This window comes from Paraburkholderia sp. SIMBA_054 (assembly GCF_046534875.1).
Classification (GTDB): domain Bacteria; phylum Pseudomonadota; class Gammaproteobacteria; order Burkholderiales; family Burkholderiaceae; genus Paraburkholderia; species Paraburkholderia hospita.
Window position 1 is genome coordinate 1 of sequence record NZ_JAWRXV010000066.1, and the last position, 56158, is coordinate 56158.

The 56158-nt window shown below is 59.1% G+C and carries 51 protein-coding genes and 9 pseudogenes; 30 read left to right on the top strand and 30 right to left on the bottom strand.

The genetic code is table 11. The annotated features are described in order from the left end of the window. Positions 1 to 72 precede the first annotated feature (72 nt). Genes SB822_RS45165 through SB822_RS45175 form a run of 3 tightly spaced genes read right to left on the bottom strand, consistent with a single transcriptional unit; the run spans position 73 to position 955 of the window. Complete coding sequence (locus SB822_RS45165; RefSeq protein ID WP_410857714.1) at positions 73 to 261, bottom strand: hypothetical protein; 189 nt, start codon at positions 259 to 261, stop codon at positions 73 to 75. Positions 262 to 270: 9 nt separating this feature from the next. Next, positions 271 to 603: a DUF6788 family protein gene (locus SB822_RS45170; protein ID WP_410857715.1), complete on the bottom strand. Its 333-nt coding sequence runs from the start codon at positions 601 to 603 to the stop codon at positions 271 to 273. Between the two features lie 52 nt (positions 604 to 655). Then, entirely contained in the window at positions 656 to 955 is a 300-nt protein-coding gene (locus SB822_RS45175) for a DUF5372 family protein (protein ID WP_410857716.1), read from the bottom strand. A 14-nt stretch (positions 956 to 969) separates the two neighbouring features. Between SB822_RS45175 and SB822_RS45180 the strand changes: the two are divergent. The 4 genes and pseudogenes from SB822_RS45180 to SB822_RS45195 form a co-directional block, all read left to right on the top strand. After that, a pseudogene (locus tag SB822_RS45180) lies at positions 970 to 2202 on the top strand (reverse transcriptase domain-containing protein); the annotation flags it as partial. Positions 2203 to 2270: 68 nt separating this feature from the next. Further along, positions 2271 to 2723, top strand: a pseudogene (locus tag SB822_RS45185) (IS3 family transposase); the annotation flags it as partial. A 697-nt stretch (positions 2724 to 3420) separates the two neighbouring features. Next, positions 3421 to 4740, top strand: a complete 1320-nt coding sequence (locus tag SB822_RS45190) for an MFS transporter (RefSeq protein WP_410857717.1) — start codon at positions 3421 to 3423, stop codon at positions 4738 to 4740. A gap of 567 nt (positions 4741 to 5307) precedes the next feature. Further along, positions 5308 to 7038, top strand: coding sequence for an FAD-dependent oxidoreductase (locus SB822_RS45195; RefSeq protein ID WP_410857718.1), 1731 nt, complete (start codon positions 5308 to 5310; stop codon positions 7036 to 7038). A 744-nt stretch (positions 7039 to 7782) separates the two neighbouring features. Here the strand turns inward: SB822_RS45195 and gor are convergent. Continuing rightward, positions 7783 to 9168, bottom strand: coding sequence for a glutathione-disulfide reductase (gene gor, locus SB822_RS45200; protein WP_410857719.1), 1386 nt, complete (start codon positions 9166 to 9168; stop codon positions 7783 to 7785). Positions 9169 to 9528: 360 nt separating this feature from the next. Between gor and SB822_RS45205 the strand changes: the two genes are divergently transcribed. Beyond that, positions 9529 to 10125 carry a TetR/AcrR family transcriptional regulator gene (locus tag SB822_RS45205; RefSeq protein ID WP_410857720.1) on the top strand — a complete coding sequence of 199 codons (597 nt, stop codon included), beginning with the start codon at positions 9529 to 9531 and terminating at the stop codon, positions 10123 to 10125. A 458-nt stretch (positions 10126 to 10583) separates the two neighbouring features. Here the strand turns inward: SB822_RS45205 and SB822_RS45210 are convergent, their stop codons facing one another. The 3 genes from SB822_RS45210 to SB822_RS45220 all read right to left on the bottom strand — a co-directional run bounded on the left by SB822_RS45210 (position 10584) and on the right by SB822_RS45220 (position 13195). Then, a complete protein-coding gene (locus tag SB822_RS45210) occupies positions 10584 to 11225 on the bottom strand; it encodes a glutathione S-transferase family protein (protein ID WP_410857721.1) in 642 nt (213 codons plus the stop codon). A gap of 120 nt (positions 11226 to 11345) precedes the next feature. Further along, positions 11346 to 12827 (bottom strand): sodium:solute symporter family protein, encoded by a 1482-nt coding sequence (locus tag SB822_RS45215; RefSeq protein ID WP_410857722.1) that lies wholly within the window; start codon positions 12825 to 12827, stop codon positions 11346 to 11348. Next, on the bottom strand, positions 12824 to 13195 hold the full coding sequence (locus SB822_RS45220; protein ID WP_410857723.1) for a DUF3311 domain-containing protein: 372 nt from the start codon (positions 13193 to 13195) through the stop codon (positions 12824 to 12826). The genes SB822_RS45215 and SB822_RS45220 overlap by 4 nt, the downstream gene beginning before the upstream one ends. 89 nt (positions 13196 to 13284) lie before the next feature. On the opposite strand from SB822_RS45220, the gene SB822_RS45225 reads away from it, so the two are divergent. The 6 genes from SB822_RS45225 to SB822_RS45250 all read left to right on the top strand — a co-directional run bounded on the left by SB822_RS45225 (position 13285) and on the right by SB822_RS45250 (position 18292). Beyond that, a complete protein-coding gene (locus tag SB822_RS45225) occupies positions 13285 to 13917 on the top strand; it encodes an N-carbamoylsarcosine amidohydrolase (RefSeq protein WP_410857724.1) in 633 nt (210 codons plus the stop codon). Positions 13918 to 13972: 55 nt separating this feature from the next. Further along, positions 13973 to 14842, top strand: a complete 870-nt coding sequence (locus SB822_RS45230; protein WP_410857725.1) for a polysaccharide deacetylase family protein — start codon at positions 13973 to 13975, stop codon at positions 14840 to 14842. A 172-nt stretch (positions 14843 to 15014) separates the two neighbouring features. Then, complete coding sequence (locus tag SB822_RS45235; protein ID WP_410857726.1) at positions 15015 to 15635, top strand: glutathione S-transferase family protein; 621 nt, start codon at positions 15015 to 15017, stop codon at positions 15633 to 15635. Positions 15636 to 15678: 43 nt separating this feature from the next. After that, positions 15679 to 17088, top strand: a complete 1410-nt coding sequence (leuC, locus tag SB822_RS45240) for a 3-isopropylmalate dehydratase large subunit (protein WP_410857727.1) — start codon at positions 15679 to 15681, stop codon at positions 17086 to 17088. A 230-nt stretch (positions 17089 to 17318) separates the two neighbouring features. After that, on the top strand, positions 17319 to 17972 hold the full coding sequence (gene leuD, locus SB822_RS45245) for a 3-isopropylmalate dehydratase small subunit (RefSeq protein WP_410857758.1): 654 nt from the start codon (positions 17319 to 17321) through the stop codon (positions 17970 to 17972). 62 nt (positions 17973 to 18034) lie between these two features. After that, positions 18035 to 18292: a TonB-dependent receptor domain-containing protein gene (locus tag SB822_RS45250; protein ID WP_410857728.1), complete on the top strand. Its 258-nt coding sequence runs from the start codon at positions 18035 to 18037 to the stop codon at positions 18290 to 18292. A 398-nt stretch (positions 18293 to 18690) separates the two neighbouring features. On the opposite strand, the gene SB822_RS45255 is transcribed toward SB822_RS45250, so the two are convergent. Continuing rightward, the gene (locus tag SB822_RS45255; protein WP_410857729.1) at positions 18691 to 19140 is read right to left on the bottom strand and encodes a LysR substrate-binding domain-containing protein; all 450 of its coding nucleotides are present in this window, start codon (positions 19138 to 19140) and stop codon (positions 18691 to 18693) included. Between the two features lie 231 nt (positions 19141 to 19371). Here SB822_RS45255 and SB822_RS45260 point away from each other — a divergent pair, with 231 nt between their 5' ends. Beyond that, the gene (locus SB822_RS45260; protein ID WP_410857730.1) at positions 19372 to 20397 is read left to right on the top strand and encodes an IS110 family transposase; all 1026 of its coding nucleotides are present in this window, start codon (positions 19372 to 19374) and stop codon (positions 20395 to 20397) included. 281 nt (positions 20398 to 20678) lie between these two features. Next, positions 20679 to 22025 carry an IS4 family transposase gene (locus tag SB822_RS45265; protein WP_410857731.1) on the top strand — a complete coding sequence of 449 codons (1347 nt, stop codon included), beginning with the start codon at positions 20679 to 20681 and terminating at the stop codon, positions 22023 to 22025. Between the two features lie 18 nt (positions 22026 to 22043). Here the strand turns inward: SB822_RS45265 and SB822_RS45270 are convergent, their stop codons facing one another. The 4 genes and pseudogenes from SB822_RS45270 to SB822_RS45285 form a co-directional block, all read right to left on the bottom strand. After that, positions 22044 to 22391: a ParB/Srx family N-terminal domain-containing protein gene (locus SB822_RS45270; protein WP_410857759.1), complete on the bottom strand. Its 348-nt coding sequence runs from the start codon at positions 22389 to 22391 to the stop codon at positions 22044 to 22046. A gap of 286 nt (positions 22392 to 22677) precedes the next feature. Then, complete coding sequence (locus SB822_RS45275) at positions 22678 to 23043, bottom strand: Hsp20/alpha crystallin family protein (protein WP_410857732.1); 366 nt, start codon at positions 23041 to 23043, stop codon at positions 22678 to 22680. A 54-nt stretch (positions 23044 to 23097) separates the two neighbouring features. After that, positions 23098 to 23537 (bottom strand): annotated as a pseudogene (locus SB822_RS45280) (Hsp20/alpha crystallin family protein). A 294-nt stretch (positions 23538 to 23831) separates the two neighbouring features. Next, positions 23832 to 24977: pseudogene (locus SB822_RS45285) on the bottom strand (IS3 family transposase); the annotation flags it as partial. 960 nt (positions 24978 to 25937) lie between these two features. Between SB822_RS45285 and SB822_RS45290 the strand changes: the two are divergent. Beyond that, positions 25938 to 26801, top strand: a pseudogene (locus tag SB822_RS45290) (IS5 family transposase); the annotation flags it as partial. Between the two features lie 128 nt (positions 26802 to 26929). On the opposite strand, the gene SB822_RS45295 reads toward SB822_RS45290, so the two are convergent. Continuing rightward, a complete protein-coding gene (locus SB822_RS45295; RefSeq protein WP_410857760.1) occupies positions 26930 to 27304 on the bottom strand; it encodes a MoaF-related domain-containing protein in 375 nt (124 codons plus the stop codon). Positions 27305 to 27470: 166 nt separating this feature from the next. Then, the gene (locus SB822_RS45300) at positions 27471 to 28115 is read right to left on the bottom strand and encodes a hydrolase (RefSeq protein ID WP_410857733.1); all 645 of its coding nucleotides are present in this window, start codon (positions 28113 to 28115) and stop codon (positions 27471 to 27473) included. A gap of 146 nt (positions 28116 to 28261) precedes the next feature. Here SB822_RS45300 and SB822_RS45305 point away from each other — a divergent pair, with 146 nt between their 5' ends. The 4 genes from SB822_RS45305 (at position 28262) to SB822_RS45320 (ending at position 31394) form a co-directional block, all read left to right on the top strand. Continuing rightward, entirely contained in the window at positions 28262 to 29134 is an 873-nt protein-coding gene (locus SB822_RS45305; protein WP_410857734.1) for a LysR family transcriptional regulator, read from the top strand. 370 nt (positions 29135 to 29504) lie between these two features. Continuing rightward, a complete protein-coding gene (locus SB822_RS45310; RefSeq protein ID WP_410857735.1) occupies positions 29505 to 29648 on the top strand; it encodes a hypothetical protein in 144 nt (47 codons plus the stop codon). Positions 29649 to 29667: 19 nt separating this feature from the next. Next, on the top strand, positions 29668 to 31161 hold the full coding sequence (locus SB822_RS45315) for an acyl-CoA synthetase (RefSeq protein WP_410857736.1): 1494 nt from the start codon (positions 29668 to 29670) through the stop codon (positions 31159 to 31161). Between the two features lie 17 nt (positions 31162 to 31178). Further along, on the top strand, positions 31179 to 31394 hold the full coding sequence (locus SB822_RS45320) for a hypothetical protein (RefSeq protein WP_410857737.1): 216 nt from the start codon (positions 31179 to 31181) through the stop codon (positions 31392 to 31394). 464 nt (positions 31395 to 31858) lie between these two features. Here SB822_RS45320 and SB822_RS45325 read toward each other — a convergent pair whose 3' ends face one another. From SB822_RS45325 to SB822_RS45340, 4 genes are all read right to left on the bottom strand, one after another. Then, positions 31859 to 32458: a hypothetical protein gene (locus tag SB822_RS45325; RefSeq protein WP_410857738.1), complete on the bottom strand. Its 600-nt coding sequence runs from the start codon at positions 32456 to 32458 to the stop codon at positions 31859 to 31861. Positions 32459 to 32965: 507 nt separating this feature from the next. Then, complete coding sequence (locus SB822_RS45330) at positions 32966 to 33517, bottom strand: hypothetical protein (protein WP_410857739.1); 552 nt, start codon at positions 33515 to 33517, stop codon at positions 32966 to 32968. Between the two features lie 11 nt (positions 33518 to 33528). Then, on the bottom strand, positions 33529 to 34554 hold the full coding sequence (locus tag SB822_RS45335) for a PIN domain-containing protein (RefSeq protein ID WP_410857740.1): 1026 nt from the start codon (positions 34552 to 34554) through the stop codon (positions 33529 to 33531). 238 nt (positions 34555 to 34792) lie between these two features. Next, on the bottom strand, positions 34793 to 35236 hold the full coding sequence (locus SB822_RS45340) for an SET domain-containing protein (RefSeq protein ID WP_410857741.1): 444 nt from the start codon (positions 35234 to 35236) through the stop codon (positions 34793 to 34795). 291 nt (positions 35237 to 35527) lie between these two features. Between SB822_RS45340 and SB822_RS45345 the strand changes: the two genes are divergently transcribed. After that, a complete protein-coding gene (locus SB822_RS45345) occupies positions 35528 to 35806 on the top strand; it encodes an HU family DNA-binding protein (protein WP_410857742.1) in 279 nt (92 codons plus the stop codon). Positions 35807 to 36413: 607 nt separating this feature from the next. Here the strand turns inward: SB822_RS45345 and SB822_RS45350 are convergent. The 4 genes from SB822_RS45350 to SB822_RS45365 form a co-directional block, all read right to left on the bottom strand. After that, the gene (locus tag SB822_RS45350) at positions 36414 to 36680 is read right to left on the bottom strand and encodes a DUF1488 family protein (RefSeq protein WP_410857743.1); all 267 of its coding nucleotides are present in this window, start codon (positions 36678 to 36680) and stop codon (positions 36414 to 36416) included. Positions 36681 to 36893: 213 nt separating this feature from the next. Then, positions 36894 to 37223, bottom strand: a complete 330-nt coding sequence (locus tag SB822_RS45355) for a type II toxin-antitoxin system RelE/ParE family toxin (protein ID WP_410857744.1) — start codon at positions 37221 to 37223, stop codon at positions 36894 to 36896. Further along, the gene (locus tag SB822_RS45360; RefSeq protein WP_410857761.1) at positions 37220 to 37456 is read right to left on the bottom strand and encodes a type II toxin-antitoxin system ParD family antitoxin; all 237 of its coding nucleotides are present in this window, start codon (positions 37454 to 37456) and stop codon (positions 37220 to 37222) included. The genes SB822_RS45355 and SB822_RS45360 overlap by 4 nt, the downstream gene beginning before the upstream one ends. 202 nt (positions 37457 to 37658) lie before the next feature. Continuing rightward, complete coding sequence (locus SB822_RS45365; protein WP_410857745.1) at positions 37659 to 38951, bottom strand: tyrosine-type recombinase/integrase; 1293 nt, start codon at positions 38949 to 38951, stop codon at positions 37659 to 37661. A 208-nt stretch (positions 38952 to 39159) separates the two neighbouring features. Between SB822_RS45365 and SB822_RS45370 the strand changes: the two genes are divergently transcribed. From SB822_RS45370 to SB822_RS45395, 6 genes and pseudogenes are all read left to right on the top strand, one after another. Then, positions 39160 to 40260 carry a DNA-binding protein gene (locus SB822_RS45370; RefSeq protein ID WP_410857762.1) on the top strand — a complete coding sequence of 367 codons (1101 nt, stop codon included), beginning with the start codon at positions 39160 to 39162 and terminating at the stop codon, positions 40258 to 40260. Further along, entirely contained in the window at positions 40260 to 40499 is a 240-nt protein-coding gene (locus SB822_RS45375) for a hypothetical protein (protein ID WP_410857746.1), read from the top strand. The genes SB822_RS45370 and SB822_RS45375 overlap by 1 nt, the downstream gene beginning before the upstream one ends. A gap of 14 nt (positions 40500 to 40513) precedes the next feature. Continuing rightward, positions 40514 to 40678: a hypothetical protein gene (locus SB822_RS45380; RefSeq protein ID WP_410857747.1), complete on the top strand. Its 165-nt coding sequence runs from the start codon at positions 40514 to 40516 to the stop codon at positions 40676 to 40678. A gap of 93 nt (positions 40679 to 40771) precedes the next feature. Beyond that, a pseudogene (locus tag SB822_RS45385) lies at positions 40772 to 41838 on the top strand (DNA-binding protein). Between the two features lie 5 nt (positions 41839 to 41843). Then, entirely contained in the window at positions 41844 to 42260 is a 417-nt protein-coding gene (locus SB822_RS45390) for a ferritin-like domain-containing protein (protein WP_410857748.1), read from the top strand. A gap of 221 nt (positions 42261 to 42481) precedes the next feature. After that, positions 42482 to 42841, top strand: coding sequence for a YqjD family protein (locus SB822_RS45395; RefSeq protein ID WP_410857749.1), 360 nt, complete (start codon positions 42482 to 42484; stop codon positions 42839 to 42841). Between the two features lie 411 nt (positions 42842 to 43252). On the opposite strand, the gene SB822_RS45400 is transcribed toward SB822_RS45395, so the two are convergent. The 3 genes and pseudogenes from SB822_RS45400 to SB822_RS45410 all read right to left on the bottom strand — a co-directional run bounded on the left by SB822_RS45400 (position 43253) and on the right by SB822_RS45410 (position 46333). Then, complete coding sequence (locus SB822_RS45400; RefSeq protein WP_410857763.1) at positions 43253 to 43537, bottom strand: ParB-like protein; 285 nt, start codon at positions 43535 to 43537, stop codon at positions 43253 to 43255. A 7-nt stretch (positions 43538 to 43544) separates the two neighbouring features. Beyond that, positions 43545 to 43853 (bottom strand): annotated as a pseudogene (locus SB822_RS45405) (ParB/Srx family N-terminal domain-containing protein); the annotation flags it as partial. Between the two features lie 302 nt (positions 43854 to 44155). Beyond that, complete coding sequence (locus SB822_RS45410; RefSeq protein WP_410857750.1) at positions 44156 to 46333, bottom strand: ATP-binding protein; 2178 nt, start codon at positions 46331 to 46333, stop codon at positions 44156 to 44158. 714 nt (positions 46334 to 47047) lie between these two features. Between SB822_RS45410 and SB822_RS45415 the strand changes: the two genes are divergently transcribed. Both SB822_RS45415 and SB822_RS45420 read left to right on the top strand, forming a co-directional pair. Beyond that, positions 47048 to 47422 (top strand): cupin domain-containing protein, encoded by a 375-nt coding sequence (locus SB822_RS45415; protein ID WP_410857751.1) that lies wholly within the window; start codon positions 47048 to 47050, stop codon positions 47420 to 47422. Between the two features lie 350 nt (positions 47423 to 47772). Then, complete coding sequence (locus tag SB822_RS45420; protein ID WP_410857752.1) at positions 47773 to 47931, top strand: hypothetical protein; 159 nt, start codon at positions 47773 to 47775, stop codon at positions 47929 to 47931. A gap of 413 nt (positions 47932 to 48344) precedes the next feature. Here SB822_RS45420 and SB822_RS45425 read toward each other — a convergent pair whose 3' ends face one another. The 3 genes from SB822_RS45425 to SB822_RS45435 form a co-directional block, all read right to left on the bottom strand. Further along, positions 48345 to 49757 (bottom strand): ATP-binding protein, encoded by a 1413-nt coding sequence (locus tag SB822_RS45425; RefSeq protein WP_410857753.1) that lies wholly within the window; start codon positions 49755 to 49757, stop codon positions 48345 to 48347. 173 nt (positions 49758 to 49930) lie between these two features. Beyond that, complete coding sequence (locus tag SB822_RS45430) at positions 49931 to 50338, bottom strand: Hsp20/alpha crystallin family protein (protein ID WP_410857754.1); 408 nt, start codon at positions 50336 to 50338, stop codon at positions 49931 to 49933. A gap of 12 nt (positions 50339 to 50350) precedes the next feature. Next, entirely contained in the window at positions 50351 to 50791 is a 441-nt protein-coding gene (locus SB822_RS45435; protein WP_410857764.1) for an Hsp20/alpha crystallin family protein, read from the bottom strand. 250 nt (positions 50792 to 51041) lie between these two features. Here SB822_RS45435 and SB822_RS45440 point away from each other — a divergent pair, with 250 nt between their 5' ends. After that, complete coding sequence (locus SB822_RS45440; protein WP_410857755.1) at positions 51042 to 51425, top strand: hypothetical protein; 384 nt, start codon at positions 51042 to 51044, stop codon at positions 51423 to 51425. 155 nt (positions 51426 to 51580) lie between these two features. Continuing rightward, positions 51581 to 52902, top strand: a pseudogene (locus SB822_RS45445) (IS4 family transposase). A gap of 337 nt (positions 52903 to 53239) precedes the next feature. On the opposite strand, the gene SB822_RS45450 reads toward SB822_RS45445, so the two are convergent. Next, positions 53240 to 53755 carry a DUF421 domain-containing protein gene (locus SB822_RS45450; protein ID WP_410857756.1) on the bottom strand — a complete coding sequence of 172 codons (516 nt, stop codon included), beginning with the start codon at positions 53753 to 53755 and terminating at the stop codon, positions 53240 to 53242. A gap of 209 nt (positions 53756 to 53964) precedes the next feature. Further along, positions 53965 to 54557: pseudogene (locus SB822_RS45455) on the bottom strand (ParB-like protein). Positions 54558 to 55640: 1083 nt separating this feature from the next. On the opposite strand from SB822_RS45455, the gene SB822_RS45460 reads away from it, so the two are divergent. After that, complete coding sequence (locus SB822_RS45460; RefSeq protein WP_410857757.1) at positions 55641 to 55931, top strand: c-type cytochrome; 291 nt, start codon at positions 55641 to 55643, stop codon at positions 55929 to 55931. Positions 55932 to 56158 lie beyond the last annotated feature (227 nt).

Here is a 56158-nt window from a genome sequence, read left to right on the forward strand (position 1 = left end):
CTACATTGGAACGAAAACGTTACTAATTGCGGACAAAAATGAAATTACTCGGCCATATTTTATTACACGGAATTATGGCGGATATAGATGTACGCCGGTTTGCTGAGATGTTGAGTGGTGATCTTGGTGTTCATCGACGGCCTCCTCGGTCGGTTCCAGCGCGGGCCCGGCGGTGAGCCAGGTCTCGAGCATGTTGGCGATGAGTACGCCGGCCAGGTGAGGATCGATGCAGTGGGTGAGCGACAGCGACGAGTGGCTCACCGCCGCCTCTCAGATCGCCTCGCGGCGGCGTAAGAGTTCGCGGTTGATCTCGCAGATCTCTTCGATGATCTCGCGGACCCTGTGGTAGGTGCCCAAACGTTCGGTGACGTCGGCGTAATCGGCCTGAGGCACGTAGTCCATTTGCGGGCGGCGCCCAGGAAGGCTCACGGACAGGTAGTACTTGGGGCCATGACCGGGGCCGTCGGCGCACTTGCAGCCGGGTTTGCCGCAGCGCTTGTAGCGCTCGATGAGCGAGCCACGCAGGAGCGTCTCCAAAGCCGGCATTTGCCGCAGCAACTGGGCGCGACGCCTGCGCAAGACCGACGACGGAATTTCTTCCATGAGCGGACCACGTTAAAAACTGGTCTGATAGTAGGACAAGGCGATCCATTGATCAAGCTCCTTTGGTGGGTGACACCATCGAGGCGGGAACGTCAAGCTGGTCGATCAAGTCGATCAGCTCTAACAGCATGTCCAGATCGAAGCGGCACACTGTGACGTCGCCGCTATGGACCGAGGGCGTGCCCCTGTCGGTCCATTCGCGGGCAATGCTGAAGCTGCCGCGCTCGATATGACCCAGGAGCAGCGTGTCAACTCCGCCGACGCGACGGGTCTTCAGTACAGGAAATCGCTGGCCTTTAAGCGGATGGAACGGATGGCAGATCTCGGCCCATCCCAAATCCGGGTTGGGCACCTGTGCAGTTCGCGCTGACCGTCCCGAGCCTGCGGGATCGGATCGTGCAACGGGCCATGCTGATGGCGATGGAGCCGATATGGGAGAGCGATTTCCATCCGGCTTCGTATGGCTTCAGACCGGCTCGTAGTGTTCATCACGCGATTCGCACGGTGAAGCTTCAGCTACAAGACGGTGGCGAACACAGTGTCTCAGGTCGCTGGGTTATCGAGGGCGACCTCGCCAGTTACTTCGACACCGTTCATCATCGTCTTCTTCTGAAGGGAATCCGCAAGCGGATTGTCGATCAGCGCTTCCTTGCCCTGCTGTGGAAGTTCATCAAGGCCGGGTGCGTCGATCGCGATCTATTCCGTGCCGCGAGTGAAGGCGTTCCTCAGGGCGGTGTCATCTCACCCCTGTTATCCAACATCATGTTGCATGAATTCGATGCGTGGATGGAAAGGAACTACCTGAGCAAGAAGGTGCGCAAGGATCGGTGGGCGTGGAACTTCGCAATTCTCAAGCAGCGTCCGATTACTGTTCGAGAAAACCGGCAGTGGAAACCAGCTATTGCCTACTGTCGGTATGCAGATGACTTTGTGATTGTGGTTAAAGGCACGCGTGAACATGCCGAGACAGTACGTGAAGCATGTCGTGGGTTCCTCGAAGGCGAACTGAAGCTCACGCTGAATATGGAGAAGACCCATATCACGCATGTGAACGATGGCTTCGTCTTCCTTGGTCACCGAATCATCCGCAAGCGTGGATCACGCGGTCGCATGCGACCTGTAACGACCATTCCGTGGGAAAAGTATCGGGGCTTTGCCGCGAGGCTCGTCAAGCAACTGTCGGGCAACTATGGCATGAACCGGATGGATCTGATGGAGAGCCTGAATCGGCAGATTGCCGGCTGGGCTGCCTTCTATCAATTCACCGACTTTACGGCCGCCATGTTCAAAAAGCTGGACCGCACGGTCTTCTGGAAATTCGGCTACTGGCTTGCGCGCAGGTTTCGGAGCGGGTTCAGGTCGCTGATGCGCGACTACATTCGCGCACCAGAACCGGGACAGGCGACGACATGGGTGTTACAAGGCCAGAACAGTCGAGGTTGGTATGGGACGGTGGCGCTGCGGCGTCTGGTTACCAGCCGCAAGGGTCAGTTCAGGTGGCGTACGCCGTCGGAAAATCCGTACATCATGCGCGATGAGACACGCAGCACCATCGAGTCGCGCTATGCAGATGTCGCCTTTGCTATGAGCAACACTTGAATGGAGAGCCGGATGCGCTGAGAGGTGCAAGTCCGGTTCGGGGAGGAGAGACAGGGAAATAGTTCGACTACGCCCTGTCTCTTACTCCACTTCCAACCGGCGAGAGGTTTCTTTATCTGGCCGTGGTACTCGACGTGTTCAGTCGGCGCATCGTTGGCTGGGCGATGTCCAACCATCTGTACACCGAACTCATGTTGCGTGCACTGGACATGGCGTTGCAACAGCGACGCCATGAAGGCGTCATTCACCACTCCGACCAGGGCTGTCAATATACGTCCATTGCATTTGGACGGCGCTGCCGCGAAGCCGGCGTGCAACCGTCGATGGGCACGGCTGGCGACGCCTATGACAACGCGATGTGCGAATCGTTCTTCGGCACACTGGAAGCGGAGTTGCTCTCGCGGGAACACTTCGCGACCCACGAACAGGCCAGGCGGCGCACCTTCTTATTTCTGGAGGGCTGGTACAACGTACGCCGCCTGCACAGCAGCATCGGCTATTGTTCGCCGCTCGAATTCGAAAACCTGAACGCGCAAGATCGCCGCTCATCGCAATGCGGGTTGCCCACCGCCGGGCAGCGTCATGGTCGAGACAGGCGACCCGCTACCCGGCCGTGGACAACCCGCGACTCAACGCTTAACGGAGGATCAATACCGTACTAAACCCAACTGCAAATCCGTCCGTTGAAGCGGGTCAACCTCAGATATTGATTGCCGATAGTTTGACTGTGCCCTTGCTGGAGGCAATGGCAATACAAAAGCGCTGGCGGGCCGTCGCGAGAAACATTGTGGCGTCCAAACTCCAACGAGGTGCAAGGTGATATCGGCACAATTGTTCATACTATTACAATTTGCATTCGAAGATGAAAATTGCGCCTTTTCACCAATTCCTCGTTGTCTTTGTCTTTCTTGGAAATCGGAGTTTGCAGCAGACCTGCATAGTCTGCTGCGACCACTCAACTGCTTTGTCACAGCAATCTGGCAAAATCCGGAATGTGGGGCTGCATAAGGCAGTGGACTGAACGCATGGGGCCGAGACGCGGCGTCATTTGCCGGTCTCGTAAGACTCCCTGTCCGCCGGCCACGGCAGATGAATTGATTCCATGCTGTGACATTTGTGAGACGCAATTCGATAGGGCGTTAATACGAAATGCTGTACCCAGCGGACGCAAGCTTCGCGGCAAGTTCGTCGTTCAACCATTTCGATGCGGAGTCACTCATGACACGTCGGGAGCCTGACGCCACCATCTACACCGGTGAGTTCCGCGAGGAAACCTATCGGAAAGTGATGTGGAGGTTACTGCCGCTTCTCTTTCCTTGCTATGTCCTCAACTACCTGGATCGGGTTAACATCGGCTACTCCCAACTGCGCATGGGTCCTGATTTGGCTTTCAGCGATGGGGTATACGGACTGGGCGCAAGCATGTTTTTTGTGGGTTTTGTGCTCTTCGAGATACCAAGTAATTTACTCCTGGAAAAGAGTGGAATCCGTACTACCATATTGAGAATTATGGTGTTATGGGGACTACTTTCTGCTGCAACAATTTTCGTCCGCAGGCCGGCTGAGTTTTATCTGGTTTGGTTTCTTTTGGGAGTAGCGGAGGCTGGGTTTTTCCCTGGCATTATGTGGTATCTAACGCTGTGGTTTCCTCCACAAAGGAGGGCGCGCGTTGCTGGAATCATCATGACTGCCGCAGTCGTGGCGGGCATGATTGCCGGTCCAATCTCCGGATGGATTTTGCACAACACAGACGGGCTCGGCGGACTTGCGAGTTGGCAATGGTTATATCTGATCGAGGGTTTGCCGAGCTGCATCCTCGGGGTGGTGACATTCTTTGCGCTCCCCCTCTCGCCATCGAAAGCCAGCTGGCTTAGCGAAAACCAGCGCAAACTCATTGTGAGCGAAGTCAGCGTTTCCAGCCCTAAAATTGGCGCTACGTCGAAAGGGGTGCTAATCGCGCTCAAGAGTTCGACCGTATGGATGTACTCCTTCCTTTACTTTACGATCGGTTGCGGGGCGTACGCATTGAGCTTCTGGATGCCCTCGATGATTCAGGGCCTTCGAATCGCTGACACGCGAATCATCGGTCTTGTCTCTACAATTCCGTACACGTTCGGCGCCATCGTGATGGTTTGGTACGGATATCGCTCGGACCGAAAACACGAGCGGCGCTGGCATCTGGCCGTTGCCATACTCGTTGCCGCGGCGACGCTGACCGCGACGACTTTAACGACGACGCATGTATGGCTTTCGGTCGCGCTTATCTCTGTTGCTGTCGGCGGCGTAGTCGCTGCTTACCCCGTGTTTTGGGCTGCAGCGACAGCTGCAGTTCCGCGTGCAGCCCCAGGTGCGAGCATCGCGGCGATCACAAGTATCGGCAACCTTTCGGGTGTAGCGACCCCTTTAACGATCGGTGTGCTCAAAGCGTGGAGCGGCAACCTTTCGATCGGCCTGTACTGTACGACGATAATGATGGTCGTTGGGCTTCCAATACTCTTCCAACATCACACACAGTTGGGCAAAAGTGCGAGCGCCTAGCGTGTAGCCGTTTGTCATGGAATGCGCGGAGGTTGCGGTTGAACGCGTCCGATCGGTAGTCTGCGCTATTTCGGCCTTGTGCAGCGCCTTTGCGCCGGGGCGTCAGTCTTGCTCGGCATCGGGCTCCGCACGGGCCGCGGCATCTCCGCAGGGACACTGGGCCGCAAGCTACATCCGGACATCGAGCAGATATGTGCGTTCGTGAGTAGACTCTCGTTTGGGATCGGACTTCTCGAACTTGCGTAGTGAGGCGACGTTTGACCTGATGGTTTCGGATCATGTCAGAGTCATGATGAGAGTTGGCTCAGCCAATTGAGGCGCAAGGCTATCCCAGGATTTCGGGGTGCTAAGAGCAACGAACACGCAAGGCTGGTATTTGAAAGTCTGCGATTCAACGTGGCGGGGAGAGACGGGATCTAGTGCGCGTCTATGAGACCGTTGAAATGCTTTCCGCTCCGGCCCGACAGCATTGCCAGTGATCAACGAGAATTGGCTGGCTGGTTATACTTGAATCGCTGCTGGCGATTTCAGCGGCAGCTTGCTATGTCCACCAGGAGACTTCGCAACATGGATACCGGATCTGCGAGTGACCAACGCGGGGCCCAGACCGATAACGATGGGGGAGATGCCGAAACCGAATCCGCACTCGAAGACCCGGCTGTTCGCAATCACCCGCGTTACGAACAGATGTTCCCGTCGCTCTCGAATGCCGAGATAGATAAACTTCGCCGCTTCGGCAACGTATCGTCTCATTCGAAGGGCGAATTACTGTACAAAGCGGGCAGCATGCACCCCGGAGTATTCGTGCTGCTGTCGGGAAGGGTTCGCATCGTCAGTCGCGACGGCCTGAATCGCACCCGTGCGTTCCATACATACACGCAAGGAGAATTCACGTCGGACATAACCCAGTTATCAAACACTCCTGCGATTTTTGATGCTCATGTCATTGAACATGTGCAGGCGGTGTTGCTGAGGCCTGATGGCTTGCGGGCGCTGGTGATAGGCGACGCGGAACTGGGCGAAAAAATCATGCGCGCGTTGATCCTGCGGCGTGCGCTGGTGGCCGAGCGAGGAGATAGTGTTGTCTTCGTCGGTCCTGCCGGCAACGCGCGCTTGGTGGCATTGAGCAACCTTCTGAGGCGCATCAGCTTCCCTTACACCGTGCTCGATGCACATCACAACCCTGAAGTTTTGGCGCTGCTCGACAGATTGACCCTTCAAGCTGGAGATTTCCCGCTGGTCCTTTGTCCGAACGGCGCGATGCTGCGAAATCCGAATGAGAGGGAGCTGGCATCGTGTCTCGGCCTTGCGCAGGATTTCGACGTTTCCAAGGTCTACGATGTTCTGATAGTCGGTGCTGGCCCAGCGGGGCTCGCTGCGGCAGTGTATGCGGCATCGGAAGGACTGTCGGTCGCAGCACTCGATTGCCGTTCTCCGGGCGGACAAGCTGGGACAAGTGCGCGCATCGAAAATTATCTGGGATTTCCGAACGCCATCAGTGGGCAGGACCTCGCCGGCCGAGCCCACATTCAGGCACAAAAATTCGGTGCTCGTATTGCTATTCCATACGAAGTGAAACGGCTCTACTGCGAAAGACGACCGTTTTCGCTTGAGCTGTCTGACGGGCAACGCATTTTGTCGCTCACAGTAGTCATCGCCAGCGGAGCCGAATATCGCCGCCCGGACGTTGGCGGGCTGGAGCGTTTTGAGGGCAAGGGCGTCTACTATTGGGCTACACCAATCGAAGCCCGGCTTTGCAGTGAGGGACCTGTACTTCTCGTCGGAGGCGGCAATTCGGCCGGCCAAGCCGCGGTGTTCCTTGCTCCTCAGGTCGACCACATCCATATGTTCGTGCGCGGAGCGAATCTCGAACAACGAATGTCTCGCTACCTTGCGGAGCGTGTGGCATCGTTGCCCAATATTACGTTGCACTATCGGACAGAGTTGACTGCATTGGAAGGAGGCGACCGTCTCGAACGGGTGCGTTATCGCGGTGCTGGCGGAATTGACGGCAGTATGACTGCGCGCCACTTATTTGCATTCGTGGGCGCAACGCCGAACACGCGTTGGCTCGAGACATGCGGCGTCGAAGTCGATACTCACGGATTCGTGCTTACGGGCGTCGATCTTTCGACAGAGGTTGATCGCAGCTTGCCTTTGCAAACCAGCATAACGGGTGTTTTTGCGGTTGGCGACGTGCGGTCTGGGTCGAGCAAGCGTGTCGCGTCTGCGGTAGGTGAGGGCTCGGCCGTGATTGCCCAGATCCATACATATCTCTCAACGACGGTCCATGCGTAGCCTCTGAAAATTCGACCGAGAAATGTCAATCGTAAACGTCATGGCAGCACGGTTCTGTTTCAGCGCTACTCTAACCGGGCGAACCGCTGCTGCGTGCGCCGGGGAGGGATAGCCCGGGCTCGCTTCATGGCGGTTGCCATGCAGAGCAACTTGTTGGTTGCATCGCCGGACGACCGATGCGACGCGCCGTGCGTCGCAGCCGTAGTACTGATTTGAGACGAAAGTTTTATGTCGTGACGCAATCAGCAATACCGCCTAACTTCCACAGACCGGATTGATGCCCGTTGGCAATTGATGCATGAGGCGATGGAAATGAAGCTGAAGCCGATCGCGCCGAAGGTGGGCATCGAAAGATACCGGCCACCTTGATCGCGGAAGGTATTCCGCAAGGATCGACCCCGCCGCGCGGAGAGTCTCCCAGAGGGACGATGTAAGCGATTCGTCAAGATCGCTTTTGCGACTCATGGTGAGTAGCATGAGATTGCCGCTAGCGCCGACGAGAGCTCGGTTTCGAAGCTTGCGCAACTGATCGCAGTTGCGCACCACGCTTATGACACCGTCCGTCCAGCTAGCAGGAGTGACTCAAAATTTCTTGTAGTCACATCTGGCCTTTGTCGGTAGTGTTGCTGGCAAGGGCCAGTGAATCTACTTGCTTAGTGGACGACGTCTCTTTGCATACGTCTATTGCATTTTTTAAGTCCAACCGTCGAAATGATGGGCTCTGCTCCAGCCCATCTACGAACACTAAACCCGTTCGCCGTTAACAACAAGATAGCTTGGCGAATACATCGTCACGAGTTCTTCTGTCGCCGTCGGATGAACTGCCATCGTGCGGTCGAAATCGTCCTTTGTGCAGCCGGCTTTCAGCGTAATGCCAAGCAACTGGGCCATTTCTCCGGCGTCGTGGCCAAGAATATGCGCGCCCACGACCTTACGATCTTCAGCGTTGACAACCAACTTCATAATCGTTTTCTCGGATCGCCCCGACAACGTCGCTTTCATAGGACGGAATTGCGCGCGATAGATTTCCAGTTTTTCGAACCGCCTGGCGGCGTCTTCTTCGCTCAGCCCCACGGTGCCAATCTCGGGTTGTGAGAAGACCGCGGTAGCAACCAGATGATGATCGGGGCTGGTCGGATTGTTCTTGTACGCCGTCTCGATGAAGCACATTGCCTCATGGATGGCCACCGGCGTCAGTTGCACCCGATCAGTAACGTCACCAAGCGCATAGATACTCGAAATAGAAGTGCGAGAGTATTCATCGACGACAATCGCACCCCGTGCATCGGTCTTAACACCGGCTACCTCAAGGCCAAGACCCTTGGTATTTGGGTTGCGGCCGAGCGCCAGCATCACGGTGTCAACATCAAGCAATGCGCCTTTTTTAGTGCGGGCTCGGAGTCCCGTCTCTGTCTTGGTCACCTCTTCGATCACGTCATGACAAAGAATCCGGATTCCTTTTTCTACCATTGCCTCATGCATGCCGCGGCGCAGGTCTTTGTCAAAACGTGACAGAATTTCCGCGCCACGATAAATCAATGTGACCTGTACCCCGAGTCCGTGAAAGATATTAGCGAATTCCACGGCAATATAGCCCCCGCCAGCAATCAGGATGGATCTCGGCAATTCATCCAGATCAAATGCTTCGTTTGATGAAATGCAGAGATCGTGTCCGGGCAGGGCAGAATGCGCGTTCACAGTGCCGCCAACAGCAATAATGATCTTGTCCGCTGTAACAGTCCGATCCGTTTTGACCAGGCGGATCGTATTGGCGTCAAGGAGTTCTGCGCGTGTATCGAAAATATCGGCCTTGGCATTTTCAAGGCCCTTGCGATAGAGACCCTCAAGGCGCCCAATTTCCTTGTCCTTGGCTGCAACCAGTTTCTCCCAATCAAATTGAGTTTCACCTACCGTCCAGCCGAAGCGGATTGCGTCCTGAAAATGCTCCTGATACTGAGACGCATATACGAAGAGCTTCTTCGGCACACACCCGCGGATGACACAGGTTCCGCCATATCGCGACTCCTCGGCGATACCTACCTTTTTTCCAAGCGAGGCTGCAACGCGTGCAGCCCGGACGCCGCCCGAACCACCGCCGATGACGAAAAGATCATAATCATACGAATGCATGCGAAAAGCTCCTGCGGGGTTAAGCCAAGAGGGCCACAAAGAAAATGCGTAAATGGAAGATGAGTCTATAAATACAGACGTCTGACTGTATGCTCGCGATGTCGATTTCGGCTACGAAATTTCGATCTATCTTCAGCTAGCCTTTGGCCGGACCTCTGTCTCAGTGCACGGACCGAGGCAGTCCGGCAATTCCAGCCGACCAGCAGTAAACATATGCCCAAATATTGGGATGTATTAGCCTGTCGATAGCCAAGTGAGTCAACGTCGACGATCGCAGCGCAGTAAACGAAACAGCATCCCAAGAAAAAAGATAGATGTCTTACTTTAAGTTAGTATAGCACTGTAGACAAGGGGGATTTCATGGCAACTTCTATGTACAAGAAAGGGCACGAGGCGACGGGCGACATCGTCGCTGCCGCCGACATGCTCTTCCAGCAGCGCGGATTCCAGAACACGTCATTTCAGCATTTGGCCGAAGGAAGTGGAATACCTAAGGGAAACTTCTATCATTACTTTCGTACGAAAGATGAACTGCTAGATGCCGTTCTGCAGGGTCGAATCGCCCAGCTTGACGAGCAGCTCCAAAAAAGGGAGCAGGAAGTCGAAGACCCGTTGCTTCGCTTGGAAGGTTTTGTGCGATCGTTGCTTGATGATCCCACGGATCCCTTCATATATGGCTGCCCGCACGGTTCCCTCTGCATGGAACTCGCCAAGGGACGCGCCGACCTCTTGCGGAAGGGCAGCAGCATTTTGATTCGACTGAGAAACTGGTTTTCGGAACAATTTCGAATGGCCGGTGTGGCTGACAGTGACAGTTTGGGATTGCGCCTGCTTTCCAGAATTCAGGGGATCATCCTGCTGACCGCCGCGTTTCAAGATGAAGAGTTCGCCAAACGCGAAATCGTGGATGTGATCGAGTGGGTCAGGTCGGTTGCAGTCCATCCCGCTGTAAAATAATCGAGGCTATTCATTTACGAAGCCCGCCGCAGAAGTGTTGGGTTGTATAAAGGGTAGACTCTCTAATGAAGGGCGCTTTGAAATAGCGCCCCGTTTAGAAGCTACCCTAGCCAAATGCGACAATCGGTTATTTAGAAGATGACGGGACGAACTGTGTCGGCTGATCGGATGATCGATCTGAAAGAACCCGATGTTGCTTCGGACTTTTTGCTGAAAACCAAGCCATGCGGAACCTTCACGAAACCGTTCAGCCTCTCGGTTCGAACATGTCGACGAACGGCTAGCTGAGACCTGCAGACCGCGGTGTTGACTATCCTCATGAAAGTTCTCGATAGTTGCACGGTGTGCCCGTTCTCTATCGCCAACTGACAACGCGCGTGGCGTATGTGTGAGGTGCCACGTTGTCCACGTGCTCCGTGACGTCGGTTCGGCAAGCTCGCGATCGTCTTGTTCCACAATCAGTCGGAGGACTTTGAGGTAAGAGAAACCTCGAAGCCTCGTTTGATCGAAGGTCGATCCATCATGAGCCGATACCAGCGCTGGACATTGGGATAGTCGGCAAGGCTTACGCGATGTCTTTCATGACGCCACGCCCATGCCAGGATGGCAAAATCCGCAATTGAGATAGCACCTGCAACGAACTCCACCTGATCTAGGCGCCGCTCCAGTACACCGTAAAGTCGATTTGTTTCCTTGGTGAAGCGCTGAAGGCCGTATCGTTGATCCTCTTCGGGCTCGACCTGCAGAAAGTGGTGGACCTGCCCGGGCATTGGTCCAAATCCACCGACTTGCCACATGAGCCATTCCAGAACCGGGAGGCGCTCGCGAAGGGTTTTCGGCCAGAATCGACCAGTTTTTTCGCCTAGATAGATCAGAATCGCACCAGATTCGAAGATGCTGACCGGGCGCCCATCAGGGCCGTCGGCATCGATAATCGCGGGAATGCGGTTGTTTGGACTCAGCTTTAGAAAGTCTGGATTGAACTGCTCTGCCTTGTTAATGTTGACGGGCCGTACTACATATGGCAGGCCCATTTCCTCCAGCGCGCAGCTGATCTTTCTTCCGTTTGGCGTGTCCCATGCCCAGAGTTCAATAGTCATTAGCGTAGTCGTCTTTCTCAAAGTACGTGATGTAAAAGAATCGTCGAAGTCCCCGAAGGTGGGCCCGTCAGAGGGCGGTGTGACACACGCCCCATCCGAACGATCACCGACGTTGCTCACCTATTCCGGGGAACATTCAGCCGCAAGCCCTTGCCTTTCGCTGACGCGCTTTGCGACAACGGCAATCGCAAGCACGGCGGCGTTGAGGACGAGACCAACAAACCCGACATTCACGTCATACGCCGCCTGCGGCAAACCAGGGATAACCTGTTGAAGATGCAGGAAACCAAGGCCGAAGATTGCCACCGTGGCTACACCGACGGCGGTACCGGCGAAGGCAACGACTTTTGTGATTGGGTTGTTGCGCAGCAGACTCAGCAAAAGCGAGGGAAACAATTGTGTGATCAGGCTATACCCTGTCAGTTGGAGCGCGACAATGGTATTGCTGGCGTTCAAGGCGAAGTACACAGCTATAAGTGTGACGAGGGGAACCAGGAACTTCGCCAAGGACGCAGTTCGCAAATCGTCCGCGTCCTTGTGCACTACGCGATAGATGTTATTCGCAACTGTCGTCGCCACAGCCATGGTGATCATGGCGCCGGGAACAAGCGCTGTGAGCATGCCGGCCGCACCAATCAGACCGATCACCCAAGGATCAAACGTGGCAATGGAGAGGCGAAACAGCGAAAGATCAACGCTGCTTCCTTGCAAGCCCGGAACCTTCAAGATCGCTGCGAAGCCCACGAACGCAACCATCACCAGTACGAGCTGATACAAGGGCAGGATAATGGCGTTCTTACGAAAGACGCGTTGGTCGCGCGCTGTATAGAGAGATGCGAACGTATGGGGCCACATATAGAAGCCGAGCCCCGCCAGAATGATGGTCGAATCGAACCAAACCAGACTGATCCCTTTCTGCTGAAACGCAAGGAAGCCGGGCTTCACGCTTTCGATCGCGGCAAACATGGCAGAAAAGCTGCCGTAGTAATGCAGTGGCAGGTAGACCCCAAGAAATACGATGACGATGAGGATAGTGATGTCCTTCAGCACAGCCGTCCAGGCAGCACCATGTACACCCGAAATCGAAACATAGGCCGCTACCAGTATTCCGCCAATCCAGATGGCAAGTTCAGGCGAGACGGAACCGTTCGAAGCTGTGGAGACGATGATGCCTAGTCCCTTGAACTGCAGGACAAGATAAGGAACGAGCGCGGCAAGGCCGACGAGCGAAACCAGCATCCCGAGCGCAGGACTGTCGTATTTTTCCGCAAAGAAGCTGGCTTGCGTGATGAGATTGCGCTGCTTTGCATAACGCCAGATTGGTGGCACCAGCCAGTACGAAACGACGTATGCAAGACATGGGTAAGCCAGGATGTAGTACACGGCCGAACCGCGGCCATATGCAAACCCGCTTCCCCCCAAGAACGCGACTGTCGTATAGATCTCTCCCGCCATCAGCAGAAAGACGAGAAAGGAACCAAAGCCGCGTTGTCCAACTGCCCACTGCTGTAGACCCATCTTTCGCCCTTTGCGGGCGCGCACACCAAGATACAGCGCCAATGCGGCTGTCGCTCCGATGGTGATAAGCGAGATATTGATCATTGGGTTACCTCTTCCTCGACAAAGTTTTCGGGATCGAGACGATATATCGCCCACATAACGAGGCTGGTGAGCACGATCCACGCAAGCAACCATGCAAGAACGAACGGAAAGCCGAAGATAAAAGGCGTAACGCGATTGACAAAAACTACGCCAACGAGAAATCCCAAAAATGGGAGCGACGCCAACGATATCAGGAGTCCAGAACGACTGCTTCGCTTAGGCGATGCAGGTGTGTGAAGGCACGGAACCGCGCCCGTCGAAACTGTTTCCTGTCCTTGCATTGCGCCTCCTAGATCACTTTCCAAAGAAGCTCCGGTTGATAGCTTACGAGCCACCAGACCAAAGTCAGTCGTATGACTGTCATTCATTGCGTTGATGCTGTCATCCAGGACATTCCATGCTTGACGCATCGCAAGGAACAATATAAGTTGGACGTCTGACTTTATGGAGGAGACCCATGATGACCGAACATGATCCGTTGTCTCAAAACTACAAGGGTGTATTCGATACCAGCATTGGTTTCGGCAATAAACCGGTCCTTTTAAACGTTGACTTCACCGTCAGCTATATCAGCGAGGATTCGCCGTTCTACGCGCCCGGCGTCGCGGCTGCCCTCGCGCAAAGCGTCGAATTGCTCGACCTTGCCCGAAGTCTTGACATCCCAGTGGTCCATACGCGGGTCGTCTATCATCCGGGCGGATCAGACGGGGGAATATTTGTCGAGAAAGTGCCATTGTTGCGTCGATTGACCGAGCATGATCCCATGAGCCAGATCGTCCCGGAGTTCGAACCGAGACATGGCGAGGTGGTTATCCGTAAGCAATTTCCTAGCGCATTCTTCGCTACCCCCCTCGCCTCGATGCTCACCAGCCGAGCAATCGATACCGTCATCATCATCGGGTGTACGACCAGCGGCTGCATCCGTGCGACGGCGGTCGACGCGATGCAATACGGCTTCCGCGTGATTGTTCCGCGCGAATGTGTTGGAGATCGGCATGAAGGACCGCATGAAGCAAATCTTTTCGATATAAACAGCAAGTATGGGGACGTCATGTCCCGCTCGGATGTCATGGCCCAACTATCTCGATAGTTGAGCAATCTGCATTTCCAACTAGATCGCAGTTCGTGCTTGAAGGATCAACATCATGCTGACCCAAACGAAGCGTTATGACTTTTCGCCGATCATCGATCGGCCCGTGCGCCGTTTTCCGAACAATGAACGTGTCGCTGTGGTCGTGTACGTAAATCTGGAGCATTTTCCGGAGGATAGGCCTGGCCCGTCCATCCTGCCAGTGACTGCTCAGTTCAAACCCGATCCGCTGAACTACGGATGGCGCGACTATGGACAGCGCGTTGGCATCTGGCGCCTGATGCAGGCTCTCGATCGTTACGGCTTTCCCGCCAGTGTTTGTCTCAATTCGGAAGTGTGTCGTGAATACCCCCGGATCATTGAGGAAGGTCTCAAACGCAAATGGGAGTGGATGGGGCACGGTCGAAACAACACGGAAATCGTCAATGGTCTCTCGATCGCGGATGAAACCGCCATGGTCGACGAAACTATCGAAGTCATCACTCAAGCGACAGGGTCGAAACCGAAAGGGTGGCTCAGCCCGTTCCTGACCGAAACGCATGCAACGCCGGATTTGCTTGCGGAACGGGGTATCGAATATCTTTGCGACTACTCCAGCGATGATCTTCCCTTTCCGATGAACGTCAAGACAGGTTCCCTGCTGTCTATGCCGTACTCGGTCGAACTCAACGACCTTCCGTCGCTGCTCACGTTTGGTACCTCGGCCGAGAATTTCGCCCAGATGATTCGCGATCAGTTTGATGTCGTCTATCAGGAGGGCGCAAGCATTCCGCGAGTTCTCCCGATCGCGCTCCATACGTGGATCATCGGTCAGGCGTTTCGGATGAAGCATTTTGCGGAGGTCCTAGCCTATATCAGCAGCCACAAGGATGTTTGGCTTACGACCGGGGGCGAACTAAATCATTGGTATCGGGCAGGCAACTGAAATGATGGGAAACGCGTGCTGCTCCGATTTGAATTAATCGTCGCTTACCGGTGACAGCGGAAGGGGCCGTCTGGTTCCAACCAACCTTAATTTGTGTCCGATGCGTCAAATCCTGATGCTCGGACCGCATTAGTCAGATAACTGACTACTTCTTCACTAACGGATGGCGTAAATGTTAAAAGTTTTGGGTCGGGCTAATTCAATTAATGTCCAAAAGGTACTATGGACGTGCGACGAGTTGTCGGTACCCTTGGAGCGCGAGGATCTGGGGGGAGGATTTGGCGGGCTCGATACACCCGAATATCGACAAAAGAATCCGAACGGACTGGTCCCGACGATTGATGACAACGGTGTGATTGTTTGGGAATCCAACACGATCGTACGCTATCTTGCAGCTCGTTATGGCGCTGGCCAGTTGTGGCCGGAAGATCCCGCCGTCCGCGCAGATTCAGACAAGTGGATGGATTGGCAGTTGACGACCTTCTGGCCTGACGTGCGTAAAATCTTCCTTCAACTGATCCGCACACCTGAAGATCGTAGAAACGCACAGGTGATCGAGGAAGCGCGGATTAAGGCGATTGATGCTGCAAAGGCACTCAACTCCGCGCTAGAAGGAAGGAAATATCTCGCCGGCGATGTGTTGACGATCGGTGACATCGCTGTAGGTGTGGTCGCATACAGATTTTTTACCCTCGATTTCGAACGCCCCTCGTTGCCCCATCTCGAGTCATGGCATGCGCGTCTCGCTGATCGACCCTCATTCCAGCGTCAAGTGTTGCTACCGCTCTCGTGAGCGTCGAGGGCGTTTAGATCGCAGCCGAAACATTCCGCATACTATGGCACAGACTCTCTACGAGAAATTGTGGAACACACATGTGGTCCACACGGAGGATGACGGTACGACAGTCCTATATATCGACCGTCACCTCGTCCACGAAGTCACCAGTCCTCAGGCGTTCGAAGGACTCAGGCTCACCAAGCGTCCGGTGTGGCGTATCACCGCAAACTTGGCGGTATCGGATCACAACGTGCCGACCACCGATCGCAGTTGTGAGATTGCTGACCCAGTCTCCAAGCTGCAAGTCGACACGCTCGACGCAAACTGCGACGCCTTTTGCATTACGCAATTCAAGATGAACGATCCCCGTCAAGGGATTGTGCATATCATCGGGCCGGAACAAGGCGCCACGCTTCCTGGCATGACGGTGGTCTGCGGTGACTCTCATACTTCGACACATGGTGCGTTCGGCGCATTAGCTCAGGGAATCGGTACGTCGGAAGTTGAACATGTCCTGGCAACGCAAACGCTATTGCAGAAGAAGAGCAAGACCATGCTGATCAAGGTGGAGGGCGAGTTGCCACGTGGATGTACCGCGAAGGATATCGTGCTCGCCATCATCGGCCGAATCGGAAGTGGCGGCGGCGCGGGCTACGCGATCGAATTCGGTGGTTCGACAATTCGGTCGCTCTCCATGGAGGGGCGCATGACGGTTTGCAACATGGCGATCGAAGCCGGGGCTCGCGTTGGTATGGTCGCCGTCGACGACACGACGATCAATTACCTGAACGGGCGTCCCTTCTCTCCGGATGGTGCCGAATGGGATCGGGCCGTCACTTACTGGAAGCAGTTCAAGTCCGACGATGATGCACATTTCGATCGCCTAGTTGAATTAGATGCCGCCGACATCGTTCCACAGGTCACTTGGGGCACGTCATCGGAGATGGTCGCGTCGGTTGACGGCCGAGTGCCAGACCCGGAGAAAGAAAATGACCCGATCAAGCGCGACGCGATGGAACGCGCGCTGCAATACATGGCTCTTCAACCAAACCTTCCGATCGAATCGATAGAGCTGGACAAGATTTTTATTGGCTCATGTACAAATGCCCGCATCGAAGATTTGCGGGCCGCCGCGTGGGTGGTGAGTAAGTTAGGCCGCCGCGTGGCATCGAACGTTCGGCTCGCGATGGTCGTGCCGGGCTCGGGCCTCGTGAAGGCGCAAGCTGAGCGCGAAGGGCTTGACAAGGTCTTCATCGATGCGGGCTTCGAATGGCGCGAACCTGGCTGTTCAATGTGTATCGGAATGAATCCTGACCGCCTCGAGCCGGGTGAACGATGCGCATCTACATCGAACCGAAATTTCGAAGGACGTCAGGGTGCAGGTGGGCGCACGCATCTCGTGAGTCCAGCTATGGCGGCGGCCGCCGCCATAGCTGGGCATTTCTTCGATATTCGCAAGCTAGGTTGACGATCAAAGTTCTCGACCTGCAAAGTGTTCAAATTGAGCATCGTGAAACGCCTGCAGATCGGATTCGTCAGGCATCCCGAGATGCACCGAGTTGTTCAAAGCGCGGTGCAGCTCCACGCCCCTCAGCAATGGCGGTGACAAACATACGATCTTTGATTATCACTCGCGCCGCGTCGGAGGACTTCTGTTCCGCCCTCCAATTGTTTACTCTGACAAAAGGTTTAAGCGTCATGGATAAGTTTGTTACACATACCGGCGTCGTGATGCCTCTCGATCGCGAGAACGTCGATACAGACGCGATCCTCCCAAAGCAGTTTCTCAAGTCGATCGCGCGCACCGGTTTCGGCTTGAACGCCTTCGACGAATGGCGCTACCTTGATCGCGGTGAGCCCGGTAACGACCACTCAAGACGTCCACGGAATCCAGAATTTGTGCTGAATCGGCCCCGTTATCAGGCTGCCTCGATACTACTCGCGCGCAAGAATTTCGGATGTGGCAGCTCGCGCGAGCATGCGCCGTGGGCGCTCCAACAGTGCGGCTTCCGTGCGCTGATTGCTCCAAGTTTTGCAGATATCTTCTACAACAACTGCCTCAAGAACGGCTTGCTACCGGTCGTGTTACCGGAAGATCAGATCGATTATCTGTTCAAAGAAACGTACGCGTCCGACGGCTTCAAACTGACGGTCGATCTCCAGGCGCAAGTCATAAGTAAATTCGACGACCATTCAGAATATCGATTCGAGCTCGCCGCATTCCCTAAGTATTGCATGCTGAATGGCTATGATGATATCGGTCTCACACTAGGTTATGCGGACAAGATTCGACAGTTCGAAGCCCTTCGCCTCGCGGAACAGCCGTGGCTAAATAACCGGATATCGGGATAATCGGATCGCGTCTATGATTGCATCGGACGACGGACCCTTTTGGCCGGAGCCTTCGCGCGGGCGTGACGCACTCTCCTGATGACGCACCCGTGAGCTGGAATGCCGGTTTGCAGTATAAGGTTTTGCCGTGGACACTTTCATACTTTGGCGTTTCGAAGAGTCATCGTTCGAACTCCGATTCGGAGAACACGCAGAACGGAATCGGCACGCCGGAATCTGCGTTGCAGTACGAAGTCGGCATCGAGTTTTTGTTCCTCGACGACCGCTACGTCCTGAACATAGCACTATTCGACGTCAAGCGGGTAACGTCGCCGCGCTGACCACGATCAACGATGTCGAGTCGGTGGTGTTCGACAGTTAGAAGACGAAGGCGACGACGCATCGCACGACGCCAGCATCACGTCGCAGTGGCATGTGGTGGCGAATTTCACAGCACAGGACGCGACCATTACCAGCAATCCGCCAGGCATTCTTCGGTTGGAAGTCATCCGCAAGGCGCGCTGGCTTATATGGCGAATCTGTGGACGACGTATGACTTTTCGATCACCGGAATTCCGGGCTTTCACGTAGGTGCAGGCGTCAATTATGTCAGCAAGACGTATAGCGACATCGCACATGTCAATTCAATTCCGTCATAGGTGATTGCGAATGTGGCTTTCGGCTACGACCCGCCCCGTTGGGAAATCGATCTCAATTTCCACAACCTCACGGATAGGCGCTATTTTATTGTCGCGAATGCGATTGGAATCAGATCGATCGTATCGACGAAGCGCGTTCCCGTCTGCAACAGACAGGTCGGCGTGGTAATAGCCCAGCCGAGCCCTTGCGAAACGAGCAACGTCAGCGTGTCCGCGTGATCGACTTCGAGCTTGCGCGGCGAATCGATCGCATTATATCGGAGTACGCGTTCGACCCGCACGCCGAGCGTGGACGAATGGCTGTAGCGGATGAACGGGAGCGAATTGGCGAGCGCCTGTAGCGTCACTGTGCCTTCGTCGTGATTCTGTGCATGCTTTGGATTGCGACAAAGTGAGGTTGGACTGCACCACCTGGTCGCGCGGTACGCGAACGCGGCGGCGCCACGTCGATGCGATGCCCCGAAGGGCGCGTCTTGTGAGGCAGGCAAACTTTTCCAAGACCTGACCCACGCAGGCAGACAGCCTGCCATCTGTCAGCTAGGGCAAAGCAATCAATCTGGACTGCAAAGAATCGTGGCGCAAGAGTCCCGTCAGTTGGCGGGCCCCTATAGCCCATGTGGTTATACACAAGTTGACGTTAGGAGAGGAATAGCAAAGCAGTCAGAGGGGGGTTGTTAACAATGCGGATTTCGCGTAATGAGATGGTCACCCCCTCCTCGCAGCGGAGTACGCTGCAGGAAATTTCTTCGCGGAGGTGTGCCATGGAAGATGTCACGCTGGTCGGAATTGATCTAGGTAAGCACGTGTTTCACCTTCACGGCCAAAACAAAGCCGGAAAGGCAGTGTTTCGCAAGAAGGTAAGCCGCAAGCAACTGGTCGAGTTTTTCGCCACGTTGCGCGCCTGCACGGTGGTCATGGAAGCCTGCGCCGGCGCCCACCACATGGCCCGCAAACTCGCAACCTTCGGGCACGAGGTCAAGCTCATCTCGCCGCAATTCGTACGGCCTTTCGTCAAGGGTAACAAGAACGACTTCGTTGACGCTGAGGCGATCTGCGAGGCGGCATCGCGCCCGTCCATGCGGTTCGTCACGCCGAAGACCGAATCCCAGCAAACCTTGTCGGCTTTGCACCGCGTGCGCGAATCCCTCATGCCCGATCGGGTGCGCGCGACCAACCAGATTCACGGGTTTCTGCTCGAGTTCGGTGTCAGCCTGCCAAAGGGCGAGGCCGCCATCAAGCGCCTGGCTACCGTGCTGGCCGAGCATCTACTCCCGCCACGCCTGATCGCGGTCCTGGAGCGGCTGCACGCGCACATCAAATACCTCAACGAGGAACTTGACGAGATTAACGAGGAGTTGGCGCGACAACTCGCCGACGACGATCTCGGCCAGCGCCTACTTACGATTCCCGGCGTCGGTCCGGTCACGGCGAGCGTGCTCACAGCGGAGATGGGCGACGGCAATCAGTACGGATGCAGCCGGGACTTCGCCGCCTCGCTCGGGTTGGTGCCACGTCAATACAGCACCGGCGGCAAGTCCAACCTGCTCGGTATCAGCAAGCGGGGCGACAAGCATCTTCGTTGGCTGCTCGTGCAATGTGCGCGGGCCGTCATGCGTCGGCTGGATAGACAGTGCGGCCCAATGGCCGACTGGGTGCGCTCAATGCTGACGCGACGGCACCCGAATGTCGTGGCGTGTGCACTTGCCAACAAACTGGCGGGAGTCGCCTGGGCGCTCGCCACCCACAATACGACCTTTGAAGCCAGACCGACTGTTATGTCGGCCTGATCGCCTCCACCACTCACCGGAGTTTCACCCAACTCAACTCATCTGGTTTTGCGACTGCTGATATGTGATGACGTGAACGGCACACCGGCCTGACAGACATCCTGGAGAGTAAACCAGCTCTTGAAGCTGCTCGCGTTATCAGGGCTGTCAGGCGCGATTCTCATCGTGGCGCGAGGAGCGATCCTCAACATGACGCCGGATAGATTTAGGCAAACCAATCACCGATCAACGTCAGGGTTGCAAAAACGGGGGTGACCATAGATTACTCTCGGATTTTCGGCATGAAGATCCAGGACGACGCGGGGGCATGGGTGGACGAGGAATTCGAAACGCTGGATCTGGGTGATCCGCGGCGAGACCGGCGCGCGAAGGAGCTGGTCAAGCGGTTTGCCAGCCGGCCGACGGCCAGTATCCCGGGCGCGTGCGAAGGCTGGGCCGAGACGATGGCGGCCTATCGCTTTCTGGGCAATGAGCGCATCGACTGGCGCGACATGATGCAGCCGCATTGGGATCGCACCACAGCGCGCATGAAGCAGTTGCCGGTGGTGCTGTGTATTGCCGATACGACAGAGCTGAACTTTAACGGTCAGGATATCGAGGGGGCCGGCCCGCTCAGTTATGAAGCGCAGGTGGGCATGTATCTTCACGCGACCTATGCGGTGACACCGGATCGGGAGCCACTGGGTGTCATCAATTCGTGGATGTGGGCGCGCGAGCCGCGCGATGCAAACGGCAGGCGTGGTGGTGTCAGGGAAAGTACACGGTGGATTGAAAGTTATGAGATCGTGGCCGAACAGGCACAGGCCCTGCCTGACACGCGGCTGGTGTACGTGGCCGACCGCGAAGGCGATATCGCCGCGCTCATGCAGCGTGCGCAGGAACTGGGTAATCCGGCTGACTGGCTGATCCGCTCCCAGCACAATCGTGCCCTGAAGGACGAAGAAAAGCTGTGGGACAAGGTGCACGCGAGTACCGCGCTCGACCATATCAGCATCGTGTTGCCCGGGCGAAGTGGCCAGAAGGCGCGTGAAGTGAAGCAGGAACTGCGTAGCCAGCGCATCACGCTGCCCGGGCAGGCCGGTGTCACGCTCACCTGCGTCGAGGCGTGCGAGGTAGATGCGCCAGCGGGCGTAAAGCCCGTTATCTGGCGTCTTGTGACCAACCGCGAAGCGGCTGATGCGGATGCGCTCATCGAACTCGTTGACTGGTACCGCGCGAGGTGGGAGATCGAAATGTACTTCAATGTCCTGAAGAACGCCTGCCGGGTTGAGGCGCTGCAACTCTCGCAGATGGAGCGGGTCGAGAAGGCACTCGCGCTGTACATGGTCGTAGCGTGGCGTATTGCACGGCTCATGCGTCTGGGCAGGACGTGTCCAGAGTTGGACGCGTCACTCTTTTTTGCGGCTGACGAAATACATGGCGCTCATGTACTCTCAAAAAAGCCACGCCCGAAAAAGACACCAACGCTCAACCAGATGATACGGATGATCGCATCACTAGGCGGATTCCTCGGGCGTAAGAGCGACGGTGAACCGGGCGCGAAGACGCTGTGGATAGGTATGCAGCGGGTCATGGATGCCGTGATCACCATCCAGATCTTGCGCGATGGCTACGACACTTCCGTATAAGGGGATGCCTATAGCCACCTATAGCCGGCGAGTCCAAGGGGCTGTCTTCCTCTTCCGCCTGCGTCGCGGACTGACCGCCGACAGGCTCCTGAATTCGTCGTCGGCCAGTTGCTGCACGTGTTCGCGCATGTCGGAGAATGCCATCCGTTGACCTTGGGAATCGTACGGGTGCGTCCATCGATTGTTTTCCATGGTCAGCCAGAACTCAGCCTTGGACAGCGACGACACGTCTCTGACCAGAACGGGAATCCGGCTGGCAGCAAGGCGTAGTCCGGGAATGTGTGCGAGTTCTCGTCCTGTAGGCGTTTGCGCTGAGAGTGCAGAGATGAACCTGGAAGTAAATACTTCTCCGACCGACACGGGCATTCGTGCGGCGCACCGGGAAGCGCTGATTACCGCCGAGCTTGTGACGCGGGCAAGCCGGCGCCTCAACCCGTCCAAGGCTTTCACGAGCGACCTGCAACGTCGGCGGTGTTAAGCACTTTCTGTCGCACGGGTCGTTGGTCACGGACTGCATCGCCCTGCACATCGCCGTGCCGTTGGTCGCCTTGTTCCGCTTGTGCATGCCTTCGAAACTTCGTCCGCGACGCAGTCGACCGCGGAACGGCGGATACCTTTCCGCCGTTCAACCGTATGCATCGGGTAGTTGGCGTCAGCCTGTACGCACCTCAATGCGTCTCGGCTTCGCCTCGTCGCGACGCGGTATCGTCAGCTTCAGGACGCCATCCTTCAGGGACGCCTCAATCCGCGAGGTATCGAAGTCTTCGCTGACGTTGAAGCGGCGCGAGAAGTAGGGCGCCCGCACTTCGGCATGCGAGAGCGCCAGGTTCGGCGGCACGGGCACCATGGATTCCGCCTCGATGGTCAGACTGCCGTCGTGGACGTTGATGTCCAGCTTCTCTTTCGATACGCCAGGCAGGTCGGCCCAAAGCGTGACCGCGTGAGCGTCTTCGAAGATATCGACCGCGGGCGTCAGCGCGACGCGACGACGTGCTTCATCCGGTTCCGCGCGCGTCACCTCGTCCTGGTCGCGTTGGGCGATATGCGTGTTGTCGCTCGTGATGTCACCTCGTCACTGAACGGTAATGGCGCGGGGTCTGGACGCTTCGCGCTTGCCCACAGAAATCAGCAGGCAGCCGTCGACGTAGCGCGCCTGCACCTTGTCAGGGTCGGCCTGCTGGGGCAGTTCGATGACCCGTCGGAACGAGCCGTTGAAGCGCTCCTGCGCGTACTGCCGCGTGCCCTCAGGCAACTGTGCTTCGCAGGTCGTCCGCTCGCCGGCAATCGAGAGCAGACCTTTATCGATGGAGATATCGAGTTTCCCGGGTTCGACGCCGGGCGCAAACGCGACGATTTCTATCGTGTCGTCGGTCATGCCGACGTTGATATGAGGAAATGTGCCGAACTGGCTTGAACGAAGGCTGGAGGGAAGCCGCCGAACAGGCTGGACATCTGGCGTTGCAGCCGGTCCAGTTCACTGAAGAGGTCGGCCCCAAAGTGAAGGTCACCCATGGTCGCTTTCTCCTCTGCGGCGAGGAGACAAACCGGCATACGCGCTTCAGTCCGGTTGTCCCGTGCCGCGGACCTACCCGATGGAGATTATGCGCGGCGCCGACACGTTTACCGAGAGTCTGTTTGGGGATGACCCGCTTCGGTGGACGGTTACGTAGTTGAATTTTGAGTGGATAGGTTACCTCCGTTTGAAGAGCTGCTGCGAGTTGTCCACGGCCGGTCGGCGGGTCGCCGGTCACGACCACGACGCCGGCCGGCGGTGGGCAACTCGCATGCCGATGAGGCGGGGCTTTGTGCTGCATGCAGCTGTTCGTAAATGATCGGCGAGCGATAGCCAAGCCCGCTATGAAGGCGAAACGGGTTGTACCACGCCTCCAGGAAGTGAAAGATCTCGCGCCGCGCCTGTTCATGCGTGGCGAAGTGCGTGCGCGCAAGCAATTCACATTCAAGTGTGGCGAAGAAGGCTTCGCACATGGCGTTGTCAAAGCAGTCGCCAACGCTGCCCATGGACGGACGCACGCCAGCCTCGCGGCAGCGACGGCCGAAGGCAATGGACGTGTATTGGCACCCCTGATCGGAATGGTGGATGACACCGTCGGGACGGCGTTGCGCCAATGCCATGTCCAGTGCCCGCAGCATCAATTCGGTGTACAGATGACATGACATCGACCAGCCCACAATACGACGACTGAACACATCCAGCACCACGGCCAGATACAGAAACCCTTCGCCAGTCGGTACATAGGTCGCGTCGGCGACCCACAGCCGGTCTGGCGCGTCGGCGCTAAAGTGGCGTTGTACCAGGTCGGGGGCCGGCCGCGCATCGGGCTGGCGCCGCGTGGTGGTGATCCAGCGCCGCCGGCTCACGCCGCACAGACCCGCAATCCGCATCAGGCGGGCGACCCGCTTGCGCCCCACATGAACGCCCTGGTGGACCAGTTCGGCGTAAATGCGAGGCATCCCATAGGTGCCGCGCGAGCGCGTGTGAATCGCATGAATGCGCGCCAGCAGATCTGCATCACTGCGTGCCCGTTTCGAGGGTCCGCGTCCAAGCCACGCATAAAAGCCGCTGGTGGAGACCTTGAGCAGCCGCGCCATGGTGGTAACGGGCCAGGTGGCCTGATTCGCTTTCATGAACTCGAACCCTTGTCGGGCACGGTCCCGGTCTCCCGGGCGAACCAGGCCGCCGCTTTTGACAAGATATCCCGCTCAACCTCGAGCTGGCGAACCTTGCGGCGCAAGCGCGTCAGTTCCTCGCGCTCGGCCGTGGTCAGTCCGTCGTGCCGTCTGCCTGCGTCACGATCGGCCTGGGCCACCCAGTTGTAGATGGTCTGCGCAGTCGAACTCCTTCTCCAGGTCCTCGGGTGTTCGCCCGGCCTTCACCAGTTCGACCATCTGGGCCCGGAATTCCGCCGGGTACGGGGTGCGATGCTTCGCCATGGTGGGCACCTAGCGGGTAAGGAGACAGCATTGCTGCCGCCCCCTCCCCAAAGAACCGCCCAAGCGACTTTCACCGCAAGCGGCTCAGGCACGGCTAAAGTATCGCGTAACCGATACCGGCCTCGCCAACCTGCGCAAGCCCTTCGCCAACATCATATCGTTGATCCATCCCATCGCTGAGACGAGGGCGCTGAACTGCAGCAAGGCAGTCTCTCCAAGCTTCCCTGCATCGAACCTCAAATACGGGCCGGCGACAGCCACACCTCGCGGAAGTCTGCACCCTTTCGGGTCAGGGCAAAGTTCGAACCCCTATCCGTTCCATTACAGAGCGGCATTCGCTTTCTCCGCGTTCTCTTACCCGCTCCACCGACAGCTCTCCTCGCGGATTGCCTGCCATCTCGCCATGACGCGCGAGCTTGGCGGCGGGACGGGCTTACCACGTTCCCGTTTTTGCCGACCCAGCAACACCCTGAGCCTATCCGGTTAGCACCTGCCTATCCCCCGGTGGCGCTCTGGCGACGTGCGTTCAAAAAGGAGGAACACAACCGGCCACCCACCTTTTTGGTTAGAGCCTATCAGCAGCTTTGGCTCTTCCCTTTTTACGAGGTTTAACAGCAGTTCACTTGTGTTGTGCATACGGAATTTGCCTCGCCTCCACACCGCACGGCTGCTGGCAGTGTCGGACCTCCCTCGTCACCGAGCGGGGCCTGCTTCTGCGGAGTACTTTGTCCCCGAGGCTTCACACCCGATCGTTGCCAATCGCGCATGCCCGGGTAGGCAACTGTTGGTCGCACAACAGGTCGCAGCTTCAACCGTAATGAGTCAACGCTCAAATGCGACAAGACAAAAACGAGCTTTACCGCCAACTACATGCCGCTTGACGCGCGGCTGACGGCGACACGTGTCGCACCCTATTCCAAAGGATAGGTATCCACGAAACCGGGTCAACTCCACTTTTCCATGCGCAAGCTGGACGACTTCATTCCGCCGTCACATCCACTGCGTGCGATTCGCATCATGGCGAACGAAGCACTCGCGAAGAATGGACCGGCTGTTCGCTCACATGTACGAAGCCGACGTAAAGGGCGGGCGGCCGAGTATCGCGCCGGAGAAGCTGCTGCGGGCGATGCTGATCCAGGTGCTCTACAGTATCCGCTCGGAGCGGCAATTGATGGAGCAGGTGCAATACAACCTCCTGTTTCGTTGGTTCATCGGCCTGGCAATGGATGACGTGGTGTGGGTACCCACGGTCTTCACGAAGAACCGCGAGCGGTTGATCAAGCACGACGCCGTGATCGAATTCTTCAACGAAGTGGTGGCCATCGCTGAGAAGAAGGATCTGCTCTCGGGCGAGCACTTCAGCGTGGACGGCACACTGATCCAGGCGTGGGCGGGACACAAGAGCTTTGTGCGCAAGGACGGTGATGATCAGAACGACGGAGGCAGCAGCGCGGACGACTTTAAAGGTAGCAAGCGCAGCAACGACACGCATCAGTCCACGACCGATCCCCTGATGCGTGGCTCTACCGTAAAGGCAAGACGGCCAGCGAATTGCGATACATGGGCCATACGCTGACCGATAACCGGCACGGTCTGGTGGTCAACGCACGCGTGACACGCGCCGACGGGCGTGCTGAGCGTGAAGCGGCCAAGATCATGATCAACGACGCGCGGCAAGCGGTACAGGATGCGAGCGTAGAGATTACGCTGGGTGCGGACAAGGGTTACGACGCACAGGAATTCATCGAGGCCTGCCACGAGATGAAGGTTCATCGCATGAACTCGTCGCGACATGTCCGCGCCTGCGCAGGCCCGGCGATCGCCCCACGATGCGTGACCACCACCCGCGTGACGCGCAAGCGTGGCTCGAGTACGGTCCACAGTGGTGCCTGGCGCGGGCAACGGATACACCTGTCCACATTCGTTGAACATGGACAGGTAGCCTCCGTGAATCAGCCGCGCGATGGAAGGGTGTCGTTCATAGACCGCTTACGATCATCTGAGACCTTGTTAGCGGGTCGAGTGACCACCATCGAGCCAGTCATGCGCCAGAACTCGCCGCTGGCCAGCGTCACGAACGATTGGAACACACCGCGATCATAGTCCTGGACGTTCACTACCGTCGCACCGTTCGACTCTTTCCAACTTACAACGAAAACACTGTTGCCGATCGGCACGACCTGAATTTCAACCGTTTCGGTCCGAGCAAACTTGCCCTCCCTGATCGCGAAGGTCAGCTCGGTCGCCGACTGGATCGTCAAGTACACCTTGAAGGGCGGGTAGGAAACTTCCATCTCCTGTCCGACGGGAAAACCTTTCATCGTCATGTTCATTATTCCTTCAGCGAGGTATGGCACTGACAGCCAGAAATGGCTGCGGTTTTGCTCTGTTCGCTGGGCCGCGAACGTGATGAGAAGGGGATGACGCGCCACAGCCCCCTGACTGTATAAGTAGTCGTGCGCCCGCGCTGTGTCATTCCGTCGGAAACTAGACTCAGGCGGGAACCGGCGTGTTGAGAAGCTGCTGCTCCCAGAAATAGGCAATGCCGCTCCCGGCAGCGTGCTGGCCTAATACTTCAGTCATCGCGCCCGCAGTTTCGGTACGAGCCCAGTCGCGTTGCCACTCGGCTGCCAGCGCCAGCCAGGTCATCATGTTCGCCCCAGCCGCGATCATGCGCTGTATAGCGACCTGGTGCGCTTCCACGGACGTACCGCCTGATGCGTCTGTGATGACCGTAGTATCCCAGCCTTCACCGAGCGCCTGGATGACCGGCATCGCCACACAAATTTCGGTCCACAGACCAGCGATGATCAGTTGCTTCCGGCCCGTCGCTTTAACGGCGTCCACGACTTTCTTGTCTTCCCATGTGTTAATGAGGGTTCGGTCGATCACCTCTTGGCCCGGGAAAACGTCGGTGATCTGCGGGAAGAGCAAACCGCCTCGCGCGGCTATCACGCTCGTGAGGATGGTCGGAACGCCAAAGAGCTTGGCCGACTTTGCCAAAGCAGTCGAGGCGTTGACCACGGCCTGAGGATCGTGGCTGTTCAGGTTGGCGAGTTGGTACGGCTGGTGGTCGATCAAGACGAGTACTGAATCTTCCGGGCGGAGGAGTGAATTGAGGCCATTGCGAAATGTCATAAAAAACCTTTGTGTTTATGGAAAATGATGGGGTTTTCGTTGGAGACGCGCCGACAAGCAGCCGTCAATCGGATGTTGGCATTCCCTGTTTCGCGACGCTAGGCTAGAATTCGGCGACGCCCTGTCGCGCTAAATGGAACGCCGAATTGGACATCGAAGAACTTCAGACGTTTGTTGAGGTCGCGGACTCAGGCGGCGTCTCGCCCGCTGCTCGCCGTTTGGGGGTCTCAAAATCCATCGTTAGCCGGAGACTTTTGCGGCTTGAATCAGAGCTTGGCGTCCAGCTCCTGGCAAGGACAACCCGTGGCGCTGCTCTGACTGAAGCGGGAACGGCCTTTCGCGACCACGCCGCCCGCGTCGTTGCCGAGATCGACGCTGCCAGGGAGACGATTTCACCAGCCGGCCACCTGCGCGGCCGCTTGCGAATCGCAGCGCCGCTCACGTTCGGCCCGACTCATTTATCACCTGTTCTGGCAGAAATGGCCCGCCGTCACCCGCTGCTGCACATCCACACCTGCTACAGTGACCGCATGGTCGACCTGGTTGGCGAGGGATATGACTGTGCGATTCGGGTCGGCTACCTTCAGGATTCAAACCTCATCGCGAAGCGCGTTGGACCTATCTACGGAAAGCTCGTCGCAAGCCCTGACTATGTCAAAGCGCACGGCGCACCTGAAACACCGGACGAGCTTCTTGGTCACCAGGCTTTAATGCATGGAACGGAAAGCTGGCAGTTTATGGATGGCGACAATGTCATAACCGTTCATCCGCGGGGACGTTTCAAGGCTGACAACGCCATCGCTATCGCTTCCGCCGCAGTGGCTGGGCTCGGCCTCGCATGGCTCCCCGACGGCGTAACGGATCAATACGTTGCTTCTGGAGCGCTGGTGCCGGTCATGTGTCGTTTTCCACCCCCGACGGCGGGTATATATGTCGTGCGCCCGCCCGGTCTGAACCCATCAGCGAAAGTCCGGGTCCTAACTGATATGCTCGTCGAATGTTTTGACCAGCACGCCTAGACGCTTCGCGTCTCTGGGCACCTCGAGTTCAAAATGACCGATTGAGTAGATGCCGTAGCGTGCATGGCTTGTTTTCGATGAAGTCATGAACGTGCGCAGTCCTGTCAGGGCAGGACGCCAGCCGCACCTATGTACCAGCCAGCGGGACGCGCTCGATCGGGATTTTCAGGAGCGCTTCCGCCGCCGGGACTACAGCGGGTAGCTAACGCGGGTGCGCCGCTTGCCGGAACACGAGATGTCGGTGCAATCGTCGACCGGCGTGTACCGATCACGTGGCGCGATCGGGGAGTGGGAAATCTTCGACGCATGGCGAAAGCCGCCAACGGGCCCGCAAATCGGGCCCTGGTGACGCTAGCGATCCTCATTCTGTATGATAGCCGCGCTATCGACCGACAAGACCTTCCACGTTGTCAAGGGAGCGACCCACTACTACGCCGGGCGACCCGCGTTGCTGGCCGAGGCGACCTCCCTGATTTTCGACTGGCTGTCGGCGCGCCGTATGGGCGTGCATTGATTTTCCCCGGAGATTGCAAGTGAACCTCTTCCACCTGCTCGACGGTTCCGCGCGGCGCTTTGCTGACCGCGAGGCGGTGTTCCACGGCACGGAACTGTTTGCCACCTATGCGGAACTGCACCGGCGCGCACTGGCGCTGGCGAATGCACTGGGCAGCATGTACGAACCCGGAAGCCGCATCGCCATCGTCAGCGAGAACCGGCCGGAATATGTCGAGCTGATGTTCGGCGTTTGGGGGGCCGGCATGGTCGCCGTGCCATTGAACGCCAATCTGCATGCGAAGGAAGTGGCGCAGATCGCCGAGGATGCACAAGCCGCCGTGGTGTTCGCCTCGCCGAAACATGCGCTGCCGCTGGCACGGCAGTTGCGCGCACAGCTGCCGGTAGTGGCCATCGGCGAGACGGCTTACCAGCAATGCCTGGATGCCGCCCCTGCCATGCCGGTCGAGGTGCGGCCGGAGCAGCTCGCATGGCTGTTCTACACCAGCGGCACGACCGGTCGACCGAAGGGGGCCATGCTGTCGCACCGTAACCTGCTGGCGATGGCGGTGGCGCACCTGGCCGACATCGAGCAGATCGACGAGCACGCATCGCAAATTCATGCCGCGCCGATGTCGCACGGCTCGGGCATGTACATACCGGCCTACATCGCGCGTGGCGCGCGGCAGGTGATTCCCACTTCGGGTGCGTTCGAGCCGGACGAATTCCTCGCGCTGTGCAACGTGCATGCATCTTGCGGCGCTTTTCTCGCGCCGACGATGGTGCAACGCCTGCGGCAGGAGGTCGAGCGCAGCGGGCTGCGTCCCCGCCACCTGCGCTGCATCGTCTATGGCGGCGGACCGATGTACGTCAATGAGCTGACAAAATCCATCAAAACCTTCGGCCACGTATTTGCACAAATCTACGGCCAGGGCGAAGCGCCGATGACGATCACCGGCATGCGCTGTAGCGACCACGTGGACGCCGGCGCGAACGTGCTCGGTTCGGTTGGTTGGCCGCGCACCGGTGTCGAGGTCAGGGTCGTCGACGGCAAGGACCGGGATCTGCCCGCTGGCGAAATCGGCGAGATCGTCTGCCGCGGCGACGTAGTGATGGCGGGCTACTGGAACAATCCGGTGGCGACGGCGGACGCCCTGCGCGGAGGATGGCTGCATACCGGCGACATGGGCTCCTTCGACGAGCGCGGCTGCCTGACGCTGCGTGACCGCTCGAAGGATGTGGTGATCAGTGGTGGCAGCAACATCTATCCGCGCGAAGTCGAGGAAGTGCTGCTGCGTCATCCCGGCGTGGCCGAAGTATGTGTGGTCGGCGCGCCGGACCCGGAGTGGGGCGAGATTGTCGTCGCCTTCATCGTGCCCAGCGGCGGCGCGTCGGTGACGCAGGAGGAACTGGACGCGCATTGCCTGGCCAACATCGCGCGCTTCAAGCGACCCAAGCGCTACCTCTTCATCGACGAGTTGCCCAAGAACAGTACGGGCAAGGTGCTGAAACGCGAATTGCGCAAGCAGATCTGAATACCGGAGGAGTCTACATGGCAACCGCAATCGCCGGCTGGGCGCATACGCCCTTCGGCACGTACGACAACGAGAGCGTGGAGAGCCTGATCGTCAGGGTGACGAACGCGGTCAACGACTGTCTTTACCCGTTGCAGCAAGCCTTTTACGCGCCGCCTTTTCTCGACATGCACAACCGCATGAAAGAGGCGCTCGTCATACTGGGACAATTCAGGAGCGCGTCTACAAGGTAGGGGCCGCCGCCACGTTCTATGCGGGTGTCGTCTTCAGTCTGGTGACAATTGTGCTGCTTCTTTCTGGCAAGGCACCGGATACCCGGGCAGCGATGCAATGACGGTCTTTTTGCTTTGACACGTAGTGCGTTTGATGCCCCCGGGATTCGACGTCCGCTTTGGATTAGTACACAGACGCTCGCCGAGAAGGTCTGAAATTCCGAGATGGGTCGTGTGCCGCCGAATCGCCGACAGTCAAGGTCGGGGCGAAATATGCGTATTGTGTGAGACTGCACCCGGCCATGAGGCGACGCTCGCTCGACAGTGACATATGGCGGAAACTCGATGCGTTTCCGTCATTCGCCCCATCGGATGTCGGCTATCCGCGAAAGCGTGAACGAATTCGCTCGCCTAGTGGCGCGAGCCAAGTAGCGCCGCTTCGATCTTGACGGCGTGTTCGGCGGATCGATGGGTCTTGACAAGGCCTATGCTGCAACTTCCCGCTTTTGTGCTGCGACGCGATAGGCGTGGGACAAGCGAAGCGTTGCTTGGTCCTGAAGAATGAAATAGGCGTCTTCAATACCGACCAACCTGACAACGTTGATAGCTCGCCAGTTTTGCGATGGCGAGATGCTGTGCGGAAAAAATTCATAGAAACGGCGACGAACGTCCGCTTCCACGTTGCGTAGTTCGGCGTGCAACGCCCAATACCATCCATAGACCTCAATCGGCACGCCGGTCGCCGTAACTCCAACCGGGGGTAAAACGGTGCGCCCGCTAACCTGAATGGCGAAATTTGCATGGTTTGATCGAAGGTTTTTGACTTGCTGCGGCGTGAATACCTCGCCAGTGATTGACTTCGCCGCGAAGTGAAGTTCGGGCCAGTTCCGGTCCACGACCTCTAGCAATCGTGGGTTGTCAAACAGGTTTGGTTCGTCGTGCGAAACAATGTCTATTAGATAGGCTGTCTGTTCCTTGATGCGCAGCAACAATAGTTCGGACGCGCCCCGCTTGCGGGCTACAAACCCGCGCTTGTCAAGCGTATCAATGGTGTTGAGGTGCAAATGGTGGATGCCCCAAGTCAACAGAAGCGTGTCCTGAAACGCAGCACGAACCGCTAACGTTGAAAGATAAGGGCGGACGCTTTGACCGTTCCGCAGTCGCGACACTATTTCGCCAAATGCCTTTCTGCGCGTCCTGTACTTAGGATTCTTGAATCTCGTCTGAAAGGCGCACTTCGTAAGGCACTGGTGGAATAGTGCGTTCGGCGCGCGTGTACAGCGCGGCGAAACGGTCCAGGGGGGTATCGCGTGGCTTTGGCTTGTAACCAAGGCTGGCTAGAAGCTGAACGGCTTGTGAGTCTGCGTCAGCGACGAAATCCATCGCTACAGGTAATGGCATACCGGATCACTGGAGGGAGGGTCTCAGGATTGTAACCGCCTACCGCTTTCATTCCGGCCCGCCACGCCGCGCGGGCGGGGCAGTGCATTTTGTTGTTGGCATCGGAGCGCAGCAGCAGTTCGAGCCGTTCTCCTGGCAGCAGCCAGGCGCGCCGCTTTTGCCGCATTCAGGCGCGCCACCCGTCCATGCGGTCACGGTTCGAATTGCTTCGTCGCCTGCACAGCCGCGCTGGCCACGTTGAGCAACTGCGCTCGATAGCCCGCTGCATATGCCTTCATGTCCCCAGGGTATTGGGTGCCCGAATGATCGGCTGACCACGTTGGGTGCAGGAAGTTGCCGTAGTAGTAATACGCGGCTTCGAGCGCGGGATCGAAGGTCGGATAGTGCGTCGGCTTGGCATCGAGGTCGTGATGTGCAGCCAGTTGATCGCGATAGTCCTTCATCGCTGAGTGATACTCCTCCCACTCCTCGGCGCTCTTGCCGACCGCTGCGAGCAGGCCCCCACGAAAAGCGTCATGCCGATCGTTGGGCACGAGCTTGGTCCAATGCGTGTCATCTGATCGGTTACCGAAGATCTTGCACCACTCGATCAGGCCATAGTCGAGCGACGCGCCTTGCATTACTCGCCAGAGGTCCACACGCGTATTGGGTAGCAACTCGTAGAGCACCCTTTGAAGCAGAACAAGCCGGACGGATGACCAGACGATCTGAATGTGCATTTCAACTGGATGCGGTTGCGGCATGATTACCTCCATCACGTATCAAGCATGTCCCAGTCGTCCCCGAGAATCCAACGGAGCGCGGATAGCTTGCCGTTGAGCATGCCCCACTCGAAGTCGCTCCACGGGCCAAGGTTCTCTATGCCAACCTCATCTTCGGTTCGCTTGGCGGCGGCGAGCGCACCGGCCCACACGCTATCCAGTATCTGGTCATAGGGGCTTCTGCTGTACTGTTCCTCGGGCACCACCTTGACCTTTCCGTCTTCAATTTCGGCGCGGCTGTTCCAGTGCCGGTTGTACCAGACCTGACGGAACAGCAGATGCTCGGCCTCGAGGATTTCAGATAGCCGTCGGGCGTCCTGCGAGTAGTTAAACTCGAAGTCGTGGTCGCCAAGCAGATCCGGGCTGTAATCCTTCAGGAACTCGACCATCGACGTCCAGTAGGCAGATCGCGGTGCTTCGAATAGGTGCGCAAGGTCCGCGTGCGGTCGCCGGAAGTCGCCTTCCGCGTCGCTGAAATCCTTGGTGTTGTGAGTGACGAACGCAGACGGCGTTTCGGCGGTCGCCGTCGAAGCTACTTCGATATAGATCTCCACAAGGATGGCGTCGCCAACGCTATTTTTCGACCGATGGTAGGGAGCCTGCTTCGCGAGTGCCCGTTCGGTGACACGCTGTTTCACGGCATCACTGGTAGCACGAGCCGGCACTCCGTTGAGCAGCGCGTTAATGCGCTCGATCGACTCGCCAACCGCATCATCATCGACCCAAATCCGGTGGTCGACCTCGTTTAGTCCAGCGAGCAGATCAGCTTTGCGAGCATCCTCACCGAAGCGATTGACGGCTTGCCTGACCAGCCGGAAGTGGGATTGGAGCCCGCGCCTCGCATCCTCGATGATGCGGGTCTTGTTACGATCGAACTCGTCCAGTACCTGCTGTGGGACGACCAGTTCGACCTCCCCGCTTTTGACTAGATCTTCAAGCGCGCCGATGACGGGCTGCTCACGAAAGTCTGTCGCGAGGTCCAGCCAAACGCAAGTATCAACGAAAAGCCGGATTGCCATGCCGTTCCTCTGTCGTGAGAATCCGAGAATTCTAAGGGAGTTCGCCCACGCTGACTAAGTGACTCAAACGGGTCGGCTACGGCCGGCCGCGTCGGGCGGCAGTCGTTTAGGTTTATTCGACGCCTGCCGACATGCGCGGAGGTAGTCAAATTCATGCGGCCGATGGCAGGCATCGAATAAACCTAAACGCAAAGGGGCATTCAGCATCGCCGGTAACAGTCATTCGCATCGACCGACGTCAACCATCTGACGCGCCGAGCATGGTTCGCCGGCACCCCGGCGAATTACACCGGCATGCATACTGTTCCCTGATCTCATCGGTGGGTTCGCCGTCGATGACCAGCGCATAGTCGATAAACAGTTCGCAGCCGGGCGCGATGTCGGCGAGCGCGTGGATGAAGACACGATCGCCCGACTCAATCGCTTCGCAGTTTGGTGTGCATGCGTGATTCAGGAAGCGGGCACTGTTGCCCCCGCGACTGCCATCAATCACCCGCCCGTCCGAGAGCCCGAAGACGAAAGTGTGGCCAGCGTCGGCGCGCTGGCGCGCGGCGGCTTGCCGCCAGGTGGTCAGTTCACCCGCGTACTCAATAAGCCGCTCGCCGGCCGCGATGGGCCGCAGCGCGAAGAGTCCCTTGCCATGCACCGACGAGCGTCGTGCAGTGATGCGTCGCTGTTGCATGCGTGAAGTCCGGCTGGGTGTCTGTCTGATCATCGCGGTTCAAAAATCAGTCGCGAAGCATATCGCTCCTTCCCCTGCAAACTCAACCCATACGAACATGCGCAACTAACTGTCTGGCGTGCCAGCATACGATCCGGCTTCGCCAGACAACCGGTCGACAGGAAAGGGGGCATCGGAACACAGTGGCGCTGTCCAGGACAACTCGCGGGTTGCCAGGCCGCCTCACGTGCGGTAGGGTGGCGTCCGGTCCGCCAGCATCGGGGATGTCATGGCTCAAAGGGAGACTCACAGATGAACAGACACGAACTGATTGATGCCGTTGCGGCTACCACAGGCGGGAGCAAGACCAGCACGGCCGAAGCCATTGATGCCATTCTCGAGGCCATGACGGCGGCCGTCATCCGCCGCGAGACAGTCCAGCTGGTCGGATTCGGCTCGTTTTCGACGGGGGCGCGCGCCGAGCGCGCGGGGCGTAATCCTTCTACCGGCGAGACAATCACCATTCCGGCGGCGAAGACCGTCAGGTTCACCGCCGGCAAGGCGTTCAAGGACGCCGTCAATGCCTTATGACATCGGCGGGATGCGACGGACTGGACGGCTGACACGCGAAATAGCAGATCGCCTGATCGTTTTCAGTCGTACCGCCTGCTTCGTTGCCGGACTCCATGCAATGTCGCCGCAGCCGGAAGATGCAGGTTATTCCTGACATTGGGTGCATGTTGAAGCACACCCGCCCTATCCGGCGGTGGGTATTTTTTTGTGACGAGAATTTTTCAGGCGACGCCTGTAACGGATAGCGGGTTGCGAAGCATGTCTATACGCGCAGCAGCCTCGCAGCACAGCGGTCGTGGATCTGGCTGACGAGTGGCACACGATAATTGAGGCGGCCGCCATCCGTAAAGAGTGACGCCACGGCGTTCTCGGTCGTGAGTCCGAATGTCACGAGGACGTCGGGTGCCAGGTCGACCGCCATGCGGACGATGCTGATACGGTCCCGCCATTCTGGACGCGCGCCGTTGGCGCGCATCCAGACGAGCAGACGAGAGACAGTTCGACCAGATGATCCGTCCGGAGCCAGTCGCCGGTGCGTGCCATGGCGACAAGTTCACCGACCACGAGGTAACACAGCATTTCTGCCCGTGCTTCATCGTCGAAGCCAATAGGCATGGCGACACGCTTACGGGCGCGCAAAATCGGCGGTGGTCAGTTCAAGGTGCGTGGCTGGATGAGCGAGTACCTTGCGCTCGGCGATCGCCCGGATACGGCCATAGCCATTGCGGAAGGCACGCAGGATCCGGATGTGATCGGCGTTGGCTTCAAGCCAGAAGCAGTCCTGCAGTGCCTTGATCGTGACCATGCATTCGACCGGGCCCTGGGGACAGGGAAGGCTGAACGATACGCCGCGGCCGGCAAGCACCTGAGGTTCGAATTCAAGGGTATCCATGGCAGTCTGCGAGCGATACGAGAAAGTGCGTGATCGATTGTTGCACAGGCGATGCGGCCTGATTATTGAGGTTCTACAGTTTCAGGTGAAGCGTGTGAATGCACTCACCTGTGCGCGGCACGCCGGTACGAACTGGCGCGCTGCCTTGACATCTGAACGGTTCAGATGCGTTCAAGTTAAGGTGCGGGCGCGGAGTGTCAGCATGGTGCGCATTTACCCATTTTCGTTGTGCAGCCACGCCGGAATATCCCGCACGCCGTCAATCACACGCCAGACCTCGACGTAATCACCGCGATCCACATAAAAGACAAGGTGTGGATAACGGTTAAGTGGCCATGATCTGAGCCCGGGCAGGTCGAGTTCGTAGGCATAGCGTGGAGATCCCATCGCAGGATTTTTCCCCAGACGCTGGAACGCCTCTTCGACAGCAGTGATGAACCCCAGTGCAGCGGCCTCCGAACCTTCCTCGAACAGGTAATGGTCAATCGCGGTTTCCAGATCCTGCTGCGCCTGTCGGGTAGGGACGACAGGTTTCGACTTCATTGACGCGCGCGACGCACGCGAGCGCGCAGTGATTCGAAATACGGCGCATCAACAGGCGCTGTCGGGCCCGATGCTGCGCCTTCCACGAGAAGAGCACGCAAATGCTGCCGCTGCTGGTCGCGGCGGATCAGTTCGCGGACATATTCGCTGCTGGTGCCGTAGCCCCGCTCGCTGACCTGTTCGTCGACGAAGCTTTTCAGCGCGTCCGGTAAGGAAATGTTCATCGTCGTCATACGACCAGCATAGCAGTTTTGCCAAACTTTGCCAAAATCGCGCCGTCGCGATGTGCGAGGGCTGACGCTGCGGTTTTCGCCAGCGTCGCATCGGTGATCTGAGCGCAACTCCAAACCAATATGACTCACATTGGGAGATCCCGCCTGAGCAGTGGCTCCTACACTGTCCCGCCGTCCATCTCCCTGGCAGCCGGTACTGGCGTCACCAGTCAATCCGGTGTTTCTCGTCGGTTTCCTGATGCCGGCGATCCTCGTCCACGTGCAGGTAGATACTGGTCGTGGTCAGGGACGCATGCCCGAAGTTGTCCCGCACGTGTCGCAGGTCCACCTGATGGTCGGCCATATGGGAACCGGCGCTGTGCCGTAGCCAGTGGGCCGACGCCTTTTGCAGCAGGTCGGCGCGCACTGCATGTTCATCTCCCCGTTCGCGTAGCCGTTCAGCCGCGCGGGCGAACACATCCTTGACGATCGTGTGCACGGCGGCGCGCGTGAGCGGCCGGGTTGAGGGGGGCTGCGTTGTGTCCCGCGTCGAACCGTTTGTGCGTCCTGCCGTCTTTGCGGCAGTCCCATCCGCTGTGCTGCCCGCAGTGCTACCGATTGGCAGGACGAGTGGCGTGGCCTCGTTGGGTGAGGGAAGGGCTGTCATGCCCAGGGACTGCCGGTAGCGCGAGAGCTCGGTCATCAGTTCACGCGTCGCCGGCACCAGCCTTTCCTTGTCGCCCTTGCCGAGCACTGTCAGCCACCAGCGCATCGTACCGTCGCGATCGCGCCGCACGAAGAACTGCCCCATGGTGTTGCTGCCGGCTTCGGCGATGCGCAGGCCGCCCAGATACAGCAGCGTGAAGAGCCACCGCACGCGGTGGTAGTGCGCGCGTTCCCGGGCGGTCTCCTGGGGCATTGACGCAATGAAGTTCTTGACCTCCTGCCACAGGCCGGGCTCCAGATAGCGGGTGATGCGCGGCGCGATCTTGCGGGTGCGCTGGCGCGACAGCGCGAGCGGGTTGCCGGCCAGATACCCGGCCTGGACCAGCCACGAAAACAGCACATTCAGGATCACCATCGCCTGACGGACGCTGGCCGGCGACAGCGGGCCGTGAAAGGGCCGCCAGCGGGCGTCGCCCCGCGGATGCTTGCGGCCGCCGCCCGCGCCGGCGTTCGCAACCCAGGTGGTGGCCGGCTGCGGATCGGCGACGAAGCGCTGGTAGCGCAGGCAGTCCTCGTGGGTGAGGGACGAGAGCGGCTTGCCCAGCTGCACGAGCGACCAGAGCAGCAGCCGTTCGGCTTCCTTGCGGTAGCTGTCGAAGGTCGTCCGTTTGTCGGCGAAGCGCGCGAGCCACGCGCGGATCGCCTCGAGATCGTTCGCGGCGGCGATCTGCGCGATGCCGCCGGTGGCGCGGTTGGTCCCGGCGTGGCCGTCGAGTGCAGCCGGGATCACGAGCCTTTCCAGCGGGGCGGGGTGCACCAGCACCAGGTTGGCTGACGATGGCGTGGACATGACGGTGAGCCTTTCCGGGAAAGGTGAGCGTTTGCAGGAGCGGGTCTGAAGCCAATCTGTCCCTGTATAAATGGTGCAGCAGGCCGCGGCACGATTATCCCCGTATTTTCGACATTATGGGGTTAATGTCAAATTACCGCTGTTGGGTAATTGGATATGATGCGTTTTACGTTGTATTATCAACGCATTGAAACGTCTTTTCATCTCCATGTCCGGTGATCTGTCCGGTGATCTGTCCGCCATTCCACCCGATCTGCCGTCCGATGACGCCCGCCTCGCGGCCGACATCGAGCGCCTGAAAGCCGAATTCCCGAAGACGCGCGAGCTGTACCGCGAGGTCTGCGCGCTGCTGTTCTTCCGCTTCGGGCAGACGCCGACCGCAAACCGGCTTTACCAGCTCGTGAAGCGCGGCAGCATGGGCACGCCCGCGGCGGTGCTCGGCGAATTCTGGGCGGAACTGCGCGAAAAGAGCCGCGTGCGCATCGAGCACCCGGACCTGCCCGCCGATCTCGGCGCGGCGGCCGGCGAACTGGTCGCGACGCTGTGGACCCGCGCGACCGTCTCGGCGCAGGCGGAACTCGACGCGCTGCGGGCGGAAGTGGAGGGCCAGCGCGCGGAAGCCGAACTGCGGGTCGCGGCCGCGCGGGACGAGCTGGGCCGCACGGAGACGGCGCTCGAGCAGCGCACCGCGGCGCTGCTCGCCGCCCAGGTCGAAGTCCGGGAACTGGAGAAGGCGCAGGCCGAGGGGCAGGCGGCACGGCAGGCGCTCGAGGCCGAGGTCAGCCGGCTGAAGACCGGGGCGGCGGCGCGCGACCGCGATCTGGAGAAGGCGCGCGACGGATTTTCGCGGGATCTGGACAAGCTGCGCGAGACGGCGGAGCGCGCAGAGGAGCGCCTGCGTGCGTCCGAAAAGCGCGCGCTGCTCGAGATCGACCGCGAGCGCGGCACCGTCGCGAAGCTGCAGAAGGAAATCGACGAGGCCACGAAACGGGCCGACCGGCGTGAGGCCGAACTTCGTCGTGCGGTCGAGGCGCTGCAGGCGCAGCTCGGTGACGCGCGCCATCAGGCTGGCGTGCTGCAGGGGCGCCTGGATACCGTGCAGGCCACCAACGCAACGTTGCAGCAACAGCTGGCGGCACGGCGAGACGTGGATGACAGCGGAGGCCGGCCGACGCGCGCGAAGGCTGTTCCGGCACGCCCGACTGCGACGCGTCCAGCGCGGACACCGGGCACGGCGCGCAAGATCCCGGTGTCCTCCGCCCCACCCAGCAAGACGGCGGCACGCCGGAAGAAGCGGGGCCAGGTGTGATGGAATCAAAACCTCGCGTGCGGCAAGTGCGGTCCGGGCGAGCCGGGCGCAAGGCGCCGGCCTGTCCGCCGATCGGCGCGCTGATGCGCTATGGCGAGCGGATCGTGCGCGTGATCGCCGAAGCGAGCGGCCAGCGCGTGATCATCGAGTCGGTCAATGAGGACGGCCGTGCCTTTCGCAGCACGGTGAAGTGGGCTAATCTGGTCCGTCTTGAAGGGCAACTTTTCTGGGCGCGATGACCATGCAGCCAACCATGCAGCAGCTCGATATCTTTGCCGACAGCCGTGACGTGATGTTGCGCAACGCCGTGCTTGAAGAGTTGCAGCGGCGCGACGGGGATGGCGCACGAACGGCCCTGGATCAGCTGGCCACCGAATTTGGGGTAGTCGTCCTTTCCGTGCAAAATCTGGCGCTTTGAATCGAAAACGCCATACTAATCAATGACTTGAGCAATCATGGTTCGCTCGGCAGTCGCCGACACGCGGCGCCTTGCTGCAAGCGGCTCTGCGCGATGCTACCGCCAGAATTTGCACGGAAAGGACGACTACCCCATGACGCGCGCCTTGCGGCCGACATTGAGCGCCTGAAGACCGCCTTCCCGAAAACCCCCGAGCTGTACCGCGAGGTCTGCGCGCTGCTGTTCTTCCGCTTCGGCCAGACGCCGACGGCGAACCGCCTCTACCAGCTGGTGAGGCGGGGCAGCATGGGCACGCCCGCCGCGGTGCTCGCGGAGTTCTGGGCGGAACTCCGGGAAAAGAGCCGCGTGCGCATCGAGCACCCGGACCTGCCGGCCGATCTGCGCGACGCGGCCGGGGAACTGGTCGCGAAGCTGTGGACGCGGGCCACCGTCTCCGCCCAGGCGGAACTCGACGCGCTGCGCACGGAAGTGGAGGCACAACGGACTGAAGCGGAGCAGCGCGTGGCCGCGGCCCCGCGGCCACGCGGCGAACTGGAGCGTACCGAAACGGCACTCGAGCAGCGCAGGTCGAGGTTCGTGAACTCGAGAAGGCGCAGGCCGAGGGCCACGCGGCGCGGCAGGCGCTCGAAGCCGAGGTCAGCCGGCTGAAGGCCGAAGTGGTCGCGCGTGACCGCGAACTGGAGAAGATGCGCGAAGGCTTCTCGCGGGATCTGGAAAAGTTGCGCGCGACCGCCGAACGCGCGGAAGAGCGCCTGCGCGCCACGGAAAAGCGGGCGCTGCTTGAGATCGACCGCGAACGGGGCGCCGTCGCGAAGCTGCAGAAGGAATCCGATGAGTCCACGAAGCGGGCCGACCGGCGCGAGGCCGACCATCGCCGCGGAGTCGAGGCACTGCAGGCACAACTTGGCGACGCGCGTCATCAGGCGGGCGTAATGCAGGGGCGGCTCGATGCCGTGCAGGCCACGAACGGGATCTTGCAGCAACAGATCGCGACACTTCGCGAGGCAGACGTGTCCGAGGTCCGAACAGCTCGCGCGAAGGCGGTTTCAACACGCTCGAGTGCGACGCGTCCAGCGCGAGCACCGGGTTCGGCGTGCAAGATCCCGGTGTCCTCCGCCTCACCCAGCAAGACGGCGGCACGCCGCAAGAAGCGGGGGTAGGCGCGATGGAACAGAAAACACGCCCGCGCAACGGGCGAACCGGGCGAATCAGGCGTAAGGCCCTGGCCTGTCCACCGATCGGCGCGCTGATGCGCTACGGCGAGCGGATTGTGCGCGTCGTCGCCGAAGCGAGCGGCCAGCGCGTCATCATACAGTCGGTGAACGAAGACGGCTGCGCCTTCCGCAGCACAGTGAAATGGGCTAGCCTAACTCCACTCGACACGGCTCTGATTGCCTCGGCACAAAGGGTCGAGCATTACGAAATAGCGGCGTACGGTTCACTCATTGCGCTGGGCAAGCAGCTTGGCGAAACGACCGCAGTCCAGCTACTGGGCGAAACGTTGAAAGAAGAGAAGAGCACGGACGAAAAGCTCTCGTTACTGGCCGAAGAGAAAGTCGCGGCGGAAGCGCTTGGCAAATAGCTCTAGGGTTCCGCGCTGCGTCTCTGGCATTAAGGACGCCAATCCCGAGGTGCTTGTATGCCGGCGCGGCGCCATCGATACGCGCACCATGCGGGAATTACGTCGAAATTGAACTGTTGCTACCAAAGCGGCGTGGCCGCGCCGTTTGGAGTGGTGAGGCCAGGTGACCGGGCACAGACGCTTTGCATGGCTGCAGTCCGTCATCGTTACAGGAGGAAATTGTGAACACCGCAAACACGGAAACAACAGGCCCGTCCGAACATGAACTGTCGTCGGGCGCGCGTTGCGACAGTTCTGCGGGCGGGAAAAGCCCGGCCGCTTTCGCGCAACCTGCTGCGAACGAGTATCCATTTCCAAAAAGCGATGATGAAGCTGGAAATGCCGTACTCCGTGACGGTCAGGGAGCAACGGTTACCGTGCAGGTAATCAAAGGCCGTTTCGCCGAGGCACGCGATTCTGTCGCCAGCAGATATCGCGATGCATCGCAATCGACCGACGAGTTCGTTCGCCATAATCCGTGGAAGTCAATCGCCTTCGCGACGCTCGGCGGGATTATCGTGGGCATGCTCGCCGCACGATAGGGGGCGGACGCGCCAAGGACAACGCGGCGCCTCGGCGCGTCTGATAGCCGTCGGTTCTTTTCCCGTCACGCGAGCCGGCGTGGCCTTCGTGCGTGGTATCTGGTCAAGATATGTGGTCCGAGTCCCTGCCGCCTCGCCAGCACCCCTACTCCCGCTTCCAACCCGGCTCCCGTACCCACCGCTCGGTTACAACGGCGGTTCCATCGAGCACGCGCGCCGCATAGGGCTTGTCGTGACTATCGAGGATGGCTATCCAACGCGAGGCGAGATTTTCCTCCAGCGTTTCGAGTACGTCGATGTGGATGCCGGCTCCGGCGACCCTCGATGTGAGGGTGAAGCTGACTTCGGCGGCCCGGTCGATTAGCGCTGCGTCCGCGCTCAGGACTTCAATCGTGTATCGCCTCGTCATGGTCATTCCCTCTCTCGCATGAAACCGGGCAGGGCCCTCGCTTCGACCAGCCGCGAGCAGGTAAAAGCTTCTGCCAGCATCTGCGCTAAGCCGTCGACGGCAGACGGACGCAAGGAAATGCGCTGTCGGAAGTAGTCCGCCCAGGCGAACTTCGCGTTGAATTCGCCGGGATTCTCGAAGACGCCTGCCGTTCGTATAAAAGCTGCAGGGCTCTGGAAGACGTCGTCCGCTTGCCCAACGGATTCGGGGAGCCCGGATTTTGGAATTCTGCCAGTCAACAAGCGCATCGAACGGATGCAGCCAGCCGTGCTCTGACATGCTCTGCAGAAACGGGTCTCCGGCGAGACTGCTGAAATCTTCGGCAATGTTAACTGGCGCCTCGGGCAAACCCATGTCGAACCATGCGCGCGCCCAGTGATGATGGTCAATGACATGCAGACGGCCGGTAGGTCCGCGCACGACCTTTATCGCCTGGTCCTGGGCGAACGAACGCCTGCTCTCGGGAGGCAACGCGAGAAAGCTCGCTCTTTTTGCCAGCACCTGAACGTATCCGATTGCGCCCTGCGTCGGCCGCAGGCGATTCCACTGTGCCAGGTGAACCACCTGTCATCGCTCGAAGCCGGACGGTACCCGGACTTTGAATCGTCCTGCATGTCAGCCCTCCTTAACATGGGTGAGACGACTAGAACAAGGAGTTGACGGCCATGAGAGGTCAGCAAGCGGCGCGCCGCGCAGAGTAAATCTCGGCTGAAGGCCTCGCTTTACGGTCTCGTCAGGGCGGAGAATGCGCGCGTCAAGATTCCGGGTGAGGTTCGAGATAGCGTCCGCGGGGCTTCAGGCGTCGGCGGGCTTGAGAAGAATTTCTGGCGCTTTTGGAGTCAGCAAGGCGTGAGTCCCAGGCTTTTCTAGGCGAAGAGCGGTTCAAGGTCTCCGACGTCGAAAGGCTTGGCGAAGATGGGAACACCAGTATTTCGGGCCCTCTCCAGTTCATCGGCATAGCCCGTCATCAATGCGAGGGGTTGCTCCGGGCGATTGGCCTTCAACCATTCGGCCAGGTCAATGCCGTTCAATTTGCCCGGCATCTGGACGTCGGACAGCACGAGCCTGAACTGCTGGCCTGTCTGCAGGGTCAGCAGGGCATCGTCCGCATTCGCCAGACGGGTCACGTGATGTCCCATTAGTTCGAGGACGGCCGACAGCCCGGCCGCAACCTCATCGTTGTCTTCGACCAGCAAAATCTCATTGGCCGCAAATTCCGTTCTGCGTCCCGGGTCGCCAGCGGCATGTTCGGTCACCGCAATGTCGCGAGCGACCGATTTCGGCAGATACAGCCGGACCGTCGTGCCAAGCCCGGGCGCGCTGGTGATTCGCGCAGTACCCCCGCTGCGCTCACAGAACGCAAGCACCTGGGTCAGCCCGAGGCCCGCGCCCGTGCCGTTAAGTTTGGTCGTGAAAAGCGGTTCGAAGGCGCGGTGGGCAACTGCCTGCGTCATGCCAATGCCATCGTCGGAAACCGAGACCAGTACAAACTCACCCACTGGCACCCCTGCAGCGTCCGACGCGGCTTCGACGTTCTGCGCGCGTATCCGGAGTTTGCCGCCGCGAGGCATCGCTTCGCGGGCGTTAAGGGCGAGGTTGATGAGTGTGAGCTCCAGTTCCGCGTAGTCGCAGCGAATCTGCCACAGTTCCTGTGCGATATCGATGTTGACGGAAATTGCATCGCCGACTGTTGCCTGTAGCACGCGTTTCAGACCGGGAAGCGCCGTTGCGGGGTCGACCTGTGTCAACTTCAGCGGCTGCTTCTGCGTGGCTCCCACCAGGGTGCGAACCAGCCCCTCGACACTGTGTGTCGCGCGCTCAACGGCGCTCACCTCGGGAGCGACGTCGGTGAATCCCTTGCTTCTTGCAATGGCCATATTCGATTTAACGGCCATCAGATGGTTATTGAACTCGTGCGCGACGTTGGCCACGAGATTTCCAAGTGCGCCCATCCTCTGCAAATGTCGCCCCGACGCTTCAGCCGCCAGTCGTCGCGAGGTCTCGCTGCGCCATTGCAGCCATGCTCGCTCCTCGGCGGATAGTTGACGAAGCGAGAATCCGAGCAATGCCCAGATGGCGGCGCACGGCAGAACTGCAAGGCCGCAGAGCAGGAGCAAATGCCGCTGCCAGGCTGATATCAGGCCGCCTACAGGGAAACCGGCGGCGACAAACAGGCGATAATCACCGACACGCCGGTAGGCCACGAAGCGCTTCTGATGGTCTCCAAAGCGGGCCGCCTGGAGGTGGCCTGCATACTCGTTGCGCGTAAAACCTTCGGTCAGGGCCGGCGATGCGAGCGCGCCAGCCGGTATTCGGACATTCGGATAGCTGGCAAGCAAGGCCCCATCAGCTCGATACAGGCCGATGAACCCTTCCTCGTCGTTTTGTAGCAGCTTCTGGTAGAACCCGAAAAAATAGTCGCGCCTCAGCGCAATAGACACGATGCCGAGAAACCGGCCGTCGGATGCCGAGCGCGCTTTTGCCGTATTGAACACGCTGGTCCCTGAGATGCTCGCGGCCATCGGCAGAGACACGTAAGGCTCGGGCCGGTAGTGCTTCGCCGCGACAAAATCGGCACGCGTTCCGACGTTGACCTGCGGTACAGGAAAATACCGACTGCTTGCCAGCAGGGTCCCGGATTCCCCAAAGGCCGAAATCGCGACGACCTGGGGAAAATTTCCGGCGATGGAGTTCAGCTTGCCGTGAACGGCCGCCTCGTTCTGGCTGACCTGGCCGTCTGTCATGTCGTCGAGCAGTTCCTCGACCCGCGAGGCCAGTTCGGTGTTCAGGTCCATTACCTTAAGTGCCTGCTCCTCAGCGACGCGGGCCATACGGTCGCTTGCATCGGCGGCTTCATTGAACCGGCGTTGATAGTCGTAGTAGCCGTAACCTGCGAGACAGCCAACCGGTACGAGCACCGAGACGGCCAGCAGAAAGAGCAGAACCTTTCTGGTTGCGGCAAAGTTCCGCGACGGCGGCGGCAGTTCGTTGGGAACCGGGTCGTCGCGCGGGTCGGTCCCAAGGTCTTCTGGAGTCGAGTTCATTTGCGTTTGGCCGAAGCAGGGCGAATGGACGCTCAAAAATCCGGACGGATTCTCCCGGGTCGTGCAGTTGCGCCTGCGGGGCGTCGGGGACCGCTGAACCGGCTGGGTCCAGCACTTTTTATGCCAAATCCCTACCGCTTGCTTGTGCCGTACGCGAGCACAATGGGTGAGACGCCGATACCATGCACGCGAGGAGAAGTCCTGTGAGGCAGGCAAACTTTTCCAGGACGTTGCGTAAAAATTGACATGGCCCGTGCGGGTGACGTCAGAGGCAGCAGGTACCACCCAACTCGTCACCTTCGGACGTGCCATTCGTGTCCTGTGCAAAATCTCATCGCGCTTCTGCGCGACGACGCCACATGTTGTCCTCAGAAGAACGCTGTGATTTTTGCAAGGCTCGGGTGGACATGTGCCCGGAACACATCCGCTCTGACCAGGCGGGCCTGCGGGCGTGAAAACGAGGCGAGAGGCTCAATTCGACTCCGCGATAGGCAAACGGACCGCGCAACGGTGCGAGCTGGTTCGGCATGCTGACGCGATGCCCTTGCTCTACCACCATGCCTTGACGCCCGGGTCGGCGGGCGGGACACTCAACGCGAGTCGCTATCCGGCCGACGGCTCGCGCGGCGCCGAGTAACACGGACCTCCGGGATTTCACTCTGACGGGTCGCGTTGAGCGCGGATTGCAACACAGGCCGCGTGAGGAGAAACCTCGTGGCATCTGCACTGTCGTTTTCACGACTGTTCTCAGACGCACTTGGCGAAAGTCATTTTGCGTCGGTAAATGTCGAACTGGTCACCCGCGATTTCGCGCCCCCCGCTCCATCCTTTGACGTGTCGGATTTCGCGGCTGCAACCCGCTACGGATTCTTGCGCGCGCCCAGCGGATGGGTCGGCGACCTTCATCCGTCGCCCATGCGCATGTGGGTATTTGTTCTCAGTGGGCAAATTGAGTTCGTGACCAGTGACGGTGAGCGACGTCGCCTCGCAGCAGGGAGCGCGATACTGCTTGAGGACACCACGGGCAAGGGGCATCAGAGTCGTGTCATCGGCGACGTGCCAACGCTTCTCGCCGTGGTTCAAGTCTGACGTCGAGGTTCGCGTTGCAGGGGCGCAAGTTCATGCCGTCGCGTCACGTCATGCCCGAGAAGATGTCAGTCCGAGCTTTGGATAGGCCCGCTATGTCATGGCCGGGCCCTCTGAACAGGGCGAGAGCCGCGTCGGGCGCGCGAAGCCGCACATGTAGCCCAAACGCAGTTTGGCCAATTCGTTGCAGTCAACTCCGCGGCCGTAGTCTCGTGGCGACAAACGAGAGCATCCGGCAGTACCCCTCAAGGCTGGAAGGGTTTTTCGCCGGTGTCCATGCGACTCTTGATTCTTGCCAGTATGCCACCTATTGTGGAAGGTGCCATGTCGGCACGAGTCGTAAGGAGTGCATCATGCCATCGCCCAGAAAGGCCACACCTGCTCACGGAGCTGAAGCCGAGATGTCGAGCAAGAAGAAGGTAGCCTCGCCGACGAAGGCCACCGGAAAAGGGCAGGGCGAAAAAGGCCCACAAATGACCAGGCAGCGCCCCAAGAACAAGTCGAAAGCATGAAACGGAAACGCCCCAGGAAACGGGGCGTTTCCATTTGCTGGCGCGGCCCATTGGCTTAACGTGCAAGGGAAGTACTGACGAAGAACGTCGCGACGAGGAAGGCCGCGCCGCGTCCGGGAGCCGCTGAGCATCAACGCCCTTTCCGCTGCTAACTTTCCCGCGAGTCCCGGGCCGAAGTTTTGCGGTGCTACGAACCCGCCGACACCGCTTCCACCACCGCCGGCATTTGTTCCCCGACGTGCGAGTACGGCGGCGGATGTACCCATGCCCGACGCCGTCACGCGACCGACCGGACCATGCGTGGAGGCAGCCTGCGTGGGCCGCCCTCAGGAGGGGTTCCGACGGGTAGTGCCCGGAGGATGTCGATTTGCAATGAAATTGCCGGGAGGAACTTCGATGGCCCCTTTCGGCAGTCAATTGTTCTTTCCTGCCAGGGCGGACGGCAAGACAATCTGAAGCCGCTCAAGTACCGGAAGCACGACCGTTACCGTGGTTCCTGTCCGTCCGTCGCCACTCGCAATGGAGACTGTTCCACCATGGCATTCAACCAGGTACTTTACAAGCGCGAGTCCTATTCCCAGGCCGGAATCCGCCATCGAGGGCCGCGAGCCGAGCTGCGTGAACATGTCGAACGCGTAGGGAAGCTTCTCAGCGGGAATGCCATACCCGTCGTCCGCCACTGTAAATTTCACTGAGCCCGGGGACAGTATGGCGTCCTGGTCAGCCGGCTGTTCGACAACAGCGGCGATTTCTATGTGGCTGCCGTCGGGTGAGTACTTGGCGGAATTGCTGAGCAGGTTGACGAGTACCTGCGTCAGACGGGGCGCGTCCGCGTGCAAAGTGACAGGCGCGAGCGGAGAATGAACCGTCAGATGGTGCTTGCGTGCGTCCATTGCAGGCTGTACCGCATGAACGGCATCCCACACGATATCGGCAAGCTGACAGGCGCCCATTTTCACCTCCACCTTGCCGTAGCGGATGCGGGACGCGTCGAGCAGGTCATCAATCAACCGTTGAAGTCGTCCCATCTGCCGTTGCGCTATTTCCAGTGCACGCGTTGCGGCACACCCGCTTGTCCCGGGGCGATTCAGAATCTCCAGAGACGAGACGACGGGAGCAATGGGACTTCTGAGCTCATGACTGAGCGTCGCGATGAAAGCGTAGGTCCGCTCTTCGGTCCGACGGAGGGCCTGCTGGGCTTCCTCTGCTTCTGTCGCCCGTTTCTCTGCCAGTGCCTGCATACGGGTAACCTGCATCGCGGCCCCCGTAAAGTCCGCGAGGCTCGTTAGCAAACGCAGGTCCTCAGCGTCGAAGCGGCATGCTTCGTCGTGCGACATGACCCAGATGGCGCCCCACGGCCCGTCACTAATCGGGATGGGAACGAGCAGGGCTTCGACAACTGGTGGCGAGACTGTTTCTATCGACGGGAAATAACGTTGAGGCGTCTTGAACAGTTCGGGCTTGCCCATCGCCAGCGTGACGCCGCACAGACTGTCTCCAAACGGTTGATACGTGTCAAGGAGGGGGGCGCAGTGACCTGCGAGCGCCGCCCACCTGAAGCTCGCCAGTTTGTCCGGGGGAGACTCCAGTACACTGATTCCGGCACTGCCAGCCCGGCAGAGCCGGGCCGCCTCCGAAGCCAAAAGCTCGAGCATCGCTGCGTCGGACGTCGCGAGAGCATGGGCAAGCCGTCTGAGCACCTTGGCTTCCGCCCCATAGTCCGGACGGCGGCTTGCACGCGCCGAGAGCTCGTCGGTAATCAGCGATTCCTTGTGAGCTGCACGTATGCCGACGGCGGTCGAAGACAGGTCAATAGCGAAGTTCATGGCCGTAACAAATCAATGCGAACGCAGCTATTCACGCCTGGACAGGCGTGCAGTGCCGGGCGGTTGAACCGCACCGGCGCAGCAATCCTGGTTCGACTATAGCGCAACGGACGACCGCCAAACCGGCAGGCGCCACCAGCTTTGCGGTCGCCGCCGCACCCGGGAGACCGGCTTCAGCCTGCACGGACCTCAATGCGCCGCGGCTTCGCCTCATCGCGGCGCGGTATCGTCAGTTTCAGCACACCATCCTTCAGCGCAGCCTCAATCCGCGATGTGTCGAAGTCGTCACTGACAGTGAACCGGCGCGAAAAGTAAGGCGCACGCACCTCGGCATGCGACAGCGCCAGGTTCGGCGGCACGGGCACCATGGATTCCGCCTCGATGGTCAGACTGCCATCGTGGACCTTGATGTCCAGCTTCTCTTTCGATACGCCGGGCAGGTCGGCCAGCAGCGTGACCGCGTGAGCGTCTTCGAAGATATCGACCGCCGGCGTCAGCGCGGCGCGACGACGTGCTTCATCCGATTCGGCGCGCGTCACCGCGCCCTGGTCACGTTGGGCGATTTGCGTGTTGTCGCTCATGATGTCACCTCGTCACTGGACGGTAATTGCGCGGGGTCTGGACGCTTCGCGCTTGCCCACAGAAATCAGCAGGCAGCCGTCGACGTAGCGCGCCTGCACCTTGTCGGGGTCAGCCTGCTGCGGCAGTTCGATGACCCGCCGGAACGACCCGCTGAAGCGCTCCTGCGCGTACTGGCGTGTGCCTTCTGGCAGCTGTGCCTCGCGGGTCGTCCGCTCGCCGGCAATCGAGAGCAGACCTTTATCGATGGAGATATCGAGCTTCGCAGGCTCGACGCCGGGCGCAAACGCGACGATTTCTATCGTATCGTCGGTTGTGCCGATGTTGATATGAGGAAATGTGCCGAACTGGCTTGAACGAAGGCTGGACGGGAAGCCGCCGAACAGGCTGGACATCTGGCGTTGCAGCCGGTCCAGTTCACTGAAGAGGTCGGTCCGAAGGTAAACGTCACTCATGGTTGCTTTCTCCTCAGCGGCGAGGAGACAAACCGGCATACGCGCTTCAGTCCGGTTGCCCCGTGCCGCGGACAATCAAGGTTGAAACACGCAGCGCCCGCAAACGGGTGTTCACGAACGACTGGTGAGCGATGCTAAAGATAGGTCGCGCGAAAAGATTTTCAAGAGCTCGTGACCAAAAAATTTTTCGTCTTGAAAATCCGCTTGCCGCCTATACAGTCCGCACACCAATGCTCACCGGGAGACGACCGTGGAATTCGATACGGACTGGAGAACGCTTGGCAAGCACCGCATCAAGCTGCGCTCCACCAAAGGCTTTCCGACCGAACTGATGCAGCAGGTCGCGGAACTGACGCGACTAGCCGTCGACAACAATATGAGCGCGCGGGCGCGCGTTGTCGAAATCGTCTTTCGGCACGAGAAGGCGTACGACGTCACCATCGGAACGACGCTCGTGGAAGACCGGATTTGCGCCGCCCAGCTTGAGAGCGCCATCGCCACCGTGATGGGTTTGCTGTCCGAGCAGGTCAACATCTTTGTCCAGGCCGTCACCCAGGACGAGGTCGACCTGCATTTCGGAGTGTACGAACGGATGCTGGCGGAGAAGCTGGGCGCCGTGCCCCCGATACAGTGATAGAGCGCGATTCGCGAAGGGCTCTTATAGCCAGCCCTTTCAAGGTCTTTGCGCGGCAAACCTGGTAACCTGGCGAGATGTTAAGGAGCGACAGGTACGAAGGGATGTTCGACGAGGTGATGAAACATTTCGAGCAGCAGGCACCGGTATGCGTGATGGCACGCCTGGCACTGCAGAGAGCCATTGCACCGCAATGGATCGACGAGGTGTTCGCCGAGCATCGGCAGCGGCAATATCCACGTGAATTGCTGTTCTCGACGGTGGTTGAACTGATGACGCTGGTGTCGCTGGGACTGAGTCCGTCGCTGCACGCTGCAGCGACACAGACCAAGCCCCTGCCGGTGTCGCTGGCCGCGCTCTACGAGAAGGTCAACCGCACCGAACCCGCGATCCTGCGTGCCCTGGTACAGGGCAGCGCACAGCGTCTGGAGCCGGTGCTGGCGGCGTGGCCATGCCAGCCCAGCGTGCCCGGCTGGCGTGTGCGGGTGCTTGATGGCAATCACCTGCCAGCCAGTGAGAAACGGCTGGCGGCGTTGCGCGAGCAGCGTGGCGCGGCGTTGCCGGGGCACGCGCTGGTGGTCTACGAGCCGGATCTGGGTCTGGTCACAGATCTGGTCGCCATCGAGGATGCGCACGCGCAGGAGCGCTCGGCCATGGCTCCATTGATCGACTGCGCCGGCCCAGGCGAACTGTGGCTGGCTGACTGAAACTTCTGCACCGGGACCATCCTGCAGGGCTGGCATCAGGCACAGGCCTGCTTCATCGTGCGCGAACACGGCCGCAACAGCCCGGCGCTTGCCAGCAGTGGGCCATGGGTGGGCGGTGCACGTATCGGACAGGTCAGGTGCGAGAGCAACGCATTGACCTGAAGGCTGGCTTCGTCTGGCGTCGCATCGAGCTGACGCTGGACAAGCCGACTGAAGCGGGCGATACCGTGATCCGGCTGTGGAGCAACCTGCCTGCCACGGTGGGCGCACACGAGATTGCCCGGCTGTATCGCAAGCGCTGGCGTATCGAGGGCATGTTCCAGCGACTCGAGTCGGTCCTGCACAGCGAGATCCGCACCCTGGGTCATCCACGTGCCGCGCTGCTGGGCTTTACCTTCGCGGTGCTGGCGTACAACGTGCTGGCCACGCTCAAGCGCAGTGTTGAAGCTGCACATGCTGCCGCCGATGAAACAGGTGCAGCGCCGCCGGACGTCTCGACGTATTACCTCGCCGTGCAGATTCGCAGCCAGTATGAGGGCATGCTCATCGCGCTGCCGCCAAATGAATGGTCGCACTGGAGCGATGCCACGCCCGACGTGATTGCCGGCAAACTGCTCGAGCTGGCACGCCGCGTCGACCCGATTCAGGTGCGCACACGCAAGCGTGGCCCCAAGACCCGCAAACCCGCACCCTATGTCGAAGGCGCGGTAGCCCGCGCCCATCACCGTACCGCTCGCCTGCTTAAACGCGCCAAAGGCGGGACATCTTGATCAAGACCTTGAAAGGGCTGGCTCTTATAGCGGGGGAAATATCGTTCTAGCTGGCATCTTTGCGGCGGGCGCCGTCGCGCGGCGGAAGGCTTTTCGGCCGTTTCGCTGAAACTGCATTGAAAACGGAGTGCACCTAGCCTTGTGACTTATGACTAAAAAGGGGAGGGTAATCCGGTCAGTTCGAGGACGCATCCGCTATTGACGGAGAAGTAGCTACGACAGAAGCGGTGGACACGATGCGTCGCTCAAAGCACGGGCATGGTCCTTCGGGTCCAGTACGATTCGGAGCCACGGCGACAGCATATCGCGGTCGGAGTCCGCATATCGGACCTGTGAGTCAACTTGTTTCAGGGTTGCCGGTGTCAGGCTTCTTGCGGATAAGGCTTACTTGCCCGTTGCGTTCAAGAATCGCCAGTTGCACTTCTTCGAGGTCAAGCGTATTCAGTTCCTGCCGCGCGGTCTCGAACACGTCTGTCCGTGTGATGAGTGCGGCGGACATCTGCTTGCTGTTGAACTGACCGTCCTTAAAGAGTTCTCGTTCGACGCCAACCGCGAGAGTCTCCAGTCGCGCTGAATGGACGCATGCCCACCCAAGCGCGCGATGTATAAGTACCATCACGAGCGATGCAACCAGCGTCGGAATGGCGGGAGAAGCGCCAACGATGACGCGGCTTAACGTTGCGCCCAGAAGTATCGCGACCACATAGTCGAATGGCGAACGCTGTCCAAAGGAACGTCGGCCCGATATGCGAATGAAAATGAGAGCCGCGAAGCATACGGCGACTGTCCGGGCGGCCATCTGCAGGGCATCGAGGTCCTTTCCTTCCCCAAATATCGATATCACCACATCCATTTGGCTTCTCCGGTCCGGCATGTGCCGGATAACGACAAACGCGGTCAGGTCGCTGGACGCCGACGATGCCCCGCCTGGCGAGGCGTGAAACAGGTGCCCCCACCACCAGGCACTGTCAGCCTAATGGCCATGTCGTCCCGTCACGTAGCATGTCCACGAGATACCGCGAAGGCCTGGTCTTCAACTGCAGGCGAGGGGTAGTTGGTTTATCAGTCCACTGGTCCCACATAACCAGGAAGTCCAAGCGCAGCCTTGCTTTTCGCGAGTTTCACTGCTTTTTTACCAGCACATCGTACCCGGCATCGTTTTTGGGTGGTGGCAGCCGACTGCGGAAGAAATCGGACCATCGGAATTCTTCGAGCGGCACGGAAGTCTTCTCGTATCCACCTGCATCGCGTACCGACGCCGACAGGCTCCGGAATTCGTCGTCGATGAGTTCCCACACGTGTTCGCGTATTTCGGCGAATGCCACGCGCTGGCCATCAGCGTCGTACGGGTAGGTCCAACGATTGTTTTCCATGGTAAGCCAGAATTCGGCCTCAGAAAGCGACGAGAGGTCGCTGACGAGGACAATGGGAACGCGTTTTACGTTCGCGCGCCATAGCGCAGTGGCAACGTGATGGTGGTCGATGACGAACGGAGCGCCACGAGGACCATACACGACAGGAACCGGCTTTTCCGCGATAGCCATTTCCAGGTGATGCCCCGTCAACGACCGGTATGCTTTCGTCTTGTCGCGTATTTCCCGCATGCCGTGCGTTACCTGGGTCGGCCGCAACCGGTCGATTTTTAACGTGTTCATCTCTGTCTCCACTCCCGCCCTACGCTAGTGGCGGCGCCGCCAAGCCGGACACATCTGAATTAAAGATGACCTGCAATTGGGAAGTAGCAGAGGCTGTGCCGCACCGGGCACATGGTGTGAGGGCCCGCGGACGCGGTGCAGATTCACATTTTCCGAGGCGAGAGCCAGATGCGCCTTATGCCGCAGAGCAGGCATGTGAACTGGTCCTGCCGGAAATTCGTCTGGACTGACGCCCCACGACGCTTTCGCAAACGGTACCTTGCTGGTTGGAGCCCTCGGTCGGAGCGCCACACGCTATTTGGGCACACGCTCCCATGTCAGTGCGAAGTTCTGTCATCAAGTTTCGGCCCCTTCAACGTACCTCGGCTCGGCCTTCAGAGTTTGACCCACGGTGCAGCAGCAGTTGATGAGCAGCGCACCGCTTTCCGCCGGGGGCGGTCATCGGGGTTTTCATGACACGTTCTCCTGCCAGACCGATTATTTGCCCACGAATGGAGCATTTGTTCAAATGGCTGACTTAAATTCGATGTCGGATCACCGCTCAGAACGCGAAACTGGACACAGTTGATTGCCGACGCGCTTGGGGTACCGATGCGCCGGCCGCCCGACACGAAAGCATCGCTGCGCTCGGGCCCGCACGTTTGGGGTGGTTAGCGGCCGACGGCGATTTTTCGGTCGTTGTTCGTACGCCCTCGGCATCGCAAGAATTCTTTCCTGACAATGAGCGGCGTTCAATACTTTTGGAGCGCTTAGCGTCGTTCCGAGCTTTGTACAAGAAGATGCGGCCGCTTTTCCCAACGTGACCCGTAGCTAACATTCGACTACTGTGGATTTTTCATTGCGCGACCGAGGTCGTCACGGGAGATGAATTTGCTTCCGGTAATGGTGGCGAAATTGCGTGACGCCCGCGGGCGGCAAGAAATCGCTCGTGCACAGACGAGACGTATTGCACACATTGCTACCGAACTTGATCCCAGGGAAAGAGGGTGCTTGAGTATTTGAATACCGTGCTCGATGAAGTTGACGTTGCCGACCATAGGCTCGGCGTAAGCGAATCGATCCAGGCCTACTCGGGAGCTTTTCATGAAGCGTACGTTTATCGCAGTCACATTGCTGTGGATATCCACCTCGGTCGTGGCTGCACAGCCAGACGGGAAAGCCCTCTACCAAGAAAATTGCGCCAGTTGTCACGGCCAAAACGGCAAGGGCGACACCGGACCGAAGCTCGTTGGCGATGCGAGTGAATGGAAGACAAAACTCTTTGAGAGGGCGGTGCTAAATGGCATCGACGATCAGGGAAAATCGCTCAAATCCCCTATGCCACACTGGTCAGGCGCCAGTTTCAAAACGGACAGTCGCGCCAAGCAAAGCTGAGGTCGACGCGATCCAGCATTACCTTCGTACGCTAAAGTAGTGAGTACCCAATCTCCCGGGCTGTGATAAGGGGCAATACTGGCGAGGCGGCCGGCACGGAAGGGTTTTGTCGCGCTAAGGGGGCAGGAGTAAAATCGAAGTTGATATTTTCCCGAAGTGAAGCGTGAGATGAAGAAGGCGACTGCGAGACAAGCCCTGCCTGCCGGCGTAGCGAAGGTACTCAAGCG

Coding starts and splice junctions, on each gene's coding strand:
- SB822_RS45310 (WP_410857735.1), top strand. CDS start 29,505: ATGATAGCCGCGCTATCGACCGACAAGACCTTCCACGTTGTCAAGGGA.
- leuD (WP_410857758.1), top strand. CDS start 17,319: ATGGATAAGTTTGTTACACATACCGGCGTCGTGATGCCTCTCGATCGC.
- SB822_RS45335 (WP_410857740.1), bottom strand. CDS start 34,554: ATGGCAATCCGGCTTTTCGTTGATACTTGCGTTTGGCTGGACCTCGCG.
- SB822_RS45210 (WP_410857721.1), bottom strand. CDS start 11,225: ATGACTATTGAACTCTGGGCATGGGACACGCCAAACGGAAGAAAGATC.
- SB822_RS45400 (WP_410857763.1), bottom strand. CDS start 43,537: ATGCGCTTGTTGACTGGCAGAATTCCAAAATCCGGGCTCCCCGAATCC.
- SB822_RS45435 (WP_410857764.1), bottom strand. CDS start 50,791: ATGAGTGACGTTTACCTTCGGACCGACCTCTTCAGTGAACTGGACCGG.
- SB822_RS45270 (WP_410857759.1), bottom strand. CDS start 22,391: ATGCCCGTGTCGGTCGGAGAAGTATTTACTTCCAGGTTCATCTCTGCA.
- leuC (WP_410857727.1), top strand. CDS start 15,679: ATGGCACAGACTCTCTACGAGAAATTGTGGAACACACATGTGGTCCAC.
- SB822_RS45390 (WP_410857748.1), top strand. CDS start 41,844: ATGGAACAGAAAACACGCCCGCGCAACGGGCGAACCGGGCGAATCAGG.
- SB822_RS45235 (WP_410857726.1), top strand. CDS start 15,015: ATGTTAAAAGTTTTGGGTCGGGCTAATTCAATTAATGTCCAAAAGGTA.
- SB822_RS45410 (WP_410857750.1), bottom strand. CDS start 46,333: ATGAACTCGACTCCAGAAGACCTTGGGACCGACCCGCGCGACGACCCG.
- SB822_RS45330 (WP_410857739.1), bottom strand. CDS start 33,517: ATGCCGCAACCGCATCCAGTTGAAATGCACATTCAGATCGTCTGGTCA.
- SB822_RS45215 (WP_410857722.1), bottom strand. CDS start 12,827: ATGATCAATATCTCGCTTATCACCATCGGAGCGACAGCCGCATTGGCG.
- SB822_RS45260 (WP_410857730.1), top strand. CDS start 19,372: ATGGAAGATGTCACGCTGGTCGGAATTGATCTAGGTAAGCACGTGTTT.
- SB822_RS45420 (WP_410857752.1), top strand. CDS start 47,773: ATGCCATCGCCCAGAAAGGCCACACCTGCTCACGGAGCTGAAGCCGAG.
- SB822_RS45255 (WP_410857729.1), bottom strand. CDS start 19,140: ATGGCAGGCTGTCTGCCTGCGTGGGTCAGGTCTTGGAAAAGTTTGCCT.
- SB822_RS45225 (WP_410857724.1), top strand. CDS start 13,285: ATGATGACCGAACATGATCCGTTGTCTCAAAACTACAAGGGTGTATTC.
- SB822_RS45430 (WP_410857754.1), bottom strand. CDS start 50,338: ATGAGCGACAACACGCAAATCGCCCAACGTGACCAGGGCGCGGTGACG.
- SB822_RS45340 (WP_410857741.1), bottom strand. CDS start 35,236: ATGCAACAGCGACGCATCACTGCACGACGCTCGTCGGTGCATGGCAAG.
- SB822_RS45265 (WP_410857731.1), top strand. CDS start 20,679: ATGAAGATCCAGGACGACGCGGGGGCATGGGTGGACGAGGAATTCGAA.
- SB822_RS45320 (WP_410857737.1), top strand. CDS start 31,179: ATGGCAACCGCAATCGCCGGCTGGGCGCATACGCCCTTCGGCACGTAC.
- SB822_RS45300 (WP_410857733.1), bottom strand. CDS start 28,115: ATGACATTTCGCAATGGCCTCAATTCACTCCTCCGCCCGGAAGATTCA.
- SB822_RS45350 (WP_410857743.1), bottom strand. CDS start 36,680: ATGGATACCCTTGAATTCGAACCTCAGGTGCTTGCCGGCCGCGGCGTA.
- SB822_RS45195 (WP_410857718.1), top strand. CDS start 5,308: ATGGATACCGGATCTGCGAGTGACCAACGCGGGGCCCAGACCGATAAC.
- SB822_RS45370 (WP_410857762.1), top strand. CDS start 39,160: ATGTCCGGTGATCTGTCCGGTGATCTGTCCGCCATTCCACCCGATCTG.
- SB822_RS45170 (WP_410857715.1), bottom strand. CDS start 603: ATGGAAGAAATTCCGTCGTCGGTCTTGCGCAGGCGTCGCGCCCAGTTG.
- SB822_RS45345 (WP_410857742.1), top strand. CDS start 35,528: ATGAACAGACACGAACTGATTGATGCCGTTGCGGCTACCACAGGCGGG.
- SB822_RS45220 (WP_410857723.1), bottom strand. CDS start 13,195: ATGAATGACAGTCATACGACTGACTTTGGTCTGGTGGCTCGTAAGCTA.
- SB822_RS45205 (WP_410857720.1), top strand. CDS start 9,529: ATGGCAACTTCTATGTACAAGAAAGGGCACGAGGCGACGGGCGACATC.
- gor (WP_410857719.1), bottom strand. CDS start 9,168: ATGCATTCGTATGATTATGATCTTTTCGTCATCGGCGGTGGTTCGGGC.
- SB822_RS45230 (WP_410857725.1), top strand. CDS start 13,973: ATGCTGACCCAAACGAAGCGTTATGACTTTTCGCCGATCATCGATCGG.
- SB822_RS45450 (WP_410857756.1), bottom strand. CDS start 53,755: ATGGATGTGGTGATATCGATATTTGGGGAAGGAAAGGACCTCGATGCC.
- SB822_RS45375 (WP_410857746.1), top strand. CDS start 40,260: ATGGAATCAAAACCTCGCGTGCGGCAAGTGCGGTCCGGGCGAGCCGGG.
- SB822_RS45355 (WP_410857744.1), bottom strand. CDS start 37,223: ATGAAGTCGAAACCTGTCGTCCCTACCCGACAGGCGCAGCAGGATCTG.
- SB822_RS45365 (WP_410857745.1), bottom strand. CDS start 38,951: ATGTCCACGCCATCGTCAGCCAACCTGGTGCTGGTGCACCCCGCCCCG.
- SB822_RS45460 (WP_410857757.1), top strand. CDS start 55,641: ATGAAGCGTACGTTTATCGCAGTCACATTGCTGTGGATATCCACCTCG.
- SB822_RS45295 (WP_410857760.1), bottom strand. CDS start 27,304: ATGACGATGAAAGGTTTTCCCGTCGGACAGGAGATGGAAGTTTCCTAC.
- SB822_RS45190 (WP_410857717.1), top strand. CDS start 3,421: ATGACACGTCGGGAGCCTGACGCCACCATCTACACCGGTGAGTTCCGC.
- SB822_RS45360 (WP_410857761.1), bottom strand. CDS start 37,456: ATGACGACGATGAACATTTCCTTACCGGACGCGCTGAAAAGCTTCGTC.
- SB822_RS45425 (WP_410857753.1), bottom strand. CDS start 49,757: ATGAACTTCGCTATTGACCTGTCTTCGACCGCCGTCGGCATACGTGCA.
- SB822_RS45380 (WP_410857747.1), top strand. CDS start 40,514: ATGCAGCAGCTCGATATCTTTGCCGACAGCCGTGACGTGATGTTGCGC.